At 44.4% G+C, this 57671-nt stretch carries 52 protein-coding genes and 3 tRNA genes (2 of these 55 cut by a window edge); 18 read left to right on the top strand and 37 right to left on the bottom strand.

Going from position 1 to position 57671, the window contains the following annotated elements:
- From GWI56_RS14650 to GWI56_RS14665, 4 genes are all read left to right on the top strand, one after another.
- Nucleotides 1-55 carry the end of a Crp/Fnr family transcriptional regulator gene (locus GWI56_RS14650; protein ID WP_198573298.1) on the top strand. The gene continues 713 nt to the left of window position 1, outside the view, so only the last 55 of its 768 coding nucleotides appear in the window; its start codon lies off the left edge, out of view; it ends in the stop codon at nucleotides 53-55.
- 381 nt (nucleotides 56-436) lie between these two features.
- Nucleotides 437-613, top strand: coding sequence for a hypothetical protein (locus tag GWI56_RS14655; RefSeq protein WP_242068413.1), 177 nt, complete (start codon nucleotides 437-439; stop codon nucleotides 611-613).
- A gap of 344 nt (nucleotides 614-957) precedes the next feature.
- Complete coding sequence (locus tag GWI56_RS14660) at nucleotides 958-1380, top strand: DUF4398 domain-containing protein (protein ID WP_198573299.1); 423 nt, start codon at nucleotides 958-960, stop codon at nucleotides 1378-1380.
- Nucleotides 1380-2246: an OmpA family protein gene (locus tag GWI56_RS14665; protein WP_198573300.1), complete on the top strand. Its 867-nt coding sequence runs from the start codon at nucleotides 1380-1382 to the stop codon at nucleotides 2244-2246. The genes GWI56_RS14660 and GWI56_RS14665 overlap by 1 nt, the downstream gene beginning before the upstream one ends.
- Before the next feature lie 134 nt (nucleotides 2247-2380).
- Here GWI56_RS14665 and GWI56_RS14670 read toward each other — a convergent pair.
- The 3 genes from GWI56_RS14670 to dnaQ all read right to left on the bottom strand — a co-directional run bounded on the left by GWI56_RS14670 (nucleotide 2381) and on the right by dnaQ (nucleotide 4960).
- Nucleotides 2381-2457, bottom strand: a tRNA-Asp gene (locus GWI56_RS14670).
- A gap of 390 nt (nucleotides 2458-2847) precedes the next feature.
- Entirely contained in the window at nucleotides 2848-4221 is a 1374-nt protein-coding gene (locus GWI56_RS14675) for a TIGR03503 family protein (protein ID WP_198573301.1), read from the bottom strand.
- A 10-nt stretch (nucleotides 4222-4231) separates the two neighbouring features.
- A complete protein-coding gene (gene dnaQ / locus GWI56_RS14680) occupies nucleotides 4232-4960 on the bottom strand; it encodes a DNA polymerase III subunit epsilon (RefSeq protein ID WP_198573302.1) in 729 nt (242 codons plus the stop codon).
- Nucleotides 4961-5030: 70 nt separating this feature from the next.
- On the opposite strand from dnaQ, the gene rnhA reads away from it, so the two are divergent.
- A complete protein-coding gene (gene rnhA, locus GWI56_RS14685; protein WP_006081489.1) occupies nucleotides 5031-5501 on the top strand; it encodes a ribonuclease HI in 471 nt (156 codons plus the stop codon).
- 177 nt (nucleotides 5502-5678) lie between these two features.
- Here rnhA and GWI56_RS14690 read toward each other — a convergent pair whose 3' ends face one another.
- Together GWI56_RS14690 and GWI56_RS14695 are read right to left on the bottom strand one after the other, a co-directional pair.
- A complete protein-coding gene (locus GWI56_RS14690; RefSeq protein WP_198573303.1) occupies nucleotides 5679-6587 on the bottom strand; it encodes a LysR substrate-binding domain-containing protein in 909 nt (302 codons plus the stop codon).
- Nucleotides 6588-6620: 33 nt separating this feature from the next.
- A complete protein-coding gene (locus tag GWI56_RS14695; protein WP_105252336.1) occupies nucleotides 6621-7358 on the bottom strand; it encodes a class I SAM-dependent methyltransferase in 738 nt (245 codons plus the stop codon).
- 154 nt (nucleotides 7359-7512) lie between these two features.
- Here GWI56_RS14695 and gloB point away from each other — a divergent pair, with 154 nt between their 5' ends.
- The gene (gene gloB / locus GWI56_RS14700) at nucleotides 7513-8304 is read left to right on the top strand and encodes a hydroxyacylglutathione hydrolase (RefSeq protein WP_198573304.1); all 792 of its coding nucleotides are present in this window, start codon (nucleotides 7513-7515) and stop codon (nucleotides 8302-8304) included.
- A 232-nt stretch (nucleotides 8305-8536) separates the two neighbouring features.
- The gene (locus tag GWI56_RS14705) at nucleotides 8537-10084 is read left to right on the top strand and encodes a LysM peptidoglycan-binding domain-containing protein (protein ID WP_198573305.1); all 1548 of its coding nucleotides are present in this window, start codon (nucleotides 8537-8539) and stop codon (nucleotides 10082-10084) included.
- Nucleotides 10085-10208: 124 nt separating this feature from the next.
- Here the strand turns inward: GWI56_RS14705 and GWI56_RS14710 are convergent, their stop codons facing one another.
- Genes GWI56_RS14710 through GWI56_RS14720 form a run of 3 tightly spaced genes read right to left on the bottom strand, consistent with a single transcriptional unit; the run spans nucleotide 10209 to nucleotide 13201 of the window.
- A complete protein-coding gene (locus tag GWI56_RS14710) occupies nucleotides 10209-10829 on the bottom strand; it encodes a BsuPI-related putative proteinase inhibitor (RefSeq protein ID WP_113939588.1) in 621 nt (206 codons plus the stop codon).
- Nucleotides 10829-12649: an AsmA family protein gene (locus tag GWI56_RS14715; RefSeq protein WP_198573306.1), complete on the bottom strand. Its 1821-nt coding sequence runs from the start codon at nucleotides 12647-12649 to the stop codon at nucleotides 10829-10831. The genes GWI56_RS14710 and GWI56_RS14715 overlap by 1 nt, the downstream gene beginning before the upstream one ends.
- A 57-nt stretch (nucleotides 12650-12706) precedes the next feature.
- Nucleotides 12707-13201, bottom strand: coding sequence for a putative 4-hydroxy-4-methyl-2-oxoglutarate aldolase (locus GWI56_RS14720; protein WP_028760092.1), 495 nt, complete (start codon nucleotides 13199-13201; stop codon nucleotides 12707-12709).
- Between the two features lie 220 nt (nucleotides 13202-13421).
- On the opposite strand from GWI56_RS14720, the gene GWI56_RS14725 reads away from it, so the two are divergent.
- Nucleotides 13422-13742: a hypothetical protein gene (locus tag GWI56_RS14725; protein WP_028760093.1), complete on the top strand. Its 321-nt coding sequence runs from the start codon at nucleotides 13422-13424 to the stop codon at nucleotides 13740-13742.
- 251 nt (nucleotides 13743-13993) lie between these two features.
- Here the strand turns inward: GWI56_RS14725 and GWI56_RS14730 are convergent, their stop codons facing one another.
- Complete coding sequence (locus GWI56_RS14730) at nucleotides 13994-15766, bottom strand: DUF885 domain-containing protein (protein WP_198573307.1); 1773 nt, start codon at nucleotides 15764-15766, stop codon at nucleotides 13994-13996.
- Between the two features lie 312 nt (nucleotides 15767-16078).
- Between GWI56_RS14730 and GWI56_RS14735 the strand changes: the two genes are divergently transcribed.
- The 3 genes from GWI56_RS14735 to GWI56_RS14745 all read left to right on the top strand — a co-directional run bounded on the left by GWI56_RS14735 (nucleotide 16079) and on the right by GWI56_RS14745 (nucleotide 19606).
- The gene (locus tag GWI56_RS14735; protein WP_198573308.1) at nucleotides 16079-17482 is read left to right on the top strand and encodes a DEAD/DEAH box helicase; all 1404 of its coding nucleotides are present in this window, start codon (nucleotides 16079-16081) and stop codon (nucleotides 17480-17482) included.
- Between the two features lie 61 nt (nucleotides 17483-17543).
- The gene (locus GWI56_RS14740; protein ID WP_105252328.1) at nucleotides 17544-18044 is read left to right on the top strand and encodes a peptidylprolyl isomerase; all 501 of its coding nucleotides are present in this window, start codon (nucleotides 17544-17546) and stop codon (nucleotides 18042-18044) included.
- A 671-nt stretch (nucleotides 18045-18715) separates the two neighbouring features.
- A complete protein-coding gene (locus GWI56_RS14745; protein ID WP_242068414.1) occupies nucleotides 18716-19606 on the top strand; it encodes a DMT family transporter in 891 nt (296 codons plus the stop codon).
- A gap of 146 nt (nucleotides 19607-19752) precedes the next feature.
- On the opposite strand, the gene GWI56_RS14750 is transcribed toward GWI56_RS14745, so the two are convergent.
- From GWI56_RS14750 to radC, 8 genes are all read right to left on the bottom strand, one after another.
- Nucleotides 19753-19875 (bottom strand) — tRNA-OTHER (locus GWI56_RS14750).
- Between the two features lie 73 nt (nucleotides 19876-19948).
- The gene (locus GWI56_RS14755) at nucleotides 19949-21679 is read right to left on the bottom strand and encodes a P-loop NTPase fold protein (RefSeq protein WP_198573309.1); all 1731 of its coding nucleotides are present in this window, start codon (nucleotides 21677-21679) and stop codon (nucleotides 19949-19951) included.
- A gap of 180 nt (nucleotides 21680-21859) precedes the next feature.
- A complete protein-coding gene (locus GWI56_RS14760; RefSeq protein WP_198573310.1) occupies nucleotides 21860-22300 on the bottom strand; it encodes a hypothetical protein in 441 nt (146 codons plus the stop codon).
- A gap of 46 nt (nucleotides 22301-22346) precedes the next feature.
- The gene (locus GWI56_RS14765; protein WP_198573311.1) at nucleotides 22347-22910 is read right to left on the bottom strand and encodes a hypothetical protein; all 564 of its coding nucleotides are present in this window, start codon (nucleotides 22908-22910) and stop codon (nucleotides 22347-22349) included.
- A 2-nt stretch (nucleotides 22911-22912) separates the two neighbouring features.
- Nucleotides 22913-23467, bottom strand: coding sequence for a recombinase family protein (locus tag GWI56_RS14770; protein ID WP_105252321.1), 555 nt, complete (start codon nucleotides 23465-23467; stop codon nucleotides 22913-22915).
- A 137-nt stretch (nucleotides 23468-23604) separates the two neighbouring features.
- A complete protein-coding gene (locus GWI56_RS14775) occupies nucleotides 23605-23793 on the bottom strand; it encodes a hypothetical protein (RefSeq protein WP_105252320.1) in 189 nt (62 codons plus the stop codon).
- Nucleotides 23794-23843: 50 nt separating this feature from the next.
- Complete coding sequence (locus GWI56_RS14780; protein WP_198573312.1) at nucleotides 23844-24299, bottom strand: DUF2787 domain-containing protein; 456 nt, start codon at nucleotides 24297-24299, stop codon at nucleotides 23844-23846.
- Entirely contained in the window at nucleotides 24296-24778 is a 483-nt protein-coding gene (gene radC, locus GWI56_RS14785; RefSeq protein WP_198573313.1) for a DNA repair protein RadC, read from the bottom strand. Before radC ends, GWI56_RS14780 begins: the two co-directional genes overlap by 4 nt.
- Nucleotides 24779-24939: 161 nt before the next feature.
- On the opposite strand from radC, the gene GWI56_RS14790 reads away from it, so the two are divergent.
- Nucleotides 24940-25350, top strand: coding sequence for a hypothetical protein (locus tag GWI56_RS14790; protein WP_198573314.1), 411 nt, complete (start codon nucleotides 24940-24942; stop codon nucleotides 25348-25350).
- 110 nt (nucleotides 25351-25460) lie between these two features.
- Here GWI56_RS14790 and GWI56_RS14795 read toward each other — a convergent pair whose 3' ends face one another.
- Entirely contained in the window at nucleotides 25461-25892 is a 432-nt protein-coding gene (locus GWI56_RS14795; RefSeq protein ID WP_198573315.1) for a DUF86 domain-containing protein, read from the bottom strand.
- A complete protein-coding gene (locus tag GWI56_RS14800; RefSeq protein ID WP_041408500.1) occupies nucleotides 25892-26296 on the bottom strand; it encodes a nucleotidyltransferase domain-containing protein in 405 nt (134 codons plus the stop codon). The genes GWI56_RS14795 and GWI56_RS14800 overlap by 1 nt, the downstream gene beginning before the upstream one ends.
- Nucleotides 26297-27174: 878 nt before the next feature.
- On the opposite strand from GWI56_RS14800, the gene GWI56_RS14805 reads away from it, so the two are divergent.
- Nucleotides 27175-27501, top strand: a complete 327-nt coding sequence (locus tag GWI56_RS14805; protein WP_242068415.1) for an ArsR family transcriptional regulator — start codon at nucleotides 27175-27177, stop codon at nucleotides 27499-27501.
- 141 nt (nucleotides 27502-27642) lie between these two features.
- On the top strand, nucleotides 27643-30354 hold the full coding sequence (locus GWI56_RS14810) for a phage/plasmid primase, P4 family (RefSeq protein ID WP_198573317.1): 2712 nt from the start codon (nucleotides 27643-27645) through the stop codon (nucleotides 30352-30354).
- A gap of 183 nt (nucleotides 30355-30537) precedes the next feature.
- Here the strand turns inward: GWI56_RS14810 and GWI56_RS14815 are convergent, their stop codons facing one another.
- The 6 genes from GWI56_RS14815 to GWI56_RS14835 all read right to left on the bottom strand — a co-directional run bounded on the left by GWI56_RS14815 (nucleotide 30538) and on the right by GWI56_RS14835 (nucleotide 36875).
- Entirely contained in the window at nucleotides 30538-31257 is a 720-nt protein-coding gene (locus GWI56_RS14815) for an EAL domain-containing protein (protein WP_198573318.1), read from the bottom strand.
- A 492-nt stretch (nucleotides 31258-31749) separates the two neighbouring features.
- A complete protein-coding gene (locus GWI56_RS21745; protein WP_242068416.1) occupies nucleotides 31750-32451 on the bottom strand; it encodes a hypothetical protein in 702 nt (233 codons plus the stop codon).
- A gap of 9 nt (nucleotides 32452-32460) precedes the next feature.
- The gene (locus GWI56_RS21750; RefSeq protein WP_242068417.1) at nucleotides 32461-33537 is read right to left on the bottom strand and encodes a DUF6538 domain-containing protein; all 1077 of its coding nucleotides are present in this window, start codon (nucleotides 33535-33537) and stop codon (nucleotides 32461-32463) included.
- Between the two features lie 131 nt (nucleotides 33538-33668).
- Nucleotides 33669-33756 (bottom strand) — tRNA-Ser (locus GWI56_RS14825).
- A 213-nt stretch (nucleotides 33757-33969) separates the two neighbouring features.
- Nucleotides 33970-35964: a methyl-accepting chemotaxis protein gene (locus GWI56_RS14830; RefSeq protein ID WP_131525173.1), complete on the bottom strand. Its 1995-nt coding sequence runs from the start codon at nucleotides 35962-35964 to the stop codon at nucleotides 33970-33972.
- A 278-nt stretch (nucleotides 35965-36242) separates the two neighbouring features.
- A complete protein-coding gene (locus GWI56_RS14835; RefSeq protein ID WP_006081420.1) occupies nucleotides 36243-36875 on the bottom strand; it encodes a YchE family NAAT transporter in 633 nt (210 codons plus the stop codon).
- A 318-nt stretch (nucleotides 36876-37193) separates the two neighbouring features.
- Between GWI56_RS14835 and adhE the strand changes: the two genes are divergently transcribed.
- Entirely contained in the window at nucleotides 37194-39797 is a 2604-nt protein-coding gene (gene adhE / locus GWI56_RS14840) for a bifunctional acetaldehyde-CoA/alcohol dehydrogenase (RefSeq protein WP_173245195.1), read from the top strand.
- 236 nt (nucleotides 39798-40033) lie between these two features.
- On the opposite strand, the gene GWI56_RS14845 is transcribed toward adhE, so the two are convergent.
- The 4 genes from GWI56_RS14845 to GWI56_RS14860 form a co-directional block, all read right to left on the bottom strand.
- The gene (locus GWI56_RS14845; RefSeq protein ID WP_028760134.1) at nucleotides 40034-40969 is read right to left on the bottom strand and encodes a M14 family metallocarboxypeptidase; all 936 of its coding nucleotides are present in this window, start codon (nucleotides 40967-40969) and stop codon (nucleotides 40034-40036) included.
- 161 nt (nucleotides 40970-41130) lie between these two features.
- Nucleotides 41131-41589, bottom strand: coding sequence for a GNAT family N-acetyltransferase (locus tag GWI56_RS14850; protein WP_198573319.1), 459 nt, complete (start codon nucleotides 41587-41589; stop codon nucleotides 41131-41133).
- A gap of 249 nt (nucleotides 41590-41838) precedes the next feature.
- The gene (locus tag GWI56_RS14855; RefSeq protein ID WP_198573320.1) at nucleotides 41839-43890 is read right to left on the bottom strand and encodes a S9 family peptidase; all 2052 of its coding nucleotides are present in this window, start codon (nucleotides 43888-43890) and stop codon (nucleotides 41839-41841) included.
- A gap of 290 nt (nucleotides 43891-44180) precedes the next feature.
- The gene (locus tag GWI56_RS14860; protein ID WP_131525178.1) at nucleotides 44181-45725 is read right to left on the bottom strand and encodes a fumarate hydratase; all 1545 of its coding nucleotides are present in this window, start codon (nucleotides 45723-45725) and stop codon (nucleotides 44181-44183) included.
- 119 nt (nucleotides 45726-45844) lie between these two features.
- On the opposite strand from GWI56_RS14860, the gene pabB reads away from it, so the two are divergent.
- Together pabB and GWI56_RS14870 are read left to right on the top strand one after the other, a co-directional pair.
- Nucleotides 45845-47257 carry an aminodeoxychorismate synthase component I gene (gene pabB / locus GWI56_RS14865; protein ID WP_198573321.1) on the top strand — a complete coding sequence of 471 codons (1413 nt, stop codon included), beginning with the start codon at nucleotides 45845-45847 and terminating at the stop codon, nucleotides 47255-47257.
- Nucleotides 47258-47288: 31 nt separating this feature from the next.
- Complete coding sequence (locus tag GWI56_RS14870; protein ID WP_198573322.1) at nucleotides 47289-47876, top strand: CoA pyrophosphatase; 588 nt, start codon at nucleotides 47289-47291, stop codon at nucleotides 47874-47876.
- A 64-nt stretch (nucleotides 47877-47940) separates the two neighbouring features.
- Here GWI56_RS14870 and GWI56_RS14875 read toward each other — a convergent pair whose 3' ends face one another.
- Nucleotides 47941-48276: a hypothetical protein gene (locus GWI56_RS14875; protein ID WP_113939548.1), complete on the bottom strand. Its 336-nt coding sequence runs from the start codon at nucleotides 48274-48276 to the stop codon at nucleotides 47941-47943.
- Nucleotides 48277-48426: 150 nt separating this feature from the next.
- Between GWI56_RS14875 and asnS the strand changes: the two genes are divergently transcribed.
- Nucleotides 48427-49827, top strand: coding sequence for an asparagine--tRNA ligase (gene asnS / locus GWI56_RS14880; protein WP_105252305.1), 1401 nt, complete (start codon nucleotides 48427-48429; stop codon nucleotides 49825-49827).
- Nucleotides 49828-49953: 126 nt separating this feature from the next.
- On the opposite strand, the gene GWI56_RS14885 is transcribed toward asnS, so the two are convergent.
- The 7 genes from GWI56_RS14885 to hrpA form a co-directional block, all read right to left on the bottom strand.
- Complete coding sequence (locus GWI56_RS14885) at nucleotides 49954-50325, bottom strand: DUF1801 domain-containing protein (RefSeq protein WP_242068418.1); 372 nt, start codon at nucleotides 50323-50325, stop codon at nucleotides 49954-49956.
- Between the two features lie 206 nt (nucleotides 50326-50531).
- Nucleotides 50532-51119 carry a cytochrome c3 family protein gene (locus GWI56_RS14890; RefSeq protein WP_028760143.1) on the bottom strand — a complete coding sequence of 196 codons (588 nt, stop codon included), beginning with the start codon at nucleotides 51117-51119 and terminating at the stop codon, nucleotides 50532-50534.
- 8 nt (nucleotides 51120-51127) lie between these two features.
- Nucleotides 51128-51613: a nitrate reductase cytochrome c-type subunit gene (locus GWI56_RS14895; protein ID WP_028760144.1), complete on the bottom strand. Its 486-nt coding sequence runs from the start codon at nucleotides 51611-51613 to the stop codon at nucleotides 51128-51130.
- 10 nt (nucleotides 51614-51623) lie between these two features.
- Entirely contained in the window at nucleotides 51624-54113 is a 2490-nt protein-coding gene (gene napA, locus GWI56_RS14900) for a nitrate reductase catalytic subunit NapA (RefSeq protein ID WP_028760145.1), read from the bottom strand.
- 2 nt (nucleotides 54114-54115) lie between these two features.
- Nucleotides 54116-54373, bottom strand: coding sequence for a chaperone NapD (locus GWI56_RS14905; RefSeq protein ID WP_028760146.1), 258 nt, complete (start codon nucleotides 54371-54373; stop codon nucleotides 54116-54118).
- 43 nt (nucleotides 54374-54416) lie between these two features.
- Nucleotides 54417-54575, bottom strand: a complete 159-nt coding sequence (locus GWI56_RS14910) for a nitrate reductase (protein ID WP_028760147.1) — start codon at nucleotides 54573-54575, stop codon at nucleotides 54417-54419.
- Between the two features lie 606 nt (nucleotides 54576-55181).
- Nucleotides 55182-57671 carry the 3' portion of an ATP-dependent RNA helicase HrpA gene (hrpA, locus tag GWI56_RS14915; protein ID WP_198573324.1) on the bottom strand. It continues 1392 nt past the right edge of the window, so 2490 of the gene's 3882 nt are visible here — the last part of the coding sequence; the start codon falls outside the window, past its right edge; it ends in the stop codon at nucleotides 55182-55184.

Here is a 57671-nt window from a genome sequence, read left to right on the forward strand (position 1 = left end):
CGTTAAGCAGGAATCAGAACGGCTGATGCCACCTCAACAAGCGCAGCAAACATAAACGTACTGTGGATATAAAAATACACATAGCGGATGGCTAGACCACTCGTACAACAGCCATTCTATCGTTATCCCATATGCCACTTCAGTACTAAACCCACACAGGTACTGCAAACCATAAATAAGAACAGGCAGTCATCAACCCGACACGCTAACATGGCGAAAACTGATGCTGCCTAATATCCACCATATTACCTTTTTAATCAAAGCATTATGGTTACTCATTTTTTAGCCCACCCAGCAAACAAAAAACGTGCCGCGTGGCCAATATTGCCACCACTAATCCCATGCGCGCTAACGCACAGACGTTTAATAGTTAACAGGTCATGCTGAATGTACGGTTCATGCACTCTTGCACTACACCGGGTTACTTGAGGTTTATATGAAAAAATTCAAAGAAGAACATAAATCCGTCGATAACGATGCACAGAATTCCAACACCAACAAAGCCAATCCTCCCGTCGTAGCCCGCAACCGTCAGATGATCAAAACCACAGTTGCAGATAAAGCTAAACAAGACGTGGATACCAGTAAAAGCACACACAATAAGCGAGGTTGAAGAACTTAAATCAAACGACAAGGAAGATAACTGGACTGAAAAAGAGCCAAATCATCACTCGTTAGACTAGGACGTGACGAACAAACAGGGAAAAGTTTCATTGATTAAGTGCAAAAACTAAACCATGCAGTAACACACTGCGTTTAGCTCAAGCCGATGCAACCCTTAGTGTACCGGCCCTCTTTACTCAGAGGAGTAGATCATGAATTTCCGTGGCGTCAAATTACTCACTCATACCAACTGACTCAAAAATGGGGCTATTCACCAGCATATTGACTGTGCATGGTGGAATAACAAACCTAAAGACCACACTCGGTGCACTGTTTCCGAGAAAGGAATTTCAAATGAACATCAATAAAAATAAACAACCACAGCAATATCCAATCGGTCTACAGCGAGCCAAGCACTTCTTATTGGCAGGTTGTATTGCAACAGCGCTCGTGGGCTGCAGTTCAACGCCATTGACTAAGACCGCAGAAATGGAACGGGCTGAACACACCATTGCCCGCGCAGAGCAAGCAAGAGTCGGCCAATATGCCTCAAATGAACTGGCACAGGCCAGACTTAAACTTCAATCTGCAAGCAGCGCATTACTCAATATGGACACTGTCAGCGCCGATCGTTACGCCATAGAGGCGAGCCTTGAGGCCGAATTGGCCCAAGCTCGCGCTGAGCTGGCACAAGCCAATAGCGTCAATAATGAAATGAAAAACAATATCAGCATACTGCAGCAAGAAATGTTACGCCGTTCAGGAGGAATTCAGTAATGAAAAAACCTATCGTTTCATCGGGTCTGCCTTTACGTTTTAGCCGCCATCTACTGGCATATAGCCTAATCCTAAGCACAGTAGCAGCTTGTAGCAGTACGCCTAAAATAGCTGAAGGCATCGGTGATATCCGTACAGAACTTAATAAACTGCAAGCGAATAATGAACTGGCAATTTTAGCCCCTGCTGCCATTAAACAAGCTGAAGAAGCCGTTCGCGCTGCTGAACAACCGGTAAAAGATGAGCAACAATCACAGCACCTAGTGTTTGTTGCTGATAAGAAAGTCAATATTGCCTTAGCTCAAGCGCAGAGCCGCTTTGCCGAAGATCAACACAAAGTCCTCGCCAAAAAACGCGATGACGCCAGATTGGATGCTCGCACCACAGAGGCCAATCAAGCCCATCAAGATGCGCGCCTAGCCCGTGCTGATGCTGCAGGTGCGCGTCAGGAAACGACCGAACTGCAAGCCCAGCTCACATTGCTGAATGCCCGTCAGTCAGAACGTGGTTGGGTCGTAACCTTAGGTGATGTTTTATTTGATACTGCCAAAGCGGATCTTAAGTCATCGACCAGTCAACATCTAACCAACCTAGCGAACTTTCTGAACAAGTATCCCGCGCGTGGTGCCATGATTGAAGGGTATACAGATAGCGTAGGCAGTGAACAATACAATCTGGGTTTATCGCAGCAAAGAGCTGATAGTGTTAGCCATTTTCTACAGGGAAAAGGGATCCAATCCAATCGGCTCAGTAGCCTAGGTAAAGGTGAAAGCTCACCTGTTGCCAACAATGAGTCCGCCAGTGGCCGCCAGCAAAACCGTCGGGTTGAAGTCATCCTCACCGACACAGCACAGGCTCCACAGTAGCTATCACTTAATCATATTAAGATTTCAGCGTGATCCTTGAATCGAGTCTCATCGCTAATAAGATGAACGGCGCAGAAATTAAGGAGATCAGTAAAAAGCAAAAAGCCCCATCTTTCGATGGGGCTTTTGCAATTTGGCGGAGCGGACGGGACTCGAACCCGCGACCCCCGGCGTGACAGGCCGGTATTCTAACCAACTGAACTACCGCTCCAAATTCTTCCATATCCCAATATTTGACAGGTATCTAACCCAGTAACCCCAGCGTAACAGGCCGCTGATGTCAAAACGATAGTCTAACCAACTGAACTACCGCTCCAAATTCTTCCATAACCCAATATTTGACGGGTATTAAACCCACTAACTCCAGCGTGACAGGCCGCCGATGTTAAAACAGAACGATAATTCAACACACTTATCAAGGCTCTGCTTAAGATGCGAAGAATAATACGGTTGAGCCCTGCAGGCGTCAACCGTTTTTTTACTTCGATTTATCATTTGATTAAAAAAAAGCCAAATCAATTGCAGACCTTGATTTATATCCCAAATATCGCTCAACGTTCCAGTTCAAAGTCATAAATCAAACATATTAAGCAACGTTTGGCTAACGGTCTTTATCTGCCTCATCTGGCATAGTGAGATCGATTTCATCTAATGAAGGTGCTGCGGGTGGATTTGCAGATGCTTCATTCAATAAACGTAACTCCGCGGCAGCTAAGGCCTGCGCCAAACTTTGGCGCTTACGCCACACAATTAATCCCACCACGCCTAAGACTAATAAGATAGCGTTGACTGTAATGATCCAGAACATTGCATCTTTCTTCGCAAGCTCTTCTTCCTCTGCCGCTTTTTGTGCAGCAACAGCAGCCAACTCTTCAGCACTTGGTGGTGGTTCTGGTGGTTCAATTAAGTTAAAGAAAAGCTCAGGTAAATCCAGCACGATTTCACGACCAGTGACAGTCGTCGTCGCCACAAAACCTTTAATTCGATAACTACCAAACTCTGTCACTGTAGGTAAATCTAATTCAGAGTCAGGCTCAGTGAGACCATTAACAACCAAAGGCAGTTGCAAGCCAGCAGGGCCGACTAACTCAAAAGAAAAATGCGTCTCAGCCAGCTGCAACACTGTCTTATCCACGTGTAACATGACTTTCCATTGCCCTGTTAGCGGATCGTCAGGGGTAATAACTTCTAGATTAATTGGCCGAGGTGACAATTTAAACGGGAATGAAACCTGCCGTTCAAACACATTATTACGTGCCTGCACGACAAACTCATAATCACCCCAAGGCTGCTTTATATTGATATTGCTGGTAAATACACCATCGTCGGGTTTTTCATCGTAATCTTCACCATTGTCTTTATAGGAACCAACAATAATGTCACCCGCAGCAAAATTTTCATCGCCCGCCTTATGTTTACTCACAAAATGTGCCGTCCATTCGACTAAATAATCTAACCCAGGCATACGCACACGCTGCTCGTCACCCATTAACTGCGCGACAATTTTAACTTGTTCACCTTGGAAGATTGGCTGTGGTAATGGCTGGACTTCGATTTCGAGTTTAGAGAGCTTCTTAAGGGTTGAACCTGAGACAACCTTGCCCACCAACTGCCAAGGTCCGGGCTGTGGTGACTCAATGTAAATAATATCGCCCGTTATACCATCAACCCACTTAACGGTTGCAGGATGACGATTGGCATACCATTTACTGCCATCGGGTAACACTATGACCACGGGCGCAGAGCCATATTCACGCTCCACTAATAAGGTCATATTATCGACCATATGATCAATACGAAAACGGTTTTTAAGCTCGGAAGCCGTCTCCAATCCTACAATCGGCGTAGCCTTAGGTGGCTTGACGACTTTTTTGGCTGGATCTAGGTCAGCGGCCAATACACTCGCCACACTACATAACAGCGTAGTGGCAAGCAGGCAAAAAGCTAAAATGGGTTTATGGCGCGACATCGGCATAGTAATTCTTCTATCCTCTCCAGAGGCATTTACCTGATTTTGCGACTAAATCAAGGCGTTGTTCATGCATTGTCAGTTCATCGGCCGATGCGCCAATCACTTTAAGATTAAGTGATTGCGGATCAAAACGTTGAATCCCCCCCGCTTCCTGCCCCGCTTCTTCGTTAGACAAATTAAACTTTGTCTGTCCGCCAGTCATGATCAGATAAACATCAGCGAGGATCTCGGCATCGAGTAATGCGCCGTGGTACTCGCGGCGAGAAGTATCGACGCCGTAACGCTTACAGAGCGCGTCGAGATTGTTTTTCTGACCGGGATGTAAAAACTTAGCAATCTCTAAGGTATCGAGGATCTGACAAATATCAGCGGTTTTCGGACCACGCGGCTGCAGCAGTGAAAACTCATGATCCATGAAGTTCACGTCGAAGTTCGCGTTATGTGCGACGATTTCAGCGCCGTCGATAAAGTTGATAAACTCTTGAGCAATTTGATGGAAACGCGGCTCTTTGGAAACGCGTTCATCGGTAATACCGTGAACAGCGATAGCTTCGAGATCAATTGCTTGACCAGGATTGATATATTGGTGGTAATAACGCCCCGTCAAACGACGGTTTACCACTTCCACACAACCAATCTCGATGATCCGATGGCCTAAATAGATGGCGCCGCTGCCTTGGTTCATACCTGTGGTTTCGGTATCTAAAATAACCTGACGGCTAGCATTAGAGATAATATTCATGTTTTTATGCGCTTCTTATGACAATTTTTAGTTATACTCGGCCGAAATTCCCGGCTATGGTAACAATTTGATGACTGAACTAAAACTGATCCACATCTTCACCGACGGCTCTTGCTTAGGCAATCCCGGTCCTGGCGGCTATGGCATTGTAATGAATTATAAAGGCCATACAAAGGAGATGTCCGACGGTTTTGCGCTCACGACCAATAATCGCATGGAATTGTTAGCCCCAATCATAGCGTTAGAAAGCTTGAAAGAGCCTTGCCAAGTCGTGCTCACCAGCGACAGCCAATATATGCGCCAAGGCATAATGACATGGATCCATGGCTGGAAGAAAAAAGGTTGGATGACATCAAACCGTACCCCAGTCAAAAACGTTGACCTATGGAAACGATTAGATAAAGCCTCACAGATGCACACTATCGACTGGCAATGGGTTAAAGGTCATGCAGGCCACGCCGAAAACGAACGTTGCGATGTGTTAGCTCGCACCGCAGCAGAATCTAAACCAACCCAACCCGATTTAGGCTACCAGCCTTAACTCTGTGGCCCTTAGCTTAAACGAGCAAAATTCGTATAGCCAAAGTTGATATAAGCTAAATTCGAAAAAGTAAGTTCGATGCAATCACGCCTAAGTTAAGCACTTGGGTGTGATGACTTATGTCACTACTCATCTCACTGTCAGCTCACTATTTATGAGCCATTGCTATCAAACGGTTTATTTCAATTCCACACCTGCAATATTGAAAAAATTCTCACAAAACAGCACAAAAGCTTGACCTAGGGATGTCGCCTGACGGCTCTTATGGGTGATGCGATAAAACTGCCGCTCGAGTACGAGTCCCTCAATCGTGACTAACGCCAACTCTTTACGACTGATTTCTTTCTCCAGCGCCAACTCAGATAACACCCCAAGCCCAGCACCTTGTTTCACGGCCAATTTAATCGCATCCGGCGTAGTAAAGCAGAATTTAGCCTCTGGCTGCATATCCAACTCATTGGCGGCATTTACAAAATATTCGCGAGTGCCCGATCCTTCCTCACGTAGCACCCAAGACAGACCTTTAACCGCTGCAGGTTTAACCACTTTCCCCGCCAGAGGATGCGCCGGATGACAAAACACCAGCAGCCTATCCTTATGCCATGCCTCGACACTCAAACGATTGTCAGTGCAATGGCCTTCAATAAAGCCCATTTCAGAGCGGAACTGAGCAACCGCTAGGATCACATCTTGAGTATTAGTAATCGCCACATCCACATGGGTTTGAGTATGTTGCTGACAAAATGCCACTGCGGCTTTCGCCATTAGATAATTGCCGATTGTCGAACTGGCACTGATGCTTAAACGCCCAACCAGATCACCACCATGATAAGTAAATGCCTGCTCAATTTGTTCAACACGGTGTAATAGATCCGTTGCCAATGGCAGCAGTAAATTACCCTGGGAGTTAAGCTGTAATCGATTGCCAATACGTTCAAATAGGCGGGCATTTAGCTGCTTTTCTAATTCAGCCAAGGCCATAGATGTCGCCGGTGGTGATAAATTCACTTGTTCAGCCGCCTTCGCGACTTGGCCGCTACGTGCCACAGCCTCAAATACTGCCAGTTGTCTTAAGGTTATCCGCATATAAAAACCTGTACTTAAAATGGAAATGGCTTATCAGTTTTCCGAATGCTCTGATAAATGCCCCGAACGACCCGCTGTCGGCGCCGTGGTCCAATTTGTCTGCCGCACCTTACGTTTATCGCGAATAGGTGTGAGTGGCGACTCGAGTTTACGTGCCACAATCAAATACAAACTGCCCGCGCTAGGAAGCCATGACGCTAAACTCTGTTGAAAAAATCTACCTTGGGTAAACTCGCCCATTAATGGGTGATAGACCAAACGCTCATCCCCCACCACTTGATAACCTAATAAACCTAACCAATCTCGCACCCTCGAAGGCATAAAAAAACGGCCATTCCAAGGAAGACAATCCTGATATTTAGGCCATAACTTACCCAAAAATACCGGACTCAAGGGATTAAAACCGACGATAAAAAGATAGCCTCCGGCGATGAGGACCCTATCGGTTTCGCGAAGAATACGGTAAGGATCGGGTTCAAATTCGAGCAATAGACTCATTACCACCGCATCTATCGCCGCATTCTGCAGGGGTAAATGGCAAAAATCGCCTTCAATAGAGGCGCCTTTGGATGGCGAGAGTGAAAAATGATGGGCGACTGGTGATGCCATGCTCGACAATTCGGCACTCAAAGGCCCTAACTTTAATAAATGATAACCAAAGACTCTTGGCCACCAATCTTCAAGCTGTTTAGCGACGGCTTGCTGTAGTGCCTCACCATTGGGTAGGTCACTCCATTGTTCGGGCTTGAGCTCAGTACTAAAATGCGACACAGAGTTCCTCCGTTAGCTGGGTAGACAAGTATCCAATTGGGTCAAAGATGACCAACATTCTGCCACAGGGCAAAAGCGGCAAAGGTCGCCAAGGGCCGTTCACTCATGGATAATACCTTTATCTTCAAATTGAAATACAGACATAGGCAGTTCTATGCTCACTATAACAGCGATCAAAGCCTTTAATGACAATTATATCTGGGTGTTACAACAACAGCCCCATACTCAGGTTTATGTTGTCGATCCCGGCGATGCAAGTGTGGTCATTGACTACCTGCAAGCCAATCAACTCACGCTAGCGGGTATTTTACTGACCCACCACCACAATGACCATACGGGTGGCGTAGCAGCGCTTCAAGCCTATAGTCATAATAGACTCACGGTTTATGGCCCAGATAATGAGAAGATCGAAGGCATAACACATCCACTGCACGCAAAATCCAAGCCCAAATTCACACTGGAGTATCTCAGCGCTGATCTGCAAGTCTTAGATGTACCAGGCCACACAGCTGGACATATAGCCTACGTTGTTGAAGATGCCTTATTTTGCGGTGACACCCTGTTTAGCGGCGGCTGCGGACGCTTATTTGAAGGCACGCCAGCGCAAATGCTCAACTCACTACAGCAACTTGCCCAGCTTCCCGCCGACACTCGGGTTTATTGTGCCCATGAGTACACACTTTCAAACCTCAAATTTGCCCTCGCGGTCAATCCCAACAATCGCGAGCTCCAAGACTATAACGAACGCGCGATGCAGTTACGTCGCCAAGACAAAGCGACTGTTCCCTCCACCATCGCTTTAGAGCGTGCCATCAATCCCTTTTTACGCCCAAGCGACACTGAAATTGTCGATAACATAAAACAGCATTTTAGCGATCTAAATCACGCAAATTTAGACGAACTCAGCAGTTTTACCTTACTCAGACAGTGGAAAGATAATTTTTGATCACAAAAGCAATATTATAGATTGAAATTCAAACAGTTTTTCTCATTTTTGATGATGTAAGTCAAAAATGGCCTTACATTATGTACGATAATTAAGGGACAAGATCGAAAAGATCCCATAGAATGGCTCGTTTTGCGTGAAAACTTTGCGCGCTGCGTCGTCTTTATCTTCATATAAAACATACTGTTACTATAAAGAAAAGCGATGCACTAACAGAGGACTACCGTTTTCAATGAGAGTATCACTTTATGTTGTTGTAGGGGGATTTGCCCTACTCACAGGCTGTCAAACATTAGACAACTATGGCGTTAACCAAACAGAAGTTGAAGCCGTCACAACCGAAAATACAGTCCCAGAATATTACCTCGCAACCGAGGCTCCATCGGCGCAAATTACCGATGTGTGGGAGCGAATTCGTCAAGGCATGCAGTTACCGGTTCCAGATCAAAAATTGGTGAATCAATACCGTGATTGGTACATCAAAAATCCACAGCATCTGGCGATCATCTCGGAACGTGCTGCACCTTATATGTACATGATTGTTGAAGAACTTGAAAAGCGTCATCTTCCTATAGAGATAGCTTTGTTACCCATAATTGAAAGCGCCTTTGATCCATCCGCATCATCGACTGGCGCGGCATCGGGTCTGTGGCAATTTACCACACCTATGGCCAGTCATTTCGGTTTAGAAATGAACTGGTGGTATGACGGTCGCCGTGATGTCCCCGCATCAACGACTGCGGCGCTCGATATGCTGGAATACCTCTACGATAAAACCAATAACAATTGGCTTTATGCTATTGCTGCCTATAACTCGGGTGAATCACGGGTGCTCAATGCAATCAAACGTAACGAGAAAAAAGGCTTAAAAACGGATTTTTGGTCATTGGATTTGCCCAGAGAGACAGAACGCTATGTGCCGCAACTGCTCGCACTGGCAGAAGTCATTAAACACGCTGATGAATATGGCATATCTTTAGCGCCAATCGACAACAATCCCACTATTGAAGTGGTTGATATTGATAGCCAAATTGATTTAGCCATGGCGGCAGGTTTTGCTAATATGACCACGCTTGAGTTACAAAAACTCAACCCAGGTTATAACCGCTGGGCTACATCGCCACTTGGTCCGCACACCTTAGTGCTACCAATTGATAAATCGGAAGAATTTAAAAAAGCGCTTGCTGAAACAGAAACCGAAGATAGGATCAGCTGGTTACGTTACACGATCAAATCTGGCGATAGCATTGGCAAGATTGCTACGCAGCACCATACGACCGTTGCCGCTATTCGCGCCGCCAACGGCATGAAAAGCAACACGATCGTCGCAGGCAAGCATTTGATTATTCCTGTCGATGCGCAAGACAAGCAGCTTTATGCCCTGTCAACTAAGCAGCAATTGCCGAAAAAATCACATGCTGCAGTTGAATCAACAAAAATTGCTTATCAGGTTAAGTCAGGAGACACACTCTCAGAAATAGCCCAAGCCCATAAAGTGACGGTGAAACAACTCAGCACTTGGAACAAATTGGCTAAGAATAGCAAGCTACAAAACGGTCAGAAGTTAGTGATCTTAGCACCAAAGGAGCTTGAGCAAACCGCACAAATTCGTACTGTTAGTTACAAGGTAAAATCCGGTGATTCACTTGCCCGTATCGCCAATAAATTTAACGTAACTGTTGCCGAGCTACTCGAGTGGAATAGCCTAGCGCAATCACAGTATTTACAACCAGGCCAAGTGATCAAATTAGTGGTTGATGAAACTAAGTTGAGTGCGTAGGGACTACACTGGCACATAGTTCGAACGGATTAGTGCTATAAATCCTAAGCAAAATTGAGCCATAGATAACAAAAAGGCAGCAACCCTATCGGATTGCTGCCTTTTTCTATTATGAGAGGCGACGTTATTCCATCGTCAATAATAAAACAACAGGCGCCATAACAACGGCATCAGACTCTAATGCTTTAGCGGCAAAATGCGCTTCTAAGCGAGCACCATCCGCAGGTATTCCTGCAAATGCTTTGGGCGGAATACTAAATGAAGTCGTGATCACTTTCCCTGCCGCCAATTGGCTATCACGTAATGCTTGGGTAAACATCATATCATCCGACCAAGCCCACAGACGTTTGCCCTCTTGCGTTACCAACCACAAATCCGCCGTCATCCCAGAGTTATAACGTAGGCCGACAGCATAGGTTTGTGGATTTGTCACAGTCAATGTCGCCTTAACCGACTGCTTAAAATCGATAAAAGGTTCTAAAGTTAATTCACCGCGAAGCAGGCCTTGTGCCTTTTCTGCCATCACAGGTTCAGCCTTTAATGTCGGAGTGCTTTTAAGCCCAGAAACATCGAGCGCCAGATCGGCAGCGCGAATAATCTCAGGCTGAACGGCCGCGGCTGTTGTAGTCTCACCCTTGGTTGACTGACTCGTGTCAGCGGCTTCAGGCGCCGAGCACCCAACAAGTTGCCCGCCGACAAAAGCACTCGCGCAAACAAGTAATGCGTAACGCGTTGAAGCAACCATTAAAAACCGCCTAGTTTTTTCAATAAGGAGTCTTTTAATTTTTCCTTAGCTTTGTCGGTTTCTTCCTTAAGCTGATTATTCAGTAAGGCTTTAGTATCCAAAGCATATTCAGGTTTTTGGAAAGTGCCGGTAATGGCGAGCGGAATGTCAACTCCAGCCAGCGCATCTTTGTCGCTACCACCCTGACCCTTCAATGAATTCACTAGGCTAGCGGTTAGTCTGTAGTCCAAGGCTTCAGTCAATAAATTCGCAGTGCCTTTACCATCCAAACGCAGTAAAGGCGAAGACAAGGCAAGATCTGGATTCGTGGCAACGCCATTATCCAACGAGAAACTGCCCGTCAGACTCGAGAAGTCAGTTTTGCGCTCCGCCTTCGTTTCTGGCGATAAGTCGCCCTTTAACTTAGCTTGGGCGCTGCGGATCATCTGTGGAATATTTACCCCGTACAGAGCACCGTCATTAATATCAAAATGACCATTCGCTAACAGGTTTTTCTTTAACTGCTCAGGGATCAAACTCTTACCTTTCCCCTTCACATCAAAGTTGGCTGTACCCGCCAGTAAATCCACATCCGCTGCATCTTTGAGCAAAGGACGAATTTGTACGCCCGTCACTTTTTTATCAAATTGATAACTCGCCACTGCTTGACGAGCATCAACCTGAGCGCTCACCAGCAACTGACCTTGATATAAATCCGCATTCAATTTCGTCAGATCTAACACGCCATTTTTAATGCCCACATCCATTAACCAATTTTGAGTCGACAGATTCGCGACCTTAATAGACTTAACAGTCAACTTGAGTTTTACATCAAGCTGCTTAAGGGCTGAGAGATCAGGCTCAACTGCCTGAGGGTTTGCTGCTGGCGCTTGTTCAGCGGTGGCCTCTGTTTTAGGTAACAGTGTATCTAAATCAATATCGCCAACTTGAAAATCAGCATTAATTTGTGGAATTTTCGTACCATAATTAACACCCACTTTACCCGCAGCGGTAATGCTCGCCGCGGTAAGCTGCGCAATATCGACGGACAATTGCTGTTTATCAAGGGCGATTTGAGTTGCTAAGCTGACAGATGTTTCGAGTTTCTTGTTCGGAATACTCCCACCTTCCACCACAGTGTCAATTTTCAGCCCATTGATAACGAGTTGTTTAAAGTCTCGACTGAGTTTTAGTTCACCTTTAGCTTCGCTACTTACCGTCATATCCGGCATAGTTGCACTGAATTCAAAGGCGATAGGCGCAAATTTATCTAAGGAGAACTCACCTAGGGTGAAGCTACTTAAGGTAAAGACTTGAGTCTGCTTATTAGCTTCGTCAATCATATTAATTTGGGTATTGGTGATAGAAATGCCACCAATATTAATGTCGTTAAGTTTGGCATTCGATGAGGATTCGGCGGCAGCTGGAGACGCTGTTTTTGGGCTATTATCACCACTCAACCCATCGAAACTGCTAGTGCCATTTTTACGGGTGACTAAATTGATCGTTGCGCCATCGAGACTCAATTCTGCAATTTCAATTTTCTGACTAAACAACGGCATTAGCGCCACTTCAGCAACGGCTTTTTTGACTTCTAACATAGCCTTAGGCGTAAAACCTTCAGGGTTGGATAAAGACACACCCCCTAAATTAATACCTATGACAGGGAAAAATGTCCAAGATAAATCGTCAGTAATGACTAATTCACGACCCGTTTGTTTTTTTACGGCATCGACTATTTCAGGTTTAAAATCATTAGGGTCGAAAAAGACGGTGAGATAAACGGTGACTAAAAGAATGAGCGTCACCATTAAGGCTAAGAGCCACTTAATGAATTTCATATAAATATCCTTATCAAAAACAACTTGAATTTATAGCAACTAATGCATTTAGAAATGTTAATTTAAAAATGCAAAGTTCAACATTTCATCACTTACTGCAATACCATTTTCATCGGCATAGAGCATCATACCGGGCTTAACCGTCACGCCCCCCATATCGACAGCCACATTAATTTGGCCTTGACCTAACTTTTCGGTTTTTATCGGCATAGCCCCTAAGGCAAAGACACCTAAGCTGAAAGTATTTAATCTCGCCACATCGCGAACACAACCATTAATCACTATCCCTTGCCAACCATTATCTAAGGCGCTCTGCGCTATGAGGTCACCTAACAATGCGCGGCGCAGAGAACCGCCCCCATCGACAACGAGCACTTTTCCATGCCCATCCTGTGCAAGTATCTCTTTTACCTTTGAATTATCCTCAAAGCACTTTACTGTGACTATCTCGCCCCAGAAGAGCCGTTTACCACCAAAGGGTTTAAATGCAAGGGGAAGTAACTGTAATTTAGACGGATAGTGGTCGAATAAATCTGGTAGTAGATCAAGCATTTGAATCTCCATGATAGTCTATAACTTTAGACTACTCATAATTGTAGACCCCGACAAGGTCAAAGCAAAAATCAGCGGAATTTTTTATTTCATTTTAACGTGCAAAGGCTTGGTGTATATTGGCATAAGCATTATAATCTGCGATAGTTAACGTCCTATGACACTCTTTAAAGTTTCATAAATTTGTTCCCACACCTCTTTGTTATAAAGCGAAAACCAAATGACAACTGATCTTGATTTACAGAGCGCAATCGCAGCTCTTGATGAGTATGGATATGATAAGAAAGTCTCAACGGATCTTGAGCAAGCACGTAACAAGCAACAAATGGGTAAATATATTAAATCTCTCGACTATAGTTTACGTCGATTATTGATATTACAAGAAACCGTTAATGAGTTAGTTGAAGAAAAGAAACATCAATTAGCTCAGCAAGAGAATATTCAAACCTACAAAACAAAAATCATTAACTTGTCGAGAGAATTTAACATTTCTTACGATGAAGTCTTAGCGCTGATGGCATCATCTAAATCTAAGAAGTAAGTTTATCGCCATTGTGCTCTATCACCACGCAGTTAAATTGTTTGATTAACATCTGCATATGCCATATAACGAAATATATACTTTTTCGGTTATATGGCAGAATTTTCGGCTTTTCATTATTCGCACAGTGTTAACGATTTCATTTCATAAGTAACAATGCCAACTTATGTTAAGCTCACACTATACCTGTCTAGCGATTTGGCATAAAAAAGCAGAGCCTAAGCTCTGCTGATTTATATCAATATGCGAACTTATTTGCTCTGCATTAATTGGCGAATATATTTCACTGGTGCACTACCATAACTCAAGAATGTTTCGTGGAAAGTTTTAAGGTCAAAATCTTTACCTTGCGATTTTTTGTATTCTTCACGGAAATCATAGATTTCTCGATAACCTGAATAGTAACTCGTCAGTTGCACTTGACTAAGTGTCGCACGGCGCCACTTGCCTTCAGCTTCAGCTTGCTGTTGGAAGGCTTCATTCATCATCAGGGCAATAGCTTGGTCTTCGGTCATGCCTTTCACATGAATACTGTAATCTAAAATAGTGTTAGAGATAACACGTAAATTCCACTTGTAGTACATCAACCACATTTCAGGCTCAAAATTGCCATAGCCTTCTTCTAACATCATACGCTCTGCATAAACCGCCCAACCTTCGACCATAGCACCATTACCAAATAAACTTTTCACTAAACTCGGAGATTGATTAGAGTAAACGAGTTGAGTGTAGTGCCCTGGGATGGCTTCATGAATATTGAGGATTTGCAGGATCCAGTGATTATATTCACGCAAGTAACTCTCGGCGGACTCATCACTCATGCCATCGAGCGGCGTCACGTTATAATAAGTATTGCCTGACTTCTCATAGGGTCCAGGTGCACTAATTGATGCACCGGCATAACCACGCATATATTCGGGCGTTTCACGGACAACGAGTGGTTTTTTAGGATCTAATGTGACTAGTTTTTTCTTATTTACAAATTCAATCAGCTCTGGAATTTGCTTACGCACTTCATTCACGAATTCATCGCGCTGAACATGCTGAGTCGATAATTTATCGATTAATTGGCGAATGGCGAGCTTACTGTCAGCAGGCTTTGGCGTAGTAAAATATTTAGGCCATAACTTATCGGTAATTTTAGCCATTTCTCCTTGAACACGCTCTTTATCGGCTACGGCTTTTTGATATAGCTGTTTCGCCGTCATCCCCGCTTGGATATCAAAGGCAAATTTTTGCTCATATAACGCCTCGCCAATTCTAAAACTACGTGCTCCATCTTTTTTAAGTTGAACCACTAATTTGTCTAACCAAGCGATATGGCCGTTAATCGCCGCAGTGGCCGCATCGAAACGCGTTTTAAATAACGCTTTTTCCACATCAGTCAAACCAGAGTCGGCGACCTGTTTTAATAAGTCATCGGAAAAAACCGAAAATGCACCTTGATTCTGCAGCACTGCTAACTCAGTGTGCTCCAATGTTGGTTTGCTAATGTTCGCCTGCGCAGCAGCATAATAAGCTGGCACATTTTCTAAACGCGCTAATACCGAACGTAATCTGTCATCTAATGGAGCGAAATTTTCATTGATGATTTGGGCAAAACCACCCGATACGTTGTAGCTTGAAGGATCCCACTGCCAAGATTTAAAACTGTCAATTTCCCATGCCATGCTACCGAGTAAATTGTCGATCAGATGGTAATCAATCAGTTCATTCGGCGTCAGCGACTTTTGCTCGAACTGAGTCAATTGCGCTTGTTGAGCTTTCACAAACGCTAAGGTTTTTGCTCGACCTGCTGCATCGGGGATTTCAAGGTAACCATCGTTAACATGCTTGCCACTGTATAAAGCCCAAGTCGGTGACAATTCCCACAATGAATCAATAAAGGATGCTGAAAATTGTTCAAATGACGGGGCTTTAACTTCAGCCGCAACCACAGGCTTAGTTTGACTGGTATGGGATTGACAACCAGCAAGGCTGGCCAGCGATAGCACTATCGCAAGGGAAATAGCGTTTTTTTTCATTATTATGAGTCCTTTGTTGATATTTATCAGGCATGCAAAAAATTACCTAAGTTAATCATATTGTCCCAATAATTGCAGCAGTGTTATCTGTGAATACATCTACGGTTACAAAATTGTGAGTTATCGATATTTATGCCGCTTACCCTTAACCTATTCGAGTTAAAATCCCTGCTCTGCTAAACGTACTCAAATAATGATAATCGCCTATTCTGTTTCACCTCCTGCTATAATATCGCCCTGCTCCACTGTTCATGCTTTAGCGTAACAGTTTGCTTATACATTATTGACCTGACCCTTTACCTGAGACATTCAATGCCATTTTCCAAACTTGGATTAAGCGATCCGATTTTAAGAGCCATCACTGAGCTCGGCTATTCACAACCTACTCCGATCCAAGAAAAAGCCATTCCGGTGATCTTGAAAGGCAAAAACCTGCTTGCTGGCGCGCAAACAGGTACAGGTAAAACCGCCAGTTTTGTGTTGCCAATACTGCAAATGTTCGCCGAGATGCCGAAAATCCGTGCTAAACGCGTTCGTGCATTAATCTTAACGCCAACCCGCGAATTGGCCGTTCAGGTAGAAGACAATATTGCCAAGTACGCAAAATACCTGCCGCTGACGTCTATGGCCATGTATGGTGGCGTGGATGCCGCACCGCAGAAACAACGTCTTATTGAAGGCGTCGATATTCTAGTGGCAACACCCGGTAGATTACTCGATATGTACACCCAAAGAGCGATTCATTTCGATGAAATCTCGGTATTAGTCCTAGATGAAGCCGATAGAATGCTCGATATGGGATTTATCGAAGACATCAATAAGATCATCGAACGTCTGCCAACAGAACGCCAAAATCTGTTGTTTTCTGCAACCTTATCTAAGCAAGTGCGCTTTTTAGCGAAAACAGCGGTTGAAAACCCTGTCGAAATTGAAATTGCCCGCGACAGCGCAAATGCACCGCAAATCGACCAATGGTTGATCACTGTCGATAAAGATAAAAAGTCGGCCCTGTTAAGCAAACTCATCACTGAACAAGCGTGGAAACAGGCACTGATCTTTATCCAGACGAAACAAGGCGCCGCCAAACTGGTTAGCCAACTCGAAAAACGTGGCATTGCCGCCGAAGCCATTCACAGCGGTCGCAGCCAAGCGGTACGCGAGCAATTATTAGTGGATTTCAAATCTGGCAAACTACGCTTTTTAGTCGCGACTGGCGTTGCTTCCCGCGGTATCGATATCGACGCCCTCACCCGTGTGGTCAATTATGATTTGCCCGATGAAGCCGATGATTATATTCACCGTATTGGCCGAACCGGTCGTGCTGGCGCCTGCGGCGAAGCCATCTCCTTTGTTTCTAAAGATGATTTTAGGAATCTATGTGCTATCGAGCGCCGTCTAGGTCACCTCATAGTGCGTAAAGAAATTGAAGGCTTTGTGCCGAACAAAGAAGTGCCTGTGTCTATTCTCGATTTTGTGCCCAAAAATACTACGCCAAAAACCTTTAAAGCCCGGGCACCTGAGGCCAGATACTCGCGCCCCGCGAAAGAAGGCTCCTTTGAAACCGCCCATGCGAAAAAGCATCGCAGCGCGAAATCAAAGCCAGAGGTTAAAGCCAATGTAACACGGCCGCAATCTATTCAGACTGACAATGATAACGATACAACGGGTCGCAGCGCGCCCTTTAATCCGTGGAATAGCGGCCCTAAAACTAAGTAATGACTCAGTACAAGTCGTGACTTATTAGATATAAAAACTCATTAAGATAGAAGATATTAGCATGATTACATTTAGCACCAATCTAGGCGACATCACTATAGAACTCGATTTTGAACATGCGCCTGTCAGTTCAAAAAACTTTGTCCGCTATTGTGAAGAAGGCTTCTTTGAACACACGATTTTTCACCGAGTGATCAAAGGCTTTATGATCCAAGGCGGCGGGTTTACCGCAAAAATGAAGGAAAAACCGACCCACGAGCCTATCGTTAACGAAGCCAACAAAGGCCTAAGTAACACCATAGGCACAATCGCTATGGCTCGCACCGATGCGCCTCACTCGGCCACCGCGCAATTCTTCATCAACACAGCCAATAATGACTTTTTAGACCATACTGCCACCACCAATAACGGTTGGGGCTACGCGGTATTTGGTAAGGTTACGGCGGGAATGGACATTATCCAGCAGATTGAGAAAGTCAAAACCACCACGGTCGCTGGCCACGAAGACGTGCCCCGTGAACCTATCGTCATCGAGAAAGTAACGATTAATATCCAAAGTTAATTTTTAAAACAATAATACTTTTTCGTTAATATGATTAATCGCGCAGTTTTAATTGAGCGATTAATCATTTCCCCAAAGTTATTTAGTTAACTTTCCCGTACGATTCAACGCAAATTCATTTTATATAAACCTAAAAACACTAAATCCCCAATACAAAATCACTTAGTATAAAATCAACTGATGGATTATTTAAGCGTTGCCATTATTGACTTAAGACTACTACATATAAAATTAACCTCACAATATAGACCTCTTTCAAACAATGTTATTCATCATAAAAGCTGAAAAACAGCAGCACATACCTGACATCAATATCTTATACTAGCCGCACAAGTTGATAATATTAAAACAATACACCAACCATAATCCTTATGGTAAAAAGAGGCTTAACTTGCCATCTGATATAGATAAAAAAACCATATCTGTATCTATTATCATTTCTTGCTAATGCTTATTATCCCTATTTATTTTTAAGCCAGAATCATTACTACCTTAAGCAGCGAATCCTATTCAGATAAGCAGAGAAAGCTTGCTATAGTGATCAGAAAATGATGTTTCTATTGGATTCTAATAAGCTATATCGTAACTTCTGTGCCTTTGTTGATGAAACCAGAACTCTCATGACAAAACTTTTGACTAGAGATAGCGTCTAAGCATTTAGGGAATTTATTTTGAATAATAGAAAAGGTAGTCTGTTTATGGTTGCTGCGATGGCAGCATTTTCTATTGAAGACATGCTGATCAAATCCGCAGCAGAAACCACCTCTATCGGCCTCATTTTAGCGCTATTTGGCCTAGGTGGAATGTTGATTTTTATACTGTTAACCTGGCGAAAGGGTGAAACTGTGCTTCATCCTGCAGTCTTGTCTACCCCCATATTAGTACGTGCACTATGTGAAATCGTCGGCCGATTCTGTTTTGCTTTAGCCATCACGTTAACGCCACTCTCAAGTGCATCCGCTATTTTGCAAGCCACACCTTTAATCGCCATGCTTGGCGCGGCATTGTTGTTCGGTGAACAAGTGGGTCATAAGAGATGGCTTGCAGTATTGATTGGTTTTATGGGCGTGCTGATGATCATTCGTCCAGGACTTGATGGTTTTGAGGCCACATCTTTATTCGCCGTTATCGCTACCTTAGGTTTTGCAGGACGCGATTTAGCAACACGCGCAGCTTCTCCCGTGTTATCTAATATGCAGCTTGGAGTGTATGGTTTTTTTGTGTTGATTCCTACAGGCTTAGCGATACTGATTTACCAAAATGAAGCAATACAGTTTAGTGCTACCGCAGCAATACAGATAATTGGAGCAATCGTCTTTGGTGTAATGGCTTATAATGCGCTGACAATCGCTATGCGCACTGGAGATGTATCGGTAGTAAGCCCCTTTCGTTATACACGTTTACTCTTTGCCTTAGCTTTAGGAATATTTATATTTGGAGAATCCCCAGATTTGCTGACTATTCTGGGAAGCCTACTCATAGTATTAAGTGGCGGCTATACCTTAGTTCAAGCGCGTAAAAGAATGACGACGAATAACATACCTAATGCGGCAAAAACCTAAGGACTCACTAAGAATGGCTAATCGTATCTCTGAAATGATGGGTTTTAGTGAGGAGAATAACGGACTAGAACACCCTGAATTGGTCCTAAATAGGTCAAAAAGCAGCAAAGGGAACCAGTAATACACTGATTCCCTTTGCTTTAATTTGGCGGTGAGAGAGGGAGTCGAACCCTCGATTCACAATTCAATCTAACAAACCCTATTAAATCATAGTGTTATGCACCTTGATTTTTTTGATTGTACTAGCTTTTTGTACCACTTAAAACCATGAAGGAGACAACCTTTAAGGTCGACTCCTTCAAAGAATTAATTTCACTAAAGTATAGCATTTAACCATTTATATCATATCGTAGATTCGTAACGAGAAGCTAAATTTACTTGCAGTTCTGACTCTAACTTACGATGGATAAATAACCTTTTAATCAAGCGAGCTAAGCGAGTTGCTTCCGGATCGTTGACAATATTTCTGCAAGCTTCAATGAAATTGTCACTAGCCTTACCAAAGTGCTCTTCATAACTTTTTCGATGAGCAGCAAATTTTATCATCTGTAACATGAAACTTTTGAAATCATTTATGTCATTTAGATTACGGATGGCATTCTCAAAGTCAGCTGGAGTAGCTCTGGTTAAAACAATCTCTTGTACTGTCCCCCAACCATCATGTGCATGGATAAATAAAACAACATCAACTACCGAAGTTTTGCCATGACTCTCTTCTTTTTTTGCATCAAAATTTGCCTGAATTTTAGGATGTAATTCATTATTGAAAGGGTTATCCGAATCTAAATCTCCTTCTATAAGATGATCGGATATCCATTTATCTAGGATTGTTTCAGCAACTTGGCTTCCATCTGGTAGCTGTTCAATAATCAAGCAAAGACTACTAACTGTAGAACTGTCCAAAAAATGACAGTTATGCAAAAAAGTTTTTGCCTTTTCGAGCAACATTAACTCTGTTAAGCGATGATCCCATGTCACTTCATTGATAAAACTACGAACATTTTCTTGTGCTTCCATCGATTCATGCTCAACAATATATCGCTTGATAACTGTTTCAATTAGTTCCGCATGAAATAATCCCGATTCCAAAAAATCAACTAAAAATTGTTCAAACTCATCACAGCTATATATACCTAACTCAGTAATCATTGCTCGCCAGTTACTCTCGCGAATTTCTTCAGGTGATTGCTCACTATTTTCCTGTTTACTGAACATGTACCAATCTGGGTTTCCTATGTTTAAAGCAAACTTGAAGTCTGGACCATCAACCAGACCACGAAAATGTATGGCCGAAAACAATACAATGGATGGAATAACCCTATTCTGTATTGGAATGGTAATATCTCTACATGCAAGTATTCTATTGATTAGCTTGATTATTTTTGTAATTATTCGAATGTTTGTTAGAGAGCATTTTACTGAGGCTTGTTTAATTGCTTCAGAATATTTAGATGGAATTAATTCAAGTGCTATACAAAATGCTTCGTCTGGAGTAGTCGATAGCTTAATTTCTTGGTCTATGACTTTCTCTCTAAAAGTCGCCCAGAGTGTTTTTTGCTCATCCTTTGCTGACAATTGGCAATCATTAAGTATTAGAACAAAACGTGAACCATGCTGATTTGAATACTCATCGATAAATCCTAGGACCTCGTCTATTCCAAGTTTTTCATGCTTACGTTCTATGTCATCGATAACGATTACTTTATCTTTAAGCATGATTGGAGCCATCAACAACAAATTTACGTCTTTGACTGCTGCCAACATTTTATAGTACTGAGCTGCAGTCTTAAAACTTACATCTAATAAATTCTTTAAGGGATCAATCCACTTACCTCTTTCCTTACTCAGTGGAATTGCATTTTCAATTAGCTTTCGTTTGACTTGGTCAATGCTAGATTGTCCAAAGAGAGAAACATATAGAGCATTTTTTATATTATAATCGGTTGATTCTTCTTTAACTTTATTCCAAAGATGAGTTTTCCCCGTCCCCCATTTTCCAGACAAAGCAATTACAGAGTCCTCACCTTGTAGAAGTAACTGATAAAGTTGCCCTTTTGTTTTATCTATAGACATACGAACCGCCTCAAAACTCTATTTGACCAATATGCTGACTAGTCTACAGAATAATATTAATCACTGACTATATTGAATTACAGTGCACTTGTTGAGTAGATTTTCACTTAATAGCGAAATAGATCATTTTGAGATTCCGACTTCGAGCATGCTCACTAAACGCACTCAACTACATTGTAATCAGCGAGATTTCGAAGCTTCCAGAACCTGCTCACTCGCGTCCTTAAATGCTGGGTCTGACACCATTACCCTAACCGCTCGATCTTTATCAGTTGCATTACAAGGCATGCTTCCAACAAATCCTCTTGCCAGTACCTCACCGTTTGACTTTAGAGAGTCAAGAACGGGACTAATCTGTGGTTCGGTTCGACCAACTGAGCGTAATACAGCACTGATATTCCTCTCCCATAATGTAGTCTCAACATACACTGTCATCTCAATTAAAGCCCACTCTTGCTTGAGTTCCGTTGGTGCCTTGGTTTTACATACAGAAGCAATTTTTTCCCACATATAGAGTGTTTGTAGATTGCTTGCCATATCTTCGATTCCTGCTCTTACAGGAAATGAAAATGCTGTCCCAATAAGGAGCATGAAGATAACGACATATCTTGGTTTACGCATATTTTCTCCAAAAAAAAGCCACCAGTAATTTCTGATGGCTTTACTCTTATTTTTCAATTTCTATGTTGTCTGATGAATACGAACTTTCTGAAGCTTTAGATGAACTGCTTTGAAGTAATTCCAGTTTCTGTTTGCTTTGAAAGTAACCCCATTTCCCTATAATGACGGCAGCAAGTATTTCCCACCCCATAGCTTCGCTGAATAAGACTTCAAGCAAATCTCCAATATTTAATAGGCTCATATGGAAAATCGATATCAGGCTGATAATTCCATATATGCCAATGGCTGAATACGCCTTCATACTTGTCTGTAACTTAAGGATTTTGTTTCTTAGCTCGACCTGATTATTGCTTTCATTCTCTGGCCACTTCTGTCTAACTGAAATGTGCCACATACCGATAGGAGCAAAAATAGCTATTAGCATCAAACCTGCTTCTAGAATGTAATTCCAAGAGCATACGATAAGTTTTGTTATAGGATAAGAACGAAAAGGCCCATCAGTTGTACTGAATGAAATGATTAATACCACAGCGATCAAAGTCGTCACCACAGAAGCGGTTGCAAGTAGAGCAAAGTAAACTTTCAGTTTTTCCTTTGTTTTTTGACTCATAATTAATCCTTACCAGATAATTTCTTTGCTATCCGTTGGACGCTTGATAAGCTGATATTTAGCCTCTTTGCGACTTCCGGTTTAGATATACCCTCTGCAAGCATTGGGGCGGCTTCTTTGGCCTTAGTGATTGCCGTGGGTTTACGTCCTTTATATTTCCCTCGCAGTTTTGCGAGAGCTATTCCTTCAGCTTGTCTTTCCAACATCAGCTCTCTTTCAAAGGTTGCAATGGCTCCAACCATAGTCAGCATGAGTTTGCCTGTAGGGGTTGCTGTATTAATCCCGAGGTTTTGAATTTGCAATGAAACCTTTTTGCGTTCCAAAAACTCAGCTATTTCAAGCAAGTGACGAGTGTTTCTTGCGAGTCTATCCAGCTTGGTGACGATAACGATGTCACCTTCCCTCACAAACTCCAGCATGAGTTGCAGATGCGGACGGTCATCCTTCGCACCACTTACCTTTTCTTGAAACACTTTGTCGCAATTTGCTAATGCCTTCAGTTGGGCATCGAGACTTTGTCCCGTGGTCGATACACGGGCATATCCGATTTCTGCCATGAACGACTCCTGTTCAATAGGGCAAGGTATACTGACCAAGCCCTTCAAAAGGTCCAAAACAACCCATGTGACACGATTATTGATGTGTTTACGACCGTGTCACATGGCCTTGGTTTATTGGTTATGAAAACAATGTGTTATTCAGATTCTTGATCTTCATCAACATCAATGTTTGCCCAAGGTTCTTCATCTGAAAGATAACGCTCAGCGAAGGCTTGGATGAGGATCGGCACTATGGTCAGCAGTGCAGCTTTAGCGACCTTTTTTAGTAATTCGTTAATGATGTTTCTCCTTCCTGATTGTCGTTCAGGCAGCCGAATGCCCACCACATGAACCCATGCAGTGAAACGTTGGCCGCCTTAATGGTGTTTGCGGGTTAATCCCAGTTGATGGTTATTTGGTAGAGATCATCTACCAGATAGCTTCTGAAGTTGGCTTCCCATAGCCGGTATAGGCCGCTGAAGTGGCTTAACGGATGATGACCAACATAAGCCTGATACCCTGAAGCCTCTGCAAAGTTGAAGTCGATGTCCTTCTCTAATTCTGGGTAGTAACGTCCTTGATAGGCAAAGTCAGTGATATAGCAGAATTGCCACATGCTGGTGGTTGATGAATATTCCAAACGGATTTCGACCGGATGAAAGCCACCAGACTCAGCAGAATAGCTAGGATCACGGAAGTTAATCGTAACGGCTTTACTATTGATAGGTTTGTTAGCATCCACCAGCAATCGCTTAAGGATCTGAGCCAAACTAAGCGTGATAGGTAGTAGTTTCCTTCCTGACTGAAGGTCAATCTGAATAGGCTGTTCAGTTGCCGCTGGTGTATTCATAACCATCCCCTTTCAGCAAACGAAACGACATCTTGATGACCAACAACAAAATGGTCTAACGCTGATACATCAATAGTTGCCAGGGCTGTCTTTAAACGCTCTGTAATGCGTTTATCGGCCTCTGAGGGTTCAGGCATGCCTGAGGGATGGTTGTGGGCGAATATCACGGCAGCGGCGTTTCTATGCAGAACTATTTTTACTACCTCACGAGGATATACTGAGGCGGCATCTATCGTGCCGAAAAAGAGTTCTTCACAACTAATCAAACGGTGCTGGCTATCCAGTAGCAATACCGCAAATACCTCCCGCTCGTATCCAGCCATTTTCAGTCGAAGATAGTCTTTTACCAGTTGTGGAGAGGTGAATGCCTGCGGATTAGCTTGCAGGGTGTAGCGACTCTCCAAGATAGCAATGGCTTCCCTGATAACTGAGTCTGAAGAGTCGAGTTGATTACGGTGGGTTAATGTTGAAATAAGCATATATGTTTCCTGTGTAGTTGATTTACATCAGGTTTCTTATGCCTTAGTTCATGGTAAAAAATGACGGTATAAGTCAGTTGAAACGATCTCCCACTGATTAAAATAGAAATATGGGGGGTGACAAATACTGCCCCATTAAAACTTCAATCGGAGAAAAAATCATGCACGACGAATTAGTCTTAACCTACCCCCTTTTGCTTGTTGAAGGCCGATTTACGCCAGAAACAAGAGATCATCAGATTAACGAAGCCATCAAAAACCACAGCCCCTTCTTTACAGTCGAGATTGTCCCAGATAAACGAGGTACAGATCAGAAGATGATGCACCTTCAAGGAGAGGTAGCAATGGGTGCAGGAAGCTTTAGAGATCAAGGTGCTATTAAAGCATTTCTCATTGAGAAAGGTTTTACCCCTGAGACTATCTCAATCACAAAGGATGGTAATCTATACGCGACTCATCCTAGAGAACATCTACCATATATGCACTGGATAGTCAGGCTGCTAGTCCATTTTCAGGCTTTTGGGGAATGGCTTGCGGTTAACTATTGGTATAGAGATTATCCAGACAAATAGTCACTATTGGTCGTTGCTAGACTCATCTATCAAGTGGCTAAGGTGAGTCTAGGCTCAGAATCTATGTTAACGTTCTCCGTGATCCCAACCAATCGTTATCACGAATCTATTTAGCAATCCTGCTGCTGAGCGAGCCAGTTAAGACCTTGCTCTGCAAAAACAAACAATTTATCGCTATAGCCCTGAGCTATCACACTGCGAATAATCTCAGGATCAATATTAAGGTAATCGTGCACCAGTGCATTACGAAGACCTATCACCTTACGCCAACCGCTAAGTTCCTCAACAGGTTGTGCTCCACGCTGACAGAGGATCTCAAAAGCTTGATAAGCATCCTGCGGGCTATGTCCTGCCAATGCTTTAGCCCAATGTTTAGCAATACCGATACAGGCTTCAATCGAAACCTGCAAGGTTCGTTCAGCAGCACGATATTCAAGATTCGATAGCGAACGCTGGCTGAGTATAAGCTTTAGTTCAACCAGCTCAGCCTGATAACGGTTGAGGCTAAGGTGTAGAGACGTTATATAGGCATTATCAGACATCAGTTAGTTGTTCCTCTGCTCATTGGCGACGTTGCATAATCGAGTTCCATCGACGACATAATACGGGCTTCTTCCTGCATCCTTCGGCCTTCATCACGACTGTATAGAACCTTGTTAGCATCAATAATACCGAATGCCAACGGAATAGGAGCCAGATTAATGTCGACGACTGAGAGCTTTCCTTCCGGCAAACCCAGTGCACGCTGCCAGTCCATCGCTAACAACTCTGCTCTTAGACGATTATCGAGCACGTTATCAGTCTTAACAGGGTCAAATGCGACCGCCAAATCCCAATCACTCTGCTCTGTAGCATTACCTTTGGCCTGAGAACCATAAAGCCATAGTGCGGCGACTTCAGGTTGGCTTGCCGCCAATGATTGTAATTGCTTAGGGTCAATGGACATGTGTGCATCCTTATCGATTAAATCATAAGCTATTGTTATAAAATATCTTCTGCCTCAGTACCTGCGATAGTTCTTCATGATACTAGTCAGTAATATTACTGCTTTTCGCACAGAACATTAGTAGCATCAAGTTTCAGCTAGTCAGGGTGAGAGCCGTAATCAACTCTTTAAAAACAATAACTAATAATCCCGAAGTGTACCAACCCTCAATCAGGCTGAACAGTTGTTATTTCACAGTTTGCTGCTAACGACCAGCTTGGACAACACCTTTTCTCCCTGCCGATTTTGCTGCTGATTTCTGCCAACTCACTCTCCATCAAATGCAAGTAACATTGCCCTATTTGACAGTTTTATTGTTTTTACTTGCTGATTTTTAATTGATTTTCTAAAAATAGCTATAGAAAAAGTTAATAGAAATACTTTAGTCAGTCTGCTGAATTTTCGGCTGAGGTTGGTGTAAAGCGGTTTAGGCTTATTGGGAGTGGAGTGAAGACGAGTGAACCAGTGATTATCAACCTGATAGATGTGGGAACCTTCATGCTGAACACTCAACCAGCACACTAGAGTTCACGTCATCCGAGTTACTATCGTGAACTCTAGCATCACCAGTCTAAGACAGTTGATGCCATCTTTTATCTTCTTTTGTGACTTCCACTAAGTAAACTAGCAATAAAAACCTTATAAATCAATGTTATTACATTTATTTATAACAATCTGCAATTTTAAAATAAAATATTCTATCAGTTGTTTAAGGCAACATTTAGCCACTTTAACCGATTTGGTTGAAATCTCATCAATTTACTGCATTCAACTCTAACTCCAATCGATTAAAACATTATGTGAGAGGCATGACATGAATGACCCCACCGGAGATTGAGATGATAAACCATGACCTAAACCACAGCCCTATAGCAACAGCAAGCAACGCAGTTAGCTCTAGCGTGTTCAAGCTACCTTTTGAGCTATTCCAAGATCAATTAGGCCGAACACTCTACGAGATAAGTCGGATGCCTGTGAGTAATGGCGTGCTGTTGGGTGGTAGGGAGAGTTTAGCTAATACCTTGATAAAGCGTTGCGGTTATTCATTAAGAACGGCTAAACGCCATATCGGTCGACTGGTGGCTTCGGGACTTCTGGAATGCTCTCAAACAACTAATGCCACAGGGATGCAGGCAACAAACCTTTATCGTCGTATGTTCGATTAATAGAGGAAAGAATGCCCCTGTTTAGGTTGAAGGACGACTTAAACAGGGGAAGAGCTAAAACCAGCTCGAAGGCCAAACTACAGACAAACTATTTCCATATATATTTTAGTCTGTTGGCCTCTGTTTTAGAGGATATGTCACATGACATCTCAAATATTTGTAGCCAATAACAGATTTAACCATGAAACATTGAATGAAATCGGTTTAGAGGGCGTTAAAGCTCTTTATGACTTGCCAGAACTGATCGCTAAGCTCGTCGGCAGTGAGATTAAGCCAACATCAAGCGACTATTGCAAGTTAGAGGATGATATTTGTCCCTTCTGTGGGCATGCAGGCTGTTTCAAAATTTATCATGGCGATCCAGCGGACCAAAACTATCACTGCTACTCATGTGCGGAACACGGTGATATTTATAGTTTTCTGACCTGTTATGACCTTGCAGACAATCCCTATGATGCAGCCAACAAGTTACTTGCTGGCGAGATCGAAGGGATAAGCATCAATACTCAACCCAAAGCTAAGAAAGTTAAGCCTGAGAAGCTAGAGCTGACCGAGGAGCAATTCCTTCGTCGCCAAGATCTTATGGATGCAGCATGTGAACATTATTTAGAACCTATGATTGCTGATAAAAGTAAACCTTTTGCTGCTCTTATGGAAAAGCGAAAATTCAGTCCAGAAGTACTTTTTGATAACGACATAGGGTATTCCCAAGGTCAACTTTGGTGTGCTTTAGAAGCTCAAGGCTTCAGCCGTAATGAGATGTATGCATCAGGATTGGTTAAAGAAGGCCAATCCAATCCTTCGGATTTTTTCCCAAGGGATGTCTATATCTTTCCTCATTATGATGAAGATGGAAATCTTTGCCGCTTCACGTTTAAAGACCCCAAGAAAGAGAAACAATATCAAATGCCTAAGCAATTTTGGTTAAATGACATTCAGTTTTATGGACAACATTTAATTAATGACGCTGGGGCAGTCGCTATCGTTGAAGGTGAACACGACTTTTTAGCCTTATTATCTCACAAATGGGAAGGACCTGTACTGGCAACCAATGGACAACTGAGTCAGGAACAGCTCACATGGATAAAGCAGAACTTACAAGAACGTAAAGTGATCACCTTCTTTGATAGTGATGCTGCGGGTGATAAGTATCGGGAGAAATTTGCGGGACTAGGATTAGCCTCGTTAATTCAAGTCAGTCTACCTGAAGGCCAAGGTAAGGACATTGACGACTATTTAAGGCATGAAGATGCCTTATCACTCGAGGAGCTGGTTAATCAATACGGTGTAAGCCAGCAGTCTGTTGAAGTGATCTGTGAACCTGCTGTAAACAATGACAACACCTCTACAGACCCTATGTCTGTTCCAGATGAAACTATCCCCGAGATCTGGACTAACTTCAACGAAGACACACTGAATGATGTGGGTAATGCTGACCGATTAAAAGCGATCACCAACGACAGCATGATGTATGTACCAGAACTTAACAACATGGTTAACTTTAATGGCAAACATTGGGCTCCATCAAGCGGAAAGGAGCTTGAATATACCCGCTGTGTTGGAGAACGTCTTATCAATCAAGGTTGTAGTTTGCTAGAAGAAGCAATACAAACCAAAAATAAGACTAAGTTAGCTGAAGCAGAGCAATTACAAAAATTTGGCCGGATGACGCTTAATCGTAAAAAAATGATGGATATGCTAGAAATCTTCAAGTCAGGCAATCAGATATCTTCGAACTGCTTCGATGCTAATCCTATGCTATTTGGAGTAAACAATGGCGTATTAGACTTAGCTAACGGAAAACTATTACCCGCACAGAAAGAAATGTACATCAGCCGCTGTGGGGATGTTCATTTCGATAGCTCAGCTGGTTGCCCTCGTTGGTTACAGTTCATTGATGAAATCACCTGTGGCGACAAAGAATACGCTAAGTTTTTACAACGCATAGTCGGTTACATGCTAACCGGACGAACAGACGAACAAGTACTGTTCTTCCTCCACGGTCATGGTTGTAATGGTAAGAGCACCTTTATGAACGTGATACAGCGATTAATGGGAAGTTACTATCATCAGATCGATAGTAGTGTTTTGCTGCAAACCAATAACGGTAATACAGGCCCTAACCCATCCTTAGTTAAGCTTGCTGGTAGTCGTGTAGTTGTGGCTAATGAATTACCTGAAGGCTCTAGGATGAATGAAAACCTAGTGAAATCTATGACTGGTGATGATGTGATTGTCACTCGTCAACTCTATGCCAAGGTAGAACTAGAATACCGTCCGAAGTTTAAACTCATCATGATAGGTAACCACAAGCCCGTGATTCGTGATACGAGCCTCGGCATGTGGCGAAGAATGATCATGCTTCCATTCAATGCGAGTTTCAGTCAGGAGCAGATGGACCCACGATTAATGGATAAGCTATATGCTGAACTCTCAGGTATCCTCAATTGGGCTCTAGAAGGCGTTCAAATGTGGCTAAAGGATGGCATTAAAGCCTCGATTCCCAATTCGATAAAGTCAGAAATCGCAGAGTATCGTCACGAGTCAGACTTGCTCGCTATATTCCTTGAGGAATGTACCTGTAAGGGGGATTTTACCTATACAGATACGTTATATGATGCCTTTAGAAAGTGGGCTGAGCGTGATGGCGACTGGAAGATGACCCGTAATATCATGACCAAACGGCTGGTGGAGAAAGGCTTTGAGAAAGGCCGACACAACAGTAAAGCCATGATTAAGGGAATTATCTTAAAGCCAATATTTGATGACAACTCTGTGCCGATACAAGAATTCGGCATACGGATGAAACAAACTAAAGCCACAACAGAACCTTCTATAAGTTATAGTGTTTAGTAGTGGTGCTCGGAAATGTTTAAGAGAGGCTTAGTGCCTCTCTTTATACTTGTGACCATTCAATCTTGCCATAAACACAATAATCCCCCTTTATGCTCCATTACTAGTCAGAAACCTGACTAGAGCCATTTTAGACAGTACAGGCTATGGACAAGCTAAAAGTGTATTATAGAGTTTTGATACTTATTCATCAAAATAAAAACCTTGAAAATAGTCAAACGGCATTGAGTATATTAATAGGTAATCATTCTTTGTTTGTATTTTTTCAGCAATTAGTTTTATTCCACTTTCTTTCATTAAATAAAGCTCATCAATGAAACAATCGAATCCATTATCGACTCTTCTTTTTATTTCATCCATATCTATTTTCACATAGTCATAATCATTTACAAATTGATGGGTTTTTGTTATTGAAGAGTAGTCATCAGCAGCAAATGAAACATCATTCAACAACATTCTATAGAAAGCGCTCTTTACATTTGGTATACATTTGTATTGTCTTTCTGTAATTTCAAAAACAACCTCCCAATTATGCGTCTTAAAACTAGAACTACTTTTAGTGATGAAGTTAGTAATCTCCTGATCAATCAATAAATATCTATCTATATTTAAAAATATTTTCTTAGTACCCAAATCTAAATTACTGAAATTATTTGAAAAATTCAAAAGCTGATGCTTTATCAACTTTTTACCATCATCAGAATCTAAAGAGTCGAAATATTCTTCAATTGAAATTTGATTTAAATTCAATATAGGTCTTGATAGTATTTCGACAGCAAAAAGAGCACCATTCCTATTGATAATCGGCTGATACACATAGTAATGTTTGCAACCAAAACTGACACAATTAAGGTTATTGAAAATACATTTCTTACAAAAAGTACGTGTTATTAAATCAAACATAACCACCTCAATTAGAGTTCACTTATTTCTAAGAAAATCCTATATCACCAACCAAGCCAAAACAAAAGATTTTGATTTAAATAGAAAAACGCCATTTAAATGACGCATGATTTCAAAGCAATTAACAATAACTCAGAGGCTTTAACACTCAATCATAAATGATTCATAAGTTATATTGGAAATGCCATAAAACTTATCGGCCTGTCTGATTCACGGAGACTCTATAGAGACAAACGAGCATTAGGAAATCTAAGGGTACTATGTAGTTAGCAGTATCAACTGAAGGGGAGAAATTTTGCTATATCGGTGTTTTAAGAGGAAGACTCTTTAGCCTATCCTCATATCTGTATCTCAAAGTCAGAAGGTTTTAAGTTGGTAAGCTACACCGTACTAACTCTTAACAAGCTGATAAATAAGGACGCAGCACAAATATTAATCTGAATGATACTAAATAGAGTATTACTTCTAAATTACCTTTGTCCACTTAATAGATTAAAGATGCCATTTAGGAATAGAGATGACTGGTATCTTATCTATCGCCTGATGCAGTTCTGAGTAGATCCCATAATTTCGTCCCGTATTCCCTGCATTAGAGTGTCCCGTTATCGCGTTTTGAATATCCTCACGCATCACCTTCCTTGCCTCTGTAATGAAGCGATGGCGGAACGCATGTAGCGGTTTGAGTGTGTCAAAATGTTCGATATTGAGCGTCATAAACGCCTCTTTGAGGTGCCTTGCAACCGCCAAATGATACTTAGCCTTATTGTTTGCTTTGAGCACAGGAAACAAGCGGCCATCAACGGGTAAAGAGTGAAGGTAATCGAGCAGTCCCAACTCGATGAGAGATCGACATACTGGCACTTTCCTTGATTCACCCGTCTTAACGGATTGATCGTCCCTCACCTCTTGGATATGAAAAAACCATAGCTGAGGGTCGTCCTTATCCTGTTTAATGTCATTCACATAGAGTTGAGCAATCTCTTCTGCTCTTGCTCCTGTATAGGCGAGGATAACGGGTAACCAGTAAGGTGCCTCACCATACCTTGCTTTCTGTGCATCTGTTCGAGCCTGAAAAAGTGGTAAGGAAAAAATCTGTGATAGCTCAGTGTTTGAATAGCCCGGATCTCTCACTGTCCTTACAGCTTCTTTACCCGGAGAGACTTGGTGACACGGGTTTTTCGGCAAGATATCCAATTTCACCGCTTATTGGAAATAGCCTGAGATCAGCTTAAGTTCCTTATCAGCTGTATTGATGCTAACCCGAGTTAACCCTTGCTTATTTGCTATCTCAATTTGCTTCTTAAAGGAGAGGTCTCTGACATCATGCGTTGGCTTACTGGGACATTGAATGATCCAATTGAAGAAGTTACGCATATCAATCTTCTGGATTTGACCTATTGGCTTAGTGCCGAAAAACTCGATGAGTCTGTTGCATGGTCGATTGCGGTCTGCTTGCCATGACTTAAAAGCCGTCTCACCTAAGATGAGACTTTTTTGAGTATTAACCCATTCAACCAAATGAGAAACGGTAAATGATGTTGAGAGATCCCCTCGAGTAGCCATATCATCAGGAACGACTTCTAACCCTGATTCAGCTAGTGCAGCACGACTGTTATCAGCAAAGTCCTGCACATTCCCTAAGTCACTTCGTGGCATGAACAGTGGCTCGAAGCCTCTATTTCGCTCCCGTCGTGTATATACTTCTAGGTCAAATGCAGAATTACACAGCCTAATAATAGCTTCAGCTAATTTAACGGAGAGATACAGCCTAGCGGCATGGGAAAAGAGTTGGCACTGAGACAGAGTGAGAGCCTCATCAACGAAATCGTTCATGTGACTCATGAAGCGTTGTTCTGCTGATTGCTGGTGGATAGTACCTTCAGCGACGTTTAACGCCTCTAACGGATCGCTAAACCACTCTGCCATCGCTTCAAGCCCATCGGATGTCTCTAGAGTATATCGAGCGAGGATATCTGGCTGGCTTAGTCGTTGACGTTCATTAACGAACCAATGACTCACGATAGCATCTAATTGGGCAGGGTTAACTTGCTGCTCTCGTTCTTGATTATCGTAACGCAACTGGGCATTAGCCGTGATAGCTTCAAACTCTGCAACAATGACTGATGCCCGAGATTTTGCTTCTGCTGCGTCCTTAGTTTCAAGACTTCTTTTAAGCTCTGTTTTACCGTCTAAGAAAGGCCGTAAATGTGCAGGAATACCCTTGCGGATTTTCCACATTCCAGACTTCAGATCTCTGCGAGGTTGGATCATAAATGCCATCGTTTTGTACCACCCTTTTGTACCACCTTAAGGTGCCAAAGGTTGGTTAGCCATTGGATTAAGCAACTATAATTCAATAAGTTTTTGATAGAAATGAAAAAACCCGACCATGTGATCGGGTTCTTAGAATTTGGCGGTGAGAGAGGGAGTCGAACCCTCGATACGTTACCGTATACACACTTTCCAGGCGTGCTCCTTCGGCCACTCGGACACCTCACCATATGTCGATTTATGTTAGCGTGGTTAATCTTTCACGTTCAAGAATCACTAACGATTTCATATAGCCCTGCCGAGAGGCTTTCATCGTTAACGGAGCGGTACTGTACGCAAAAGCCTAAAGGGGGTCAAGTAAAAAAGACTCAGTTTCAGGCGGTTGCACAATTGCTAAACAAACCGCCGTGATTTCTTGAATCTTTTCACCGTTTTATACCGTTAATTGACGGTAAATTTGTGCACTTCTTTTGACATTGAATTCGCGTCAAACGTCAGGGCTTTGGTCAGTTCCCTAAGCTCATCGGAGATCCTTTGAGTATTAAGGTAAATCTCACTGATCTTCAGTGCATTACGATTTACGTCTTCGGATACCGCCGATTGCTCATGGGTTGCTGTAGCAATTTGCTCGTTCATGCGGTCAATAATGTCTACTTGCTCCACAATACGTTTCAATTCGATGCCAGCCTGTTCAGCTTCATGGACACTGCTATTAGCCTGAGCTAACCCTCTGTCCATGGCTTTTACTGCAATGCTCGCTCCCGCCTTCAATCTATCTGTCATATTTTTAATGTCAGAGGTCGAAGTTTGTGAGCGCTGCGCTAAACTTCGGACTTCGTCTGCAACTACAGCAAAACCGCGGCCCATTTCCCCTGCGCGGGCAGCTTCAATGGCGGCATTAAGCGCGAGTAAATTAGTTTGCTCAGCAATACTGCTGATCACTTCAAGCACTACCACTATGCCGTGAATTTCACGATCTAAATCGTTAATGGCTTTAGAAGCTCCACTAATATCGTCGGCTAACGCTTTGATCGCTTTGCTGGTTCGGCCGACTTCGAGGTTGCCCTCTTTAGCCTCTATATTGGCGGCGGAAGACGCTTCGGATGCCTGCACTGCATTGCTGGCAATCTCGGCCACTGTTGCACTCATTTCTGTCATAGCGGAGGCCACTTGTTCTGCCTCACTGTGGCCCGCCATCACATCTTGCTCCATGGCATGGGTACAGAGATCCATTTGCGCCACAGCTTGTTGCAATTTAGCGCCACTGGAACGTACATGTAGGATCACCTTTTCAAAATCACTCATCATATCGTTAAAGGCGATGGCGAGTTCACCGAATTCATCGGAGCTAGAGTGAGTCAGACGCACACTTAAGTCGTAATGTTTACGGGCTTGCGTGATGGTCGAATATAAGTGATGCACACTGTCATGCAAATAACGGATAACAGATAGACTCAATATCAAGACTATCGCCAATACTGAGATTAAGGTCGCGAGCACTAAGAACATTTTCTCATTCGCTAAGGTTAATCTTTCATGGGTGGTATTAAGTAAATCTGCCGAGACTTGCTGTTCAAACTCACGTAATAGCTCAATCCGCGCCGTCGATTTACTGAACCACTCTTCGGGACTTTGTTGCAGGATTTTTTGATTATCTTGCTCGAATGCGATTTGACGTAACAGCTCAACGTCATGCATTGCAGCTGAACTCTGTAAACGGTTAAACGAGGATAATAAATCAGAATTTGCTAGCGCTAAAAAACGCTCTTGATATGTATTTTGCTCCGAAACCAAAGTGATAAATTTGGCATAAACCTTAGGCTTAAATCCAGCTTGGCCAAAGGTTGAGCTGAGTACCGCCCTTTCAATCCCCGCCCTTTCCTTTAATTGCAAAAAAGCACTAAAAGCCGTCGCTTTAATGGCGATTTCTTGATTAGCACCCGTTTTTGCGGTTTCATCGACTATTGTCAGTAATAACTTATTTAACTCAGTGTAATAGGCAACTTCATCGGCGACACTGATACTTAAACTATCCACCTGCGAGCGGATTGCATTTAAACGCCCGAGTTGAGCGTTTAGCTCTCTAAGTTTTGGGGCAAATATCTCCGGAAGATGATTCTCAGTGATAAAACGCTGATAGAGGCCGAGCTGCGTATCCGTTAATTGTCTTTGATCAGGTATTTTACCCGCAAACGCTTTTCCTGCTGAGCCAATAAATCCAGCACTCATGCCGCGCTCTTTTTGTAACTCATGCACTAAATTACTGTTGGTGACGGCCAGCTCGCTTAATTGCACTACTAAGGTTAAATCTTTTCTATATTCATATTTTTCAATGAGGTAAAGCGTGCCACATAAAAAACAGGCTAACAGTGGAGGCAAAACAACCATTAATAATTTTTGTTTTAGACTGAGATTACCAATCCATTGCCATTTCATAGAAATATCCTTTTAAACTTAGTTTTAGATCCAAATACCGAACACTAGGTATAGCATAATATCAACCGTAGGACGACTAAGGTTTATGGAAATTGCACAAGCTAATATCCTGATAAACGAGGATTTCCCCCATATTCCATCAATTGTTTAGATTTTGCTAATCGCAGAGCAAACTTAAGAAACGTCAAACAAGAATCAGATAGAAATAAAAAACGCATTGAAAATTCCAATGCGTTTTTCTAGAGAAAGGAACACTTAATCTGTGACTGAAGATGACTCTAGCTGAAAAGCTGTGGGAATAATCCCTTCACACCAGCCGCAATGACTTCGATACCAATAGATAACATCAAGAGTCCCATGAGACGGGTAATCACGTTAATACCCGTTTTGCCGAGGATCTTATAAATGATAGATGCCATTCTAAACAGGCCAAAACTGACTAAACCAAACACTATCACAGTAATGAACATCGCAATAATGTTCGACAATGAATTATGCTCAGCGGCAAAGACAATCACCGAACTGATAGCGCCAGGTCCCGCCATCAGTGGCAAAGCCAAAGGCACAACCGCCACAGATTCCATCGCCGAGGATTCGCGGTCTTCCTCTTGGTTACGCTTCACTTCACCTAACTTACCTTGCAACATTGACATCGCAATAATGGCAATCAGGCTGCCACCAGCAATTCTAAAGGCAGATAACGAAATGCTGAACATATTCAGAATGTGCTGCCCCGCCACAATCGTGACTAAGAGAATCACCACAACCGCAAAGTTCGCTACTTTACCCGTGTGATTCCGCTCAGCCTCCGTTTGATGGCTCGTTAAGCTCACAAATACAGGCAACAAGCCAACCGGATTAATGATGGCAACGAGGCCAAGAAAAAATTTAACGTAAAGAGTTAACTCCAAGGGACTATCCTTATGTGCGTGTCACGCCGTCTTCATCAAAATAAGCTTGAGGGCAAGTATAGTATCTCAAGCGCTATTGACTGAAAAATGAGATTTTTGAGGTTAAATCACAACTTCGAATAATATTTAGTTATCGAAGCCGATGCATTTTCAGCGCAATTTTAAACAAACAAGTTACCCTAAGTGTAGTTTTATTACATAAAAGCACGATATTGTCGTTGATATCACACTTTCAACGCGGCTTTAGGTGTAATTTTCTACCATAAAGAGGATTTAGTGAATGCCTTGATTCACTAAATCTTTTTAGGAGTATTAATCATGACAGTGACCAATGCACAAGAACTGGATCTCATGGTCGAGCGAGTAGCGAAAGCACAAGCCGAGTATGCGACATTCAGCCAAGCGCAAGTCGATAAAATTTTCCGTGCAGCCGCCCTTGCCGCTGCCGATGCGCGTATCTCGCTGGCCAAAATGGCCGCCGCAGAAACCCGCATGGGCGTGGTTGAAGACAAAGTAATTAAAAACCACTTTGCCTCTGAGTACATTTATAACAAATACAAAGATGAAAAAACCTGCGGGATTTTATCTGAAGATGTCACCTTCGGTACTATTACCATTGCTGAACCCGTAGGCATCATCTGTGGCATAGTCCCCACCACTAACCCCACATCAACTGCAATATTTAAAGCCTTAATCAGCCTTAAAACCCGTAACGCGATCATCTTCTCGCCCCATCCTAGGGCCAAAATATCGACCACAACTGCAGCAAAATTAGTGCTTGATGCTGCCATAGCCGCGGGCGCACCCAAAGACATTATTGGTTGGATTGATGAACCCAGCGTTGCACTATCAAATCAATTAATGACTCACCCTAAGGTCAATTTAATCCTCGCAACGGGAGGCCCCGGCATGGTGAAAGCCGCCTACTCTTCCGGTAAACCGGCTATTGGCGTAGGTGCGGGTAACACGCCTATTGTTATCGATGAAACCGCCGACATCAAACGCGCAGTCAGTTCGATTCTCATGTCAAAAACCTTCGATAACGGTGTGGTTTGTGCGTCAGAGCAAGCGGTAATTGTGGTCGACAGTATTTATGAGCAGGTTAAAGAGCGTTTCGCAACCCACGGTGGCTATATGCTGTCGAAGGATGAAGCCGCGGCGATGCAACACGTCATTTTGAAAAATGGCGGTTTAAATGCCGATATCGTTGGCCAAAGTGCTGCCAGTATCGCGAAAATGGCAGGCTTTGAAGTGCCGCACTGGACAAAAGTGTTGATTGGTGAAGTCACCGACATTTGCGACAGCGAAGCCTTCGCCCATGAAAAATTATCGCCATTACTTGGCATGTACCGCGCCATCGACTTTAACGATGCCATGGATAAAGCCGAAGCCTTAGTCGCGCTCGGCGGCATTGGCCACACATCAGGGCTTTATACCGACCAAGATACCCAAACAGAACGTGTGCATGCCTTTGGTTTTAGAATGAAAACTGCACGTATTTTGATCAACACCCCAGCTTCACAGGGCGGCATTGGCGATCTGTACAACTTCAAACTGGCGCCTTCGCTGACGTTAGGCTGTGGTTCTTGGGGCGGCAACTCGATTTCAGAAAACGTTGGCCCGAGTCATCTGATCAATAAAAAAACCGTCGCTAAGAGGGCCGAAAACATGTTGTGGCATAAGCTTCCTGCATCTATCTATTTCCGCCGCGGCAGTTTGCCCATCGCGCTCGAAGAACTGAGCGATAAAAAGCGCGCCTTAATCATCACAGACAGATTTTTGTTCAACCACGGTTATTGCGATGAAACCATGCGGATTTTAAAAGCCCAAGGCCTTGAAACCGAAATTTTTTACGATGTTGAAGCCGATCCCACATTAGCCATAGTGCGTCAAGGCGCTAAGGTCGCTCAAAGCTTTAAACCCGATGTGATAATTGCGCTCGGCGGCGGCTCACCAATGGATGCGGCTAAGATTATTTGGGTAATGTACGAGCATCCAGATGTGGATTTTGCCGATCTCGCACTGCGCTTTATGGACATTCGTAAACGTATCTACAAATTCCCTAAAATGGGCACCAAAGCCATGATGGTAGCAATTCCTACCACCTCAGGCACTGGCTCAGAAGTCACACCTTTTGCGGTAGTGACAGACGAAATTACCGGTAAAAAATACCCGATTGCCGACTATCAACTCACGCCCAATATGGCGATTGTTGATCCAAATCTTGTGATGGACATGCCTAAATCCCTCACCGCTTTTGGTGGCATAGATGCGGTGACCCATGCATTAGAAGCCTATGTCAGCGTGATGGCGAATGAGTACAGCGATGGCCAAGCGCTACAAGCCCTCGACTTACTGTGCAAATATTTACCCGATGCCTACAACTTGGGTTCACAATCACCTGTCGCCCGTGAAAAGGTCCACAATGGCGCCACTATTGCGGGTATCGCCTTTGCTAACGCTTTCCTTGGGATTTGCCACTCAATGGCACACAAACTGGGCGCCGAGTTCCATCTCGCCCATGGCCTAGCCAATGCGCTGCTGATCAACAACGTAATACGCTTTAACGCAACGGATCTGCCCACTAAGCAAGCGGCCTTTAGCCAATACGACAGGCCAAAAGCCCTGTGCCGTTATGCTGCCATCGCAGATCACTTGAAACTAGGCGGAAAGACGGATGAAGAAAAAGTCGAAAAATTGCTTGAGAAAATCACACACCTCAAGAAGACGATTGGCATTCCTGCTTCTATCCAAGAAGCCGGTGTCAACGAAGCCGACTTCCTCGCCAAGTTAGATGAATTAGCCGAAGATGCGTTCGATGATCAATGTACCGGTGCCAACCCACGTTACCCATTGATTAACGAGCTGAAACAACTGTTCCTCGATAGCTATTATGGCCGTGACTATAGCGACAACAACTAGGTTATCGCCTGCCAATGCTAGGCTCGTGCTTAATAAAAGCCGCGCGACATAAATGAAGAAGCCCTCGAATGAGGGCTTTTTATTGCGTGATGTTCCGTGAATGACCTAATTAAGGAGTCGATGCGTTAATCGATCGCACGCAAAATGACTTCACTAGCAGCTAACTCAACTGGGCATCACTCACTTACGATCACTAAGCTAATCACCACTTAGCTGAGCATCACAACAAACTGTGACTAACGCTGTGCCAGTACATAATCAATGGCGCTGGTGATGGCTGCAACCTGCGCCAGATTACATTCGGCAGGCGTGGCCGTTGGGCTATCTGGGTACACTTCTGTCGTTGTGTTATAGATACAGCCAGTGACACTGCTGCAAAGCCCTAATGACTTAAGCGGATAGTTAATCACCCCGTGCTGCACCACAGTCGAGCCAATGATCTCGCCTTTCTCATCGGCAGGAGCAATGTGCGTCACTTTACTCACACCATCAATAATGGCTTTCTGAAAGGCATCCATTGAGTTTTCGGTATCACCCACAGCATAAAAACCATCTGGGATAGTACCTTTGACGTACTCTTTTCCATCACGGGCGCAAAGCGCTGGACGAAATTCTAATTCATCTGAATCAGTGGTTTCATGTAAGTCCACATGCACATCAAAATCTTGCTCTACGGATGCGACTAAGGCCATCAAGGCCGCCGATTCTTCCGCTGGGCTATTGGCATAAAATGAGCGATTAGGATCGATAGCCTTAGGGTTCCAACGGTTGATGGTTTCGTAACCCCAAGGACTCACGCACACGGCGATCACAAGATTGACGCGATCAACATAATGCGCCACCTTATCCGCTAAAAATGCCAAGGCACCATGAACACCGCTGGTCTCGTAACCGTGCACGCCACCCGTGACTAATACTGTCAGTTTTTGAGGATCGAAGGACGCTGACTTAACCGCAAGCAAGGGATAACGCTCCGCATTTATCGACAAGGCGCCATATTGCACAACGGTAAGCCCAAGTGCCAAGAGTGCTGCTTCCATCGCCTTGAGTGGCGTCACGACATCGTCCTGATACGAACGCTTGATTTGGGTACTCGCCAGCCATGCGGCTTTTTCAGCCTCGCCCCATTTTTCGCCTACGGTGCCGATGGGATAAAATGTTAAATTTGCCATAATTCCTCTATTTTTAGTTCTATTCGGTAAAGTTCTTTTTATTCAAGTTCTTTGCACTCTAGTGCTTTAATTCAAGCTCTTTTCGCTCAAGCTTTTTCGTTGAATTACTATTCAGTCGAATGATAGTGCTCGTGTTCGGATGATAAATGAGTACAGTCAACCTAAAGCAATAGCTGCATGGGAATATCACGGATCCCGCCGCGTTCTCGCTCGGGTCCAAGGGGCACAAAGCCAAAGCCTAAGTACACAGCCTGCGCATTCAGCGCCGAGTTCACGGTAAACACCCCCGGATTGCCTTGGGCTAAACATTGAGCTTTGGCATGTTCCCACAGCATTCTCGCCACGCCTTGCCCCTGTGCATGGGAGGCGACAAAAAGATGGTACAAGTGGCTATTCGCCTTCATCCCCACTACGCCAGCGAGTTGGCCCGAGTCCGTTATGGCAACATGGTACTGATAACCCATAGCAAAGTAGCTACCAATCGCTTCTATCGACATGGCATTAACTAAGATTGCAGCCCCCTCTGCAGTGCAAGTTGGGGCAATAAATTCTTGGGTTAATTGAGTGAGCAATACGCTTATTTCAGGGATGTCAGTTAAGGTTGCGGCTCGAATTTTCATCTTAACTCCTTGATTAAAAACATTTCATGACACAATAAAAAGCCAGAACAAAGTCTGGCTTTTTAAGATACTGAATCAAAAGGCACTTAATCAAAATACACTTGGTCAGAAAACGCTTAGTTTAAATACAGACTAAAAATACTTTGATTGTCAGTTGAGCATTAAATGACTCGCCGATGATAATCCTATCAGGGCGAGCCTTGCTTCTATGGGCTTTCGTCGGTGCAAAGCCCATAAACGCACTGGTCGTTATTGCTTAGTCCAGCGGTCCATCCAACCGAAGACATTAGCATACCATTGCTCTAAGTTTTCAGGTTTTAAGATCCAATGGTTTTCATCAGGGAAAATCAATAACTCTGATGGGATCCCTTTACGCTGCATAAAACTGAATGCCGCTAAACCTTGACCATAAGGGACGCGGAAGTCCTTCTCACCGTGGATAACCAGCATGGGTGTTTTCCAGTTTTCAACATAATTCACTGGGTTAAACTTCTCATATAACGCTTTGTTATCTGAATAAGTGCCGCCAAACTCATGCTCTGCGAACCACATTTCTTCGGTCACGTAATACATAGAACGCATATCGAACAGACCCGCGTGGTTAACTAAGCACTTGAAACCGTCGTTCCAGTTACCTTGGATCCAGTTCATCATGTAACCACCGTAGGAACCACCGAGCGCACAGGCGTTTTGCGGATCGAGCCATTTTTGTTGCTGGCTCACCGCGGTTAGGCCTTTTTGCAGATCTTCTAATGGCTTACCACCCCAATCTTGGCTGATTGAATCAGTAAAGGCCTGACCGTAACCAGTAGAGCCGTGGAAATCCACCATGACGACGCCATAACCTGCACCCGCCCATAATTGGGCATTCCAACGACCGCTAAAACTATTGCCAAATGAACCTTGCGGCCCACCATGCACTAAGTAAGCAATCGGGTATTTTTTACCTTCTTGGTAGTTCGCCGGTTTGATCCAATAGCCATAAACGTCTTCGTTGTTCCAACCTTTAAAACTAAATTGTTGAAACTCGCCGAATTTAATCTTAGCCAGCTTATCTTTGTTGACTTCAGTTAAACGCTTAAGACCTTGACCATCGGTCGTGATGCTATAGAGATCGCCAGGCTCAACTAAGGTTTTGCTATCAAAAATTAATTGATCATTAGTCACGGCGATCAAGCTGTTAGTACCGTCACTGTAGATGGATTGCACATCACCAAATTGGGTATTAATTTGGAAAATAGAGACTTGCCCCATATCCTGTGCTGTAACATATAAAGTACGATTATCAGGGCCAAACATCAGTGAACTTGGGCTGCGATCCCATAATGGCGCAACTTCTTTGGTTTGGCCTGTGCTAGTATCGCGCAGCATAATGCCGTAACGATCTGCTTCAAAACCCGGTTTTTTCATTGCTAAATAGGCCATGTAACGACCATCGCTCGAAAATGTTGGCTGCGCATCCCATGCAAGATTGTCTTTGGTTAAGTTGGTTGCGGTGCCGCCTGTCACTGGCACTTGCCACAAATCATAGTTAGTGGTCCAAGCTTGATCTTTGCTAGGGGCTTTCGCGCTATAAACCACAAACTTACCGTCTGGGGTGAAAGTTACTTCTTCCATACCCGAGAAAGGTTTTGGCGGCGTTTCAGTATCTAAACCTTGAGTCACATCCACTACTTTAGTCAGTTTTTCACCGTTTACAGCGCCAACAAATAAGTGGTTACGGGCGTGGTCTTCCCACGTATCCCAATGGCGAACCATTAACTGCTTGTATTCACGGCCAGTCGATTTACGCTCAGCTTCGGCGGTAAATTTATCCTTTGAGCAGGCTAAGTCCTTACACTCGGGGAATACACGCATGCTGAGTACAACTTGTTTACCGTCGTTTGATAATTTGTAGCCATCAATATCCAAAGGTAAATCAGAAACTTGTACCGCTTCACCGCCCGTTAATGGCAGTTGAAATAACTGGCTTGAACCACTGCGACTGGCAAGGAAATAAATCGACTTGTCGTCATTGGCGAAGCTCACATCGTGCTCAGTGCCCGTGGCAGAGGTCAATTGCAGTGGTTTCGCCTTCGTGTCTATCAAATCTAATAGATACAGATCCGAGCTGGCCTCTCCCTTATCGTTTACCGTTTTAAGACCATAAACTAATTTAGTGCCATCATGGGACACAGTCGCAGAGTGCATCTTATTGAGTTTAATGAGTTGTTGCACAGTAAAAGGCGTTGGATCGGCCGCTTGGGCTGATAACGCCAGTCCCGCAGCGCCGAGCGCCAATAGGAGAGGAGCTATTTTCATTGTTATGTCCGTCTTTTGTTGAACAGGTTCGAGGCTTGCAAATATTCGATAATCATCATTGCTGCAAACACGAATGTTAAAAAACGATCTGAGATCGTATCTTTCGAAGATAAGCTTGCCACACTATCGAAACAAAAACGCTCAGGCAAGCCAAATGGCGAACCTGAGCGTATTTTTTTGTGACAAAATGTCAGTGGCGCAACGTTTTACCTCAAGAACAGATATCAGAACTCAAACTTAAGCTGTTTTGCTTAAAAAGCCATCAAGTTCAATCCGCTGCATCCTCACCTTTACGCTTTCGCGTTGGCGATATTCACTTTCCAAATTGCTGGGCCAGTTTCATGGGCGTTCACACCATGCGAATCCACAGCCACAGTCACTGGCATATCTTGCACATCAAACTCGTAAATCGCTTCCATGCCCAAATCAGCAAAGGCCACGACGCGAGAATGTTTAATCGCTTTAGACACTAAATACGCAGCGCCGCCAACGGCCATCAGATATACCGCTTTGTGTTTTTTGATTGATTCAACTGTCGCAGGGCCGCGCTCAGCTTTACCTATCATGCCCATAAGACCAGTTTTCTCTAACATTAAGTCAGTGAATTTATCCATACGGGTTGCTGTGGTTGGGCCCGCAGGACCGACAACTTCAGCACCGACTGGATCAACGGGGCCAACGTAGTAAATAAACTTACCGGTAAAGTCCACGCCTTCTGGCAGACCTTCACCGCTTTCAATCAGGCTTTGAATGCGCTTATGGGCAGCATCACGACCGGTGAGCATTTTACCGCTCAACAGAATGGTTTCACCGCTTTGCCACTGTTCGATATCCGCTTGAGTCACAGTATCTAAGTTCACGCGGCGCACATCATCACCCACTTCACGGGTAATTTCTGGCCAATCGGCCAATGATGGTGGCGTTAATTCCGCTGGACCTGAACCGTCTAAATGGAAATGTACGTGGCGAGTAGCAGCGCAATTTGGGATCATCACCACAGGCTTTGACGCCGCGTGGGTAGGCGCCGATTTGATTTTAACGTCTAACACTGTGGTTAAACCGCCAAGACCTTGCGCACCTATGCCTAAATTGTTCGCGCGCTCAAAAATGTCTAAACGCAGTTTTTCTTCGGTCGTTTGCGCGCCACGGGCCATCAACTCATGGATATCTACGCTTTCCATCAGTGCTTCTTTGGCTAATACGGCCGCTTTTTCCGCCGTGCCGCCGATACCGATACCCAGCATACCCGGTGGACACCAGCCCGCGCCCATGGTCGGTAGCGTTTTTTCTACCCATGCGGCGATATCGTCAGATGGGTTTAACATTACCATCTTAGCTTTGTTTTCACTGCCGCCGCCTTTGGCCGCAATCGCCACTTCGATGTGGTTGCCTGGCACCATGTCGATATGCACCACAGATGGCGTGTTATCTTTGGTATTTTTACGGCTGCCCGCAGGATCTGACACTATTGATGCGCGCAGTGGGTTATCAGGATTGGTATAGGCACGACGAACACCTTCGTCGACCATTTCCTGAATCGTCATATCGGTTTTGTCCCATTGGACACCCATACCCACTTTCACGAAAGTGGTCACAATCCCAGTGTCTTGACACAGAGGACGCTTACCTTCGGCCGACATACGCGAGTTAATTAAGATCTGGGCAATCGCATCCTTCGCCGCCGCACTTTGTTCACGCTCATAAGCTTGGCTCATGGCATCAACAAAATCCTTCGGGTGGTAATAAGAAATGTATTGCAAAGCATCCGCCACACTTTCAATAAAGTCGGCTTGTTTAATCACAGAAGTTTCAGACATTTTATGGTGAGATGACATAGTAGGAGCGCTCCAGCAGCCTTTGCGGCCTAACTTGTTTTTGTTTAATTCTTTCTGGGCCAATATGATACTCTTTCACATCTTTTTGGGCTACATCACATTTTGAATAGGGTTAATCGATGGCAATTAGGGCGTCAAAACAGCTTGCATCACGCCAACTTGACTGGACATTAAGTACCGCAGCACTGTTCGAACACTTTGCAAATGACACTTGGGCAATTCTGTTAGATTCGGCGAACGCGCCGCATCAAGACGCCAGATTCGACATCATTTGCGCCAATCCTATCGCAACGTTAGTGACTCAGGGCGAGCGTAGCGATATAAAGCTCATCGATACGAACTTGAGCTTACCCGAGGCAATAGACTCAAACCGTGATCCCTTCGAGTTACTCAACACTTTATTAACCCATTGGTATTCAAAATCTTTTGATTGTGATTTGCCCTTTAGTGGTGGCGCAATGGGCAGTTTTAGCTACGATTTAGGCCGCAGAATTGAATCCCTGCCGATAACGGCCAAGCAAGATATACAACTGCCAGAGATGAACATCGGCTTTTACGACTGGGCGTTAGTTTTTGATTACCAAGCACAGTGTTGGCATTTACTGCATTATTTAGGTGAAGCAGCACTCGACATTGAGTTGAATAGAATTCAAGATAAAATCACCAAAAAGCCAAATTCTGCCACATTTGTGCTTACTAGCCCATGGACAGCACAGATAGACAAAGCTCAGTACACTGCCAAATTTGCAGCAGTTCAAGCCTATTTGCACAGCGGTGATTGCTATCAAATAAATTTAACCCAAAGATTCGAAGCCCATTATCAAGGCGATGAGTGGTCGGCCTATAACCAACTGCGCAATGCCAATAAAGCGCCCTTCTCGGCCTTTATGCGTCTGCCGCAAAACACGATTTTATCGATTTCACCCGAGCGCTTTATTCAGCTTCGCAGTGACGATATTCAAACCAAACCCATCAAAGGCACGTTGCCGCGTCATACCGATCCCGCACAGGATGTGAAAGCCGCTAATACACTGGCAAACTCACCAAAGGATCGCGCCGAAAATGTCATGATTGTCGATTTACTGCGTAACGATATCGGTAAAGTGGCGGCAGCAGGCTCAGTACGTGTACCGCATCTATTTGAGATTGAAAGTTTTCCTGCGGTGCATCACCTTGTCAGTACAGTAACGGCCAAGCTCGATGCTAAGTACAGCGCCAGCGATTTACTGCGCGCGGCGTTTCCCGGCGGCTCAATTACCGGCGCACCGAAAATTCGCGCCATGGAAATTATCGAAGAGCTCGAACCTTCACGGCGCAGCCTTTATTGTGGTTCTATGGGTTATATCAGCCAAGACGGTCAAATGGATACCAGCATCACCATTCGCACTATTGTGACCGAACAGGGCAAACTCTATTGCTGGGCGGGCGGAGGCATAGTGGCGGATTCAGAAGTGGATGCCGAGTACCAAGAAACCTTTGATAAGATCAGCCGTATTTTACCTTTGCTTGGCGCTGCGTCACAAAAGCCGTAAGCTTTAATACTAAACAGTCACGAGAACGTCGATGGATCAAGCGGAATTTAGACTCAGATTTAATCTGCACCCGTTAGCGCGGCAAGATCCGGCGGCCTTCCCTCACCTTGGATTACGCAAAGCCGCAGTGTTGATCCCACTGCTGGAGATTAACGGTGAGCTGAATCTAATTTTGACCCAAAGACCTATGCATCTGCGCGCCCATCCGGGGCAGATCAGTTTCCCTGGCGGTAAAATTGAGCCCTATGATATTGATGCGATTGCGGCCGCGTTAAGGGAAGCAGAAGAGGAAATTGGACTCTCAAGGCATAACGTCGAGGTGATGGGCACGTTTCCAGCCCATAATACCTTCACAGGGTTTGAAATCACTCCTGTGATAGGCATTATCAAGCAGGCATTTGATTTAAAACTCGATCCCGGTGAGGTCGCCGATTGCTTTACCGTGCCATTAAGCTTTTTTATTGAACCGAATAATCGCCACCAAAAACGCTTTTTACGCCAAGGGCGCTATTACAGCGTGCATTTTATTCCCTATCAACAACGGTTTATCTGGGGTGCGACTGCCGCGATTATCGACCATCTGTGCCGCCAGTTAAGCATTCCTGCCAATATCCTCTGACTTCACTTGCCATTGCTAAACCGTTAAAAAGCCAAACTGTTAAATTAGCCAAACAATGGCTAGCTTAAACCACCAAATGGATATACAAACCGGCGACAATCGACGTTAGCAGCAACATGGGAATATTAAACCAATAACCCATACGACTGTGATGGGCGACATAATAGTTAAACGCTAAACTGACCAAACTAATACCGCCACAAACCCAAATCAAATACTGCAATAATTGGGTTTCATGTGGATCCCAATGGACTCTAAATGTCGCGCCACGGGTTAAATAGGCCCCAACTTCACGGTCTGGCCTTGCATCACTAAACACTAATAGCGCATAGACGGCTATTGCCCAGCCTAAAATGGATAAGGTCGCAAGGATAATTTGAAATATTCTAGTCTTGCTCATACCGCCTCCCGCCGTTTAACTCACTATATCGCTCAATATCGATATTATTAATCTCAGGATACCTTTTTCAGCTTGAGAAAAGCCACCAGCAAGGTAATATAAACCTCCAAAATTTTCATATAAAACGTTTCGTTGGAGAATTAAGCAACAATGAGCATTGCATCTGTCGCATCTGTATTTAAAGGTGAGCACGCCGTCGGTTCTAAAGTCACAGTGCGTGGCTGGGTCAGAACCCGTCGTGACTCTAAAGCCGGCATCTCTTTTTTAGCTGTTTACGACGGCTCTTGCTTTAATCCTATCCAAGGTGTCGTGCCCAATAGCTTAGATAATTACGACAACGAAGTGTTAAAGCTGACTGCGGGTTGCTCTGTTGTAATGACTGGCGACGTGGTGGAATCTCCTGGTGCAGGCCAAGCATTTGAACTGCAAGTGACTGAACTTGAAGTCGCTGGCTGGGTTGATGATCCAGACACTTACCCAATGGCCGCTAAGCGTCACTCAATTGAACATTTACGCGAATTAGCGCACTTACGCCCACGCACTAACATTATTGGTGCCGTTGCTCGCGTACGTAACTGTCTATCTCAAGCGATTCACCGCTTCTACCATGAAGAAGGCTTTATTTGGGTATCGACCCCACTTATCACAGCATCAGATTGCGAAGGCGCCGGTGAGATGTTCCGCGTATCGACCTTAGATATGGAAAACCTGCCGCGTACTGAAGCAGGTAAAGTCGATTACGATAAAGATTTCTTCGGTAAAGAAGCTTTCCTGACCGTATCAGGCCAGTTGAATGCTGAAACCTACGCCTGTGCACTGTCAAAGGTGTATACCTTTGGCCCGACTTTCCGTGCTGAAAACTCAAACACTAGCCGCCACTTAGCGGAATTCTGGATGGTTGAGCCTGAAGTCGCCTTCGCTAACTTAAACGACATCGCAGGCCTTGCCGAAGCTATGTTGAAATACGCGTTCAATGCCGTATTGACTGAGCGTATGGACGATTTAACCTTCTTCGCCCAACACGTTGATAAGACTGTGATCGACCGTCTGCAATCTTTCGTTTCAAGCGATTTTGCTCAAGTGGATTACACGGATGCGGTTGAAATTCTGCAAAACTGTGGCAGAACCTTCGAGTTCCCAGTGTCTTGGGGTATCGATTTATCTTCTGAGCATGAGCGTTACTTAGCCGAAGAACACTTCAAAGCCCCTGTGGTAGTGAAAAACTATCCAAAAGATATCAAGGCCTTCTACATGCGCTTAAACGATGACGGTAAAACCGTTGCCGCAATGGACGTGTTAGCCCCAGGTATTGGTGAGATCATCGGTGGCTCTCAACGTGAAGAGCGTTTAGACGTGCTGGATATGCGTTTAGCCGAAATGGATCTGAACCAAGAAGATTACTGGTGGTACCGTGATATGCGCCGTTATGGCACAGTGCCACATGCAGGTTTTGGTCTAGGGTTTGAGCGTTTAGTATCTTATGTGACGGGCGTGAACAACATTCGTGATGTTATCCCTTTCCCACGTGCACCGCGCACTGCGAACTTCTAATCTCCCTTAACTTGGTACTGCATAGCTAAGACATCTCTATTAAGCCTTAGCAAAACGAAAGGAGCTGAATATTCAGCTCCTTTTTTATTCGTCCGTTTTTAGTCACATCATGCGGCTAAACAACCATTAATCCGCCAGACTCAACGCCTGCGCAATATATTCCGCGACTCGCTTGGCAGCAATATCATCGATTGACACCAACTTAATATGGCGACGAAATTTGCCACTGCCTTCGAGAACCTTGTGTGGATCGCTAAGATTCGCGCCTGAGCTAAACTCCAATGAAACATGCTGTTTATAGGCAAACACACCACAAAAACTGGCTTTAGTGCTAAAGAGTATACCGCCGTACTTAACGGCTTCAGTAATGGCCCGCGACGATGTGGTAGCGGCGGTTTTGACCTCCTGTCGCACCCCCTGCACTATTTCAAACAGACTCGGGCTGGTACATAAAATATCTTCTAACAGTTTTTCAAGTTGCGGTTGATCTTCCATCATGATCTCTTTACCTCTCATACAAGCAAGACTATCTCAGCCAGATTGTAGCGCGCTAATCGGACTGAATAATACCCTATTGAAGCATCCCCAAGAAATTGAATAGTGACGTGCCAATAAAAAGGCCAAGCGTGGAGTACGCTTGGCCTTTTGCTGGAGTTGTCTAACTTAGCAAAGCTAAGTCACACGGATAAACACTGCGCCCTAGATTAAAACCCCTTCACTCCGGCCATATCAGGGAGATGATGAGCAATCCCCTTGTGGCAGTCGATACAGGTCTTTTCGCCGCTTGCCAGTGACGTTGAGTGCATCTGCGCCGCTCTGGGTGATTGGCGAGTAAAGTCCATGTAAGTGAAGTTATGGCAGTTACGACACTCGAGCGAATCATTGGCCTTTAATCTTGCCCACTCATGTTCTGCCAGTTCACGACGCTTATCTTCAAACTTCTCACGGGTATTAATCGTCCCAAAAACCTTACCCCACACTTCCTTAGATGCCTGCATCTTACGGGCAATTTTATCGGTCCAGTTATGCGGTACGTGGCAATCAGGACACGTCGCCCGCACGCCACTGCGGTTAGTGAAATGAATCGTCGTCTGTAGCTCTTGATAGACGTTATTTTCCATCTCATGGCAACCAATACAGAAAGCTTCTTGGTTGGTCACTTCTAGGGCAGTGTTAAACCCGCCCCAGAAAATCACCCCTGCCACAAAACCACCTAAGGTCAAAAAACCTAAACTGTAATGCACACTCGGACGATTGAGTACCTGCCAGATTTTTTTCAGTTTATCTAACATGCTAACTCCTAGTGTTTTTTCTGCTCAGTGTTGGCTTTGATCAGATGTTCCATATCCACAAAGTCGTTTTCGACCAGTAGCTTGGCATCCAACTGCGGCACATGACACTGAGTGCAGAAATAGCGGCGCGGCGATAACTCGGCTAAAAAGTTATTGTCCCTGTCCATAAAATGCGTGACGCTGACCATAGGCGCTTGCGAATCCCCAATGCGACTACGAGCATGGCAAGCCATACACTTGTTCACTTTAAGATCAAGCTGATAGCCGTCGATCTTGTGTGGGATCACAGGTGGTTGCATGGGATAGCTGCGCACTTCCTTCACATCGGTATTACGCACACTTTGCATCGCAGGTGGCGTAGGCTCGACATTGATAGGCGCTTGGCGCAGGGTATCAATTTTATCTTCGGGAATACTGGCGGCAGACACACTTGTCATGATGAATGAGCCAAATACCAATAAACCGATCGCTGAGACTAATTTTAGGGTTTTCATCGTGTTCTCCTTAAACCTTGACGATCTTCACCGCACACTTTTTAAAGTCAGTTTGTTTTGACAAGGGATCTGTCGCATCTAAAGTGACTTTATTAATGAGCTGGCTAGCATCAAACCAAGGCACGAACACTAAACCCACGGGTGGTTTATTGCGGCCACGGGTTTCGACTCGGGTCTTAATTTCACCGCGACGGGACACTACGCGAATTTCATCGCCACGGCGCAGACCGCGTTTCTTCGCATCTTCAGGGTGCATAAAACATACGGCATCGGGGAAGGCACGATATAACTCAGGCACACGTTGGGTCATAGAACCCGAATGCCAGTGTTCCAACACTCGACCCGTCGACAACCAGATATCATATTCTTCATCGGGCGCTTCTGCGGCAGGTTCATAGGGCAGCGCGAAAATCACCGCACGACCATCGGGATGACCGTAGAACTCAAAGCCCTTACCCGCTTTAACATAAGGATCTGTGCCTTCACGGAAGCGCCACTTGGTTTCTTTACCATCGACCACAGGCCAACGCAGACCATGAGCCTCATGGTAAACATCAAATGGGGCGAGATCGTGGCCATGGCCGCGGCCAAAGGTCGCATATTCCTCGAATAAGCCTTTTTGGACATAGAAGCCAAAGTGTTTAGCCTCATCGTTCAAATACTTAGGATCGGCATCCGCAAGTGGGAACTTATCAACATTACCGTTCTGATACAGGACTTCGAATAGGGTTTTCCCTTTGAACTCAGGGTTCGCCGCTAATACATCCTTAGGCCAGACTTCATCTGTGGTGAAACGTTTGGCAAACTCCATCAATTGCCACAGATCCGAATGGGACTCACCCGGTGCCTGTACCATTTGATGCCAAAACTGAGTGCGGCGTTCGGCGTTACCGTAGGCGCCCTCTTTTTCCACCCACATAGCGGTGGGCAAAATCAAATCGGCCGCTTGAGTCGTCACCGTCGGATAGGCATCGGACACCACGATAAAGTTGGCAGGGTTACGGTAACCAGGTAGCCCTTCTTCATTGATGTTTGGGCCCGCCTGCATATTGTTGTTCACTTGCACCCAGTAGCAATTCAAGTCGCCATCTTTTAAACGACGGTTTTGCTCGACGGCGTGATAACCGGGTTTAGGTGGAATAATGCCGCTTGGGATCTTCCAAATATCTTCGGCATGCTTTCTGTGTTCAGGATTGGTCACGACCATATCGGCGGGTAAACGGTGGGAAAACGTCCCCACTTCACGGGCCGTGCCACAGGCTGATGGTTGACCCGTCAAAGAGAATGGACTGTTACCTGGGGTTGAAATTTTACCCATCAAGAGATGAATGTTATAAATCAGGTTGTTACACCACACACCTCGGGTATGTTGGTTAAAACCCATGGTCCAAAATGAGGTCACTTTGATGTCGGGATCGGCATACAGCTTGGCCAGCGCAATCAGTTTATCCTCGGGCACGCCCGACAATTTACTGACTTTTTCGACGCTATAATCCGCCACGAAGGCTTTAAAGGTCTCAAAATCAATGGGGGTTGAATCCCCCGCCGTTTTAACATTTTTCGCTTTTTTCTCAAGGGGATGTGTCGGACGTAAACCATAGCCAATATCTGTTGTGCCCTGACGGAAGTTAACGTGTTTTTTCACGAAGTCCCAGTTCACTTTATCATTCTGAATGATGTAGTTAGCTATGTAGTTCAAAATGGCTAAATCAGTTTGCGGGGTGAACACGATCGGCAAGTCAGCCAAATCGAAGGATCTGTGTTCAAAAGTCGACAACACAGCCACTTTTACATGGCTGGCACTGAGACGTCTGTCTGTCACTCGACTCCAGAGGATCGGGTGCATCTCCGCCATATTTGAGCCCCAAAGCACGAAGGCATCGGCGGCTTCCATATCGTCATAGCAACCCATAGGTTCGTCGATACCGAAGGTGCGCATAAACCCGACCACGGCTGACGCCATACAGTGACGCGCATTCGGATCGATATTATTCGAGCCAAAACCCGCTTTCATCAGCTTAACGGCAGCATAACCTTCCCACACTGTCCATTGGCCCGAGCCAAACATGCCCACAGCAGTTGGCCCTTTGGCTTTAATGGTCTCTTTCCATTTTTGCGCCATGATGTCGAAGGCGCTGTCCCAACTGATGGGCGAAAACTCACCGTGCTTGTCGTATTTGCCATCTGTCATCCGCAGCATAGGCGTGGTTAAGCGATCGCTGCCATACATGATTTTCGACAGGAAATAGCCCTTGATACAGTTGAGTCCACGGTTCACTTCACTGTTGGCATCGCCATGGGTGGCCACCACTTTGCCGTCGCGAGTTGCGACAATCACGGAGCAGCCCGTGCCGCAAAAACGACAAGGAGCTTTATTCCACTCTAATTTGGTTTGTTCTGAGCTGGTAATTAAGTTGCTTGCGCCTGCGGGCAAGGCTAAACCCGCGGCGCCTGCAGCGGCAATCACCGCATTGGCCTTGATAAAGTCACGTCTGTTCATATTCATTCTTCACCCTCTTCGAGCACTTCACTCTGGTGGTAAACCATAGTGGCTGATAACACGCCCGGAATGGCATTGATCGCTTCGATACTGTCCATCAAGGCGCGTTGCGTCTCGCCTTCGATCACGACGACCAATTTCACTTCGTTGTTGACGGAAAGTTCGGCATTTTCAATGGTCATTATCTGTTGTCTAACATCTGCCATTTTCTGCGGTAAGACCTGCACCACTAAACTGGTGATATGGAGTTCTTTGCTCATCCGACATTCCACTCTTATTTTTAACTATTTTATGATGTTACGTTTAACCAGCGCCCGGTGGACCCGTCAAAATTTGGCTGAACCAAATAGCAAAGCCCAGACCACTGACCAGTAGTACGGACAATAATGGTGCGAGAAACACGGTTAAAAAGATAAAGATTTTCAGTTCTAAGGATTTTTCTTCTGCGGTGCTAGCACTCATGCATCCTCCAAGAGGTGTGTTCCTGCCACTTTGAATGCGCTGCAAAAAATCGCCAGCGGCAGGCTTTATGTATATCTATTGCATCTTTGGATCACGAAGCGATCATACCTTTTAGTTGTTAACAAAATGTATACCTCCAAATTGGTAAAGCGGATGATGCTTGATCCAGATCATCAATTTGATGTGAGTATTCGTCAGATCTCAGTTTTTAAACGTTTTTTGCTATTACAAATTAGATTATTGAATTTATTTTATGATTAATAAGCGACTGAAATGGATAAATCACTACGAGAAAACAACAGAAAACCCGCAAAAAAAACCTGAGTATTCATAAAGGAGTAGGCAGTAGAAAGGTGTAAAAACATGCGAGATAACGACTTGATCCCAAAAGAAAGATATTCGGCATAAAAGCATCGCTGCCCCCCCAAAAAAAGCGCTGATTCCATGGCGCACCACTGGAGGTATATCGCGTGAGAAGCGTAAGCATAGGGAAAATAAAAAACCGAGAAAATGGTTAGTTTTCTCGGTTTGTTTAGTCATTTTTTGATCGCGTTATTGTTACATCAATCGGACAAAGGCGCTCAGCTCGACCTTTAAATCAGTCTATTAAACCTGTTGAATATGATTCAAAATGCGTTTTTCAGATATCGGATATGCCGTGCCTAACACCTGTGCAAAACAAGAGACACGGTACTCTTCAATCATCCAGCGCGCCTCGATTAACGCAGGTGGTGTCGGCATAGCACGTGGCACTTTCGCCAGTTGTGCGTTCAATGCTTCCTGTACCTTGTTAATGCTCTGCATATGCAAACGGTCGCGAGTCGGATCGACAGGCAACTTCTCGACACGGATTTCAATCGCTTTTAAGTAACGCGCCACATCAGCTAACCGATCCCAACCACAGGATTCGACAAACCCTTTAAACACTAATTTGTCTAATTGGCTTTGAATATCACTCATAGCAAAGGCTATATCTAAGCTAATTTTGCCCTTAAGACGCTTTTTAATGCTCTGGTATAAGGTCAAAATCTGCTCAACCTTCAAGGCAATTTGCTCGGCGGTCGGGTTGAGTTCTTGGCGAACCCAATCCTTTGCCTGCTCAAATTGGGCTTGATTACGCACATCGAGGGCTTTTTCATCCAATAATTGCTGCACAGCGGCGGCAATAATGTCATCAATCAAGATTTGCACTTGACCGAAGGGATTGAAATACATCGCCAATTTCGCCTTATTCGGCAAAGCTTGCTGTAAGTGTTTCACCGGTGATGGAATGTTTAGCAGCAATAACCGTCGCAGACCTTGGCGATGGGCATCTAAGGCCTCAAATTCATCATCAAATAATTTGATCGCAACACTGTCTTTTTTATCGATCAGCGCCGGAAACGCCCGCACTTGGTAATTGCCTTTTTGCTGCTGATATTGCTGCGGCAAATCGCCAAAGGACCACTCAGTTAACGCTTCTTGCTCTATACCTTTATCCGCGACCTGACGAATGGCCTTCGCCACCACGCCCTGCAACTCGGCTTTTAAGGTATCGAGCACACGGCCTTCGGCCACTAAGTTGTTTTTATCGTCTTCGATTTTAAAGTTCATCTGCAAATGCGCGGGCAGTTGCGTTAAATCAAAATCCTCCGGCGATATACGCGTGCCACTCATGCGCAGCAATTGCTTGCACATAGCTTCAAGCAAACTGGCACTAAAAGGCACCATAGCCTGCACACAAGCGCGGGCATAGTCAGGCGCGGGCACAAAATTACGTCGTAAACTCTTAGGCAAAGATTTGATCAGCGCGATGCACTTTTCTTCCCTTAGCCCTGCCACTAGCCAATCAAAATCGCTATCGTCGATTTGATTAAGCAGCGCCACCGGAATGTGAACCGACACGCCGTCATCCGCCGCCGCGGGTTCAAAGTGATAACTTAGCTGCAGGCGCAAATTGCCCTTGTGCCACGTATCGGGAAAATCTAAGGTCGAAATATGGTCGGCATTGCGCTGCATTAACAGTGCTTTGCTGAAATCGAGTAAATCCGGTTGCTCGCGCTTTGCCTTCTTCCACCAGCCAAAAAACAGCTGGGCGTTGTAAATCCCTTCCGGGATCCGCGGCTCGTAAAAGTCCACCAACACTTGCTCGTCCACCAAAATATCGCGGCGACGGGATTTATGCTCGAGGGATTCAATGTCTTCGAGCAGCTTTTGGTTAGCGACAAAAAATGCTTCTTGGGTCTGTAACTGCCCTTCTGCCAAAGCGCTGCGGATAAAAATCTCACGCGCTTCAACGGGATCGATGGGGCCGTATTGCACTTTACGACGGTGCACAACCGTCAAGCCGTAGAGCACTTGATTCTCAAGGGCGATAACGCTGCCAGGTTTTGCCTCAAAATGTGGCTCCACATAGCTTTTCTTGATCAAATGCGCCGCTAAGGGCTCTAGCCATTCGGGTTCGATTTTGGCGCAGCAGCGAGCGAATAGGCGCGATGTTTCGGTAAGCTCAGCCGCCATGATCCACTTAGGGCCTTTTTTGGCCAGTGGCGAACCGGGAAACACAAAGAATTTACGATTACGGGCACCTAAGTACTCGTTATTGTTATCTTTAAAACCCACATGGCTCAATAAGCCCGATAAGAGCGCGCGGTGCAAGCTGTCGTAATTGGCTGGCGTATCGTTTAAGCGCCACTTTAAATCGTGCACGGCTTGTTTAAGCTGGGCGTATAAATCCTGCCACTCGCGAACGCGTAAATAGGCTAAATATTCATCGCGGCACTTTTTACGAAACTGACTAGCAGATAACTCTTTTTGTTGATCTTTTAAGTGCTGCCACAGGTTTATCCAGCTAACGAAATCGGAACTGGGATCGGCAAAACGGCGATGGGCTTCATCACTGGCTTGCTTCTTCTCCATCGGACGTTCGCGGGGATCTTGAATTGATAAGCCAGCGGCAATCACCAGCACTTCGTTCAAACAACCTAACTGCTGACTCTCGACCACCATACGCGCCAAACGCGGATCCACAGGAATTTGCGCCAAGTTGCGCCCAAGTGGCGTCAATACTAGCTTGCCGTGTTTGCTCTCAACCGCTTGTAATTCTTCGAGCAGCAA

It is taken from the genome of Shewanella sp. DW31, assembly GCF_015767295.1.
Taxonomy (GTDB): Bacteria; Pseudomonadota; Gammaproteobacteria; order Enterobacterales; family Shewanellaceae; genus Shewanella; species Shewanella oncorhynchi.

Bases quoted from the DNA above. Each gene is read 5' to 3' on its own strand.
- asnS (WP_105252305.1), top strand. From the start codon at position 48,427: ATGAGCATTGCATCTGTCGCATCTGTATTTAAAGGTGAGCACGCCGTC.
- GWI56_RS14720 (WP_028760092.1), bottom strand. From the start codon at position 13,201: ATGCTTGATCTACTACCAGATTTATTCGACCACTATCCGTCTAAATTA.
- rnhA (WP_006081489.1), top strand. From the start codon at position 5,031: ATGACTGAACTAAAACTGATCCACATCTTCACCGACGGCTCTTGCTTA.
- GWI56_RS14845 (WP_028760134.1), bottom strand. From the start codon at position 40,969: ATGGCAAATTTAACATTTTATCCCATCGGCACCGTAGGCGAAAAATGG.
- napA (WP_028760145.1), bottom strand. From the start codon at position 54,113: ATGAACAGACGTGACTTTATCAAGGCCAATGCGGTGATTGCCGCTGCA.
- GWI56_RS14870 (WP_198573322.1), top strand. From the start codon at position 47,289: ATGGATCAAGCGGAATTTAGACTCAGATTTAATCTGCACCCGTTAGCG.
- pabB (WP_198573321.1), top strand. From the start codon at position 45,845: ATGGCAATTAGGGCGTCAAAACAGCTTGCATCACGCCAACTTGACTGG.
- dnaQ (WP_198573302.1), bottom strand. From the start codon at position 4,960: ATGAATATTATCTCTAATGCTAGCCGTCAGGTTATTTTAGATACCGAA.
- GWI56_RS14790 (WP_198573314.1), top strand. From the start codon at position 24,940: ATGCACGACGAATTAGTCTTAACCTACCCCCTTTTGCTTGTTGAAGGC.
- GWI56_RS14725 (WP_028760093.1), top strand. From the start codon at position 13,422: ATGACAACTGATCTTGATTTACAGAGCGCAATCGCAGCTCTTGATGAG.
- GWI56_RS14800 (WP_041408500.1), bottom strand. From the start codon at position 26,296: ATGTCCATTGACCCTAAGCAATTACAATCATTGGCGGCAAGCCAACCT.
- GWI56_RS14905 (WP_028760146.1), bottom strand. From the start codon at position 54,373: ATGAGCAAAGAACTCCATATCACCAGTTTAGTGGTGCAGGTCTTACCG.
- GWI56_RS14660 (WP_198573299.1), top strand. From the start codon at position 958: ATGAACATCAATAAAAATAAACAACCACAGCAATATCCAATCGGTCTA.
- GWI56_RS14805 (WP_242068415.1), top strand. From the start codon at position 27,175: ATGATAAACCATGACCTAAACCACAGCCCTATAGCAACAGCAAGCAAC.
- GWI56_RS14675 (WP_198573301.1), bottom strand. From the start codon at position 4,221: ATGCCGATGTCGCGCCATAAACCCATTTTAGCTTTTTGCCTGCTTGCC.
- GWI56_RS14895 (WP_028760144.1), bottom strand. From the start codon at position 51,613: ATGAAAACCCTAAAATTAGTCTCAGCGATCGGTTTATTGGTATTTGGC.
- GWI56_RS14780 (WP_198573312.1), bottom strand. From the start codon at position 24,299: ATGAATACACCAGCGGCAACTGAACAGCCTATTCAGATTGACCTTCAG.
- GWI56_RS14810 (WP_198573317.1), top strand. From the start codon at position 27,643: ATGACATCTCAAATATTTGTAGCCAATAACAGATTTAACCATGAAACA.
- GWI56_RS14815 (WP_198573318.1), bottom strand. From the start codon at position 31,257: ATGTTTGATTTAATAACACGTACTTTTTGTAAGAAATGTATTTTCAAT.
- GWI56_RS14755 (WP_198573309.1), bottom strand. From the start codon at position 21,679: ATGTCTATAGATAAAACAAAAGGGCAACTTTATCAGTTACTTCTACAA.
- GWI56_RS14765 (WP_198573311.1), bottom strand. From the start codon at position 22,910: ATGAGTCAAAAAACAAAGGAAAAACTGAAAGTTTACTTTGCTCTACTT.
- GWI56_RS14850 (WP_198573319.1), bottom strand. From the start codon at position 41,589: ATGAAAATTCGAGCCGCAACCTTAACTGACATCCCTGAAATAAGCGTA.
- GWI56_RS14715 (WP_198573306.1), bottom strand. From the start codon at position 12,649: ATGAAATTCATTAAGTGGCTCTTAGCCTTAATGGTGACGCTCATTCTT.
- GWI56_RS21750 (WP_242068417.1), bottom strand. From the start codon at position 33,537: ATGGCATTTATGATCCAACCTCGCAGAGATCTGAAGTCTGGAATGTGG.
- GWI56_RS14735 (WP_198573308.1), top strand. From the start codon at position 16,079: ATGCCATTTTCCAAACTTGGATTAAGCGATCCGATTTTAAGAGCCATC.
- GWI56_RS14665 (WP_198573300.1), top strand. From the start codon at position 1,380: ATGAAAAAACCTATCGTTTCATCGGGTCTGCCTTTACGTTTTAGCCGC.
- GWI56_RS14885 (WP_242068418.1), bottom strand. From the start codon at position 50,325: ATGATGGAAGATCAACCGCAACTTGAAAAACTGTTAGAAGATATTTTA.
- GWI56_RS14890 (WP_028760143.1), bottom strand. From the start codon at position 51,119: ATGTTAGATAAACTGAAAAAAATCTGGCAGGTACTCAATCGTCCGAGT.
- GWI56_RS14705 (WP_198573305.1), top strand. From the start codon at position 8,537: ATGAGAGTATCACTTTATGTTGTTGTAGGGGGATTTGCCCTACTCACA.
- GWI56_RS14770 (WP_105252321.1), bottom strand. From the start codon at position 23,467: ATGGCAGAAATCGGATATGCCCGTGTATCGACCACGGGACAAAGTCTC.
- GWI56_RS14875 (WP_113939548.1), bottom strand. From the start codon at position 48,276: ATGAGCAAGACTAGAATATTTCAAATTATCCTTGCGACCTTATCCATT.
- GWI56_RS14760 (WP_198573310.1), bottom strand. From the start codon at position 22,300: ATGCGTAAACCAAGATATGTCGTTATCTTCATGCTCCTTATTGGGACA.
- GWI56_RS14860 (WP_131525178.1), bottom strand. From the start codon at position 45,725: ATGTCATCTCACCATAAAATGTCTGAAACTTCTGTGATTAAACAAGCC.
- gloB (WP_198573304.1), top strand. From the start codon at position 7,513: ATGCTCACTATAACAGCGATCAAAGCCTTTAATGACAATTATATCTGG.
- GWI56_RS14710 (WP_113939588.1), bottom strand. From the start codon at position 10,829: ATGGTTGCTTCAACGCGTTACGCATTACTTGTTTGCGCGAGTGCTTTT.
- GWI56_RS14830 (WP_131525173.1), bottom strand. From the start codon at position 35,964: ATGAAATGGCAATGGATTGGTAATCTCAGTCTAAAACAAAAATTATTA.
- radC (WP_198573313.1), bottom strand. From the start codon at position 24,778: ATGCTTATTTCAACATTAACCCACCGTAATCAACTCGACTCTTCAGAC.
- GWI56_RS14730 (WP_198573307.1), bottom strand. From the start codon at position 15,766: ATGAAAAAAAACGCTATTTCCCTTGCGATAGTGCTATCGCTGGCCAGC.
- GWI56_RS14910 (WP_028760147.1), bottom strand. From the start codon at position 54,575: ATGAGTGCTAGCACCGCAGAAGAAAAATCCTTAGAACTGAAAATCTTT.
- GWI56_RS14795 (WP_198573315.1), bottom strand. From the start codon at position 25,892: ATGTCTGATAATGCCTATATAACGTCTCTACACCTTAGCCTCAACCGT.
- GWI56_RS14740 (WP_105252328.1), top strand. From the start codon at position 17,544: ATGATTACATTTAGCACCAATCTAGGCGACATCACTATAGAACTCGAT.
- adhE (WP_173245195.1), top strand. From the start codon at position 37,194: ATGACAGTGACCAATGCACAAGAACTGGATCTCATGGTCGAGCGAGTA.
- GWI56_RS14855 (WP_198573320.1), bottom strand. From the start codon at position 43,890: ATGAAAATAGCTCCTCTCCTATTGGCGCTCGGCGCTGCGGGACTGGCG.
- GWI56_RS14690 (WP_198573303.1), bottom strand. From the start codon at position 6,587: ATGCGGATAACCTTAAGACAACTGGCAGTATTTGAGGCTGTGGCACGT.
- GWI56_RS14655 (WP_242068413.1), top strand. From the start codon at position 437: ATGAAAAAATTCAAAGAAGAACATAAATCCGTCGATAACGATGCACAG.